This is a genomic window from Aurantimonas endophytica (genome assembly GCF_014196845.1).
GTDB classification, from domain to species: domain Bacteria; phylum Pseudomonadota; class Alphaproteobacteria; order Rhizobiales; family Rhizobiaceae; genus Aurantimonas; species Aurantimonas endophytica.
In genome coordinates, this window is record NZ_JACIEM010000003.1 from 340,133 (window position 1) to 395,330 (window position 55,198).

At 67.8% G+C, this 55,198-nt stretch carries 58 protein-coding genes (2 of these 58 cut by a window edge); 18 read left to right on the plus strand and 40 right to left on the minus strand.

Features of this window, described 5'->3' with window-relative positions; all coding sequences use genetic code 11:
* Together GGR03_RS12685 and GGR03_RS12690 are read left to right on the plus strand one after the other, a co-directional pair.
* Positions 1–126, plus strand: the 3' portion of a protein-coding gene (locus GGR03_RS12685; RefSeq protein ID WP_183208563.1) for an eL24 family ribosomal protein. Its footprint begins 75 nt before the window's first position; only the last 126 of its 201 coding nucleotides appear in the window; its start codon lies off the left edge, out of view; the stop codon is at positions 124–126.
* Positions 119–523: a F0F1 ATP synthase subunit epsilon gene (locus GGR03_RS12690; protein ID WP_183208565.1), complete on the plus strand. Its 405-nt coding sequence runs from the start codon at positions 119–121 to the stop codon at positions 521–523. The genes GGR03_RS12685 and GGR03_RS12690 overlap by 8 nt, the downstream gene beginning before the upstream one ends.
* Before the next feature lie 81 nt (positions 524–604).
* Here the strand turns inward: GGR03_RS12690 and GGR03_RS12695 are convergent, their stop codons facing one another.
* From GGR03_RS12695 to GGR03_RS12760, 14 genes are all read right to left on the minus strand, one after another.
* Positions 605–1,117 (minus strand): RNA pyrophosphohydrolase, encoded by a 513-nt coding sequence (locus GGR03_RS12695; RefSeq protein WP_183208566.1) that lies wholly within the window; start codon positions 1,115–1,117, stop codon positions 605–607.
* A gap of 139 nt (positions 1,118–1,256) precedes the next feature.
* Positions 1,257–2,387 carry a divergent polysaccharide deacetylase family protein gene (locus tag GGR03_RS12700; protein WP_183208568.1) on the minus strand — a complete coding sequence of 377 codons (1,131 nt, stop codon included), beginning with the start codon at positions 2,385–2,387 and terminating at the stop codon, positions 1,257–1,259.
* 154 nt (positions 2,388–2,541) lie between these two features.
* Positions 2,542–3,882, minus strand: a complete 1,341-nt coding sequence (locus tag GGR03_RS12705) for a S41 family peptidase (RefSeq protein ID WP_183208570.1) — start codon at positions 3,880–3,882, stop codon at positions 2,542–2,544.
* Entirely contained in the window at positions 3,872–5,653 is a 1,782-nt protein-coding gene (locus tag GGR03_RS12710; RefSeq protein ID WP_183208572.1) for a murein hydrolase activator EnvC family protein, read from the minus strand. The genes GGR03_RS12705 and GGR03_RS12710 overlap by 11 nt, the downstream gene beginning before the upstream one ends.
* Positions 5,654–5,797: 144 nt before the next feature.
* On the minus strand, positions 5,798–6,280 hold the full coding sequence (rlmH, locus tag GGR03_RS12715; protein ID WP_183208574.1) for a 23S rRNA (pseudouridine(1915)-N(3))-methyltransferase RlmH: 483 nt from the start codon (positions 6,278–6,280) through the stop codon (positions 5,798–5,800).
* Between the two features lie 49 nt (positions 6,281–6,329).
* Positions 6,330–6,764 (minus strand): ribosome silencing factor, encoded by a 435-nt coding sequence (gene rsfS, locus GGR03_RS12720; RefSeq protein ID WP_183208576.1) that lies wholly within the window; start codon positions 6,762–6,764, stop codon positions 6,330–6,332.
* A 63-nt stretch (positions 6,765–6,827) separates the two neighbouring features.
* Positions 6,828–7,451 carry a nicotinate-nucleotide adenylyltransferase gene (locus tag GGR03_RS12725; protein WP_343058752.1) on the minus strand — a complete coding sequence of 208 codons (624 nt, stop codon included), beginning with the start codon at positions 7,449–7,451 and terminating at the stop codon, positions 6,828–6,830.
* Between the two features lie 23 nt (positions 7,452–7,474).
* Entirely contained in the window at positions 7,475–8,755 is a 1,281-nt protein-coding gene (locus tag GGR03_RS12730) for a glutamate-5-semialdehyde dehydrogenase (RefSeq protein ID WP_183209231.1), read from the minus strand.
* Between the two features lie 26 nt (positions 8,756–8,781).
* On the minus strand, positions 8,782–9,930 hold the full coding sequence (proB, locus tag GGR03_RS12735) for a glutamate 5-kinase (RefSeq protein WP_183208578.1): 1,149 nt from the start codon (positions 9,928–9,930) through the stop codon (positions 8,782–8,784).
* The gene (gene obgE, locus GGR03_RS12740; protein ID WP_183208579.1) at positions 9,927–10,982 is read right to left on the minus strand and encodes a GTPase ObgE; all 1,056 of its coding nucleotides are present in this window, start codon (positions 10,980–10,982) and stop codon (positions 9,927–9,929) included. Before obgE ends, proB begins: the two co-directional genes overlap by 4 nt.
* 83 nt (positions 10,983–11,065) lie before the next feature.
* The gene (locus GGR03_RS12745) at positions 11,066–11,653 is read right to left on the minus strand and encodes a DUF3833 family protein (RefSeq protein WP_183208581.1); all 588 of its coding nucleotides are present in this window, start codon (positions 11,651–11,653) and stop codon (positions 11,066–11,068) included.
* Positions 11,650–12,225, minus strand: coding sequence for a GNAT family N-acetyltransferase (locus GGR03_RS12750; RefSeq protein ID WP_183208583.1), 576 nt, complete (start codon positions 12,223–12,225; stop codon positions 11,650–11,652). The genes GGR03_RS12745 and GGR03_RS12750 overlap by 4 nt, the downstream gene beginning before the upstream one ends.
* A 129-nt stretch (positions 12,226–12,354) precedes the next feature.
* Positions 12,355–12,624 carry a 50S ribosomal protein L27 gene (gene rpmA / locus GGR03_RS12755; protein ID WP_183208585.1) on the minus strand — a complete coding sequence of 90 codons (270 nt, stop codon included), beginning with the start codon at positions 12,622–12,624 and terminating at the stop codon, positions 12,355–12,357.
* 48 nt (positions 12,625–12,672) lie between these two features.
* Entirely contained in the window at positions 12,673–13,332 is a 660-nt protein-coding gene (locus GGR03_RS12760) for a 50S ribosomal protein L21 (RefSeq protein ID WP_183208587.1), read from the minus strand.
* Between the two features lie 388 nt (positions 13,333–13,720).
* Here GGR03_RS12760 and GGR03_RS12765 point away from each other — a divergent pair, with 388 nt between their 5' ends.
* The 3 genes from GGR03_RS12765 to GGR03_RS24905 all read left to right on the plus strand — a co-directional run bounded on the left by GGR03_RS12765 (position 13,721) and on the right by GGR03_RS24905 (position 15,384).
* The gene (locus GGR03_RS12765) at positions 13,721–14,050 is read left to right on the plus strand and encodes a hypothetical protein (RefSeq protein WP_183208589.1); all 330 of its coding nucleotides are present in this window, start codon (positions 13,721–13,723) and stop codon (positions 14,048–14,050) included.
* A gap of 3 nt (positions 14,051–14,053) precedes the next feature.
* Entirely contained in the window at positions 14,054–14,575 is a 522-nt protein-coding gene (locus GGR03_RS12770; protein ID WP_183208591.1) for a YetF domain-containing protein, read from the plus strand.
* Positions 14,576–14,727: 152 nt separating this feature from the next.
* Positions 14,728–15,384 (plus strand): cell wall hydrolase, encoded by a 657-nt coding sequence (locus GGR03_RS24905; protein ID WP_246367933.1) that lies wholly within the window; start codon positions 14,728–14,730, stop codon positions 15,382–15,384.
* Positions 15,385–15,475: 91 nt separating this feature from the next.
* Here the strand turns inward: GGR03_RS24905 and GGR03_RS12780 are convergent, their stop codons facing one another.
* From GGR03_RS12780 to GGR03_RS12810, 7 genes are all read right to left on the minus strand, one after another.
* Positions 15,476–16,120, minus strand: coding sequence for a 2-dehydro-3-deoxy-6-phosphogalactonate aldolase (locus GGR03_RS12780; RefSeq protein WP_183208593.1), 645 nt, complete (start codon positions 16,118–16,120; stop codon positions 15,476–15,478).
* On the minus strand, positions 16,117–17,016 hold the full coding sequence (locus GGR03_RS12785) for a 2-dehydro-3-deoxygalactonokinase (protein ID WP_183208595.1): 900 nt from the start codon (positions 17,014–17,016) through the stop codon (positions 16,117–16,119). Before GGR03_RS12785 ends, GGR03_RS12780 begins: the two co-directional genes overlap by 4 nt.
* On the minus strand, positions 17,013–17,960 hold the full coding sequence (locus tag GGR03_RS12790) for a Gfo/Idh/MocA family protein (protein ID WP_183208597.1): 948 nt from the start codon (positions 17,958–17,960) through the stop codon (positions 17,013–17,015). The genes GGR03_RS12785 and GGR03_RS12790 overlap by 4 nt, the downstream gene beginning before the upstream one ends.
* Before the next feature lie 35 nt (positions 17,961–17,995).
* The gene (mmsB, locus tag GGR03_RS12795) at positions 17,996–19,210 is read right to left on the minus strand and encodes a multiple monosaccharide ABC transporter permease (RefSeq protein ID WP_183208599.1); all 1,215 of its coding nucleotides are present in this window, start codon (positions 19,208–19,210) and stop codon (positions 17,996–17,998) included.
* Between the two features lie 9 nt (positions 19,211–19,219).
* Positions 19,220–20,752: a multiple monosaccharide ABC transporter ATP-binding protein gene (gene mmsA / locus GGR03_RS12800; RefSeq protein ID WP_183208601.1), complete on the minus strand. Its 1,533-nt coding sequence runs from the start codon at positions 20,750–20,752 to the stop codon at positions 19,220–19,222.
* Positions 20,753–20,848: 96 nt separating this feature from the next.
* The gene (gene chvE / locus GGR03_RS12805; protein WP_183208603.1) at positions 20,849–21,919 is read right to left on the minus strand and encodes a multiple monosaccharide ABC transporter substrate-binding protein; all 1,071 of its coding nucleotides are present in this window, start codon (positions 21,917–21,919) and stop codon (positions 20,849–20,851) included.
* A gap of 56 nt (positions 21,920–21,975) precedes the next feature.
* Positions 21,976–22,770, minus strand: coding sequence for a FadR/GntR family transcriptional regulator (locus GGR03_RS12810; RefSeq protein WP_183208606.1), 795 nt, complete (start codon positions 22,768–22,770; stop codon positions 21,976–21,978).
* A gap of 236 nt (positions 22,771–23,006) precedes the next feature.
* On the opposite strand from GGR03_RS12810, the gene GGR03_RS12815 reads away from it, so the two are divergent.
* The 7 genes from GGR03_RS12815 (at position 23,007) to GGR03_RS12845 (ending at position 30,147) form a co-directional block, all read left to right on the plus strand.
* Positions 23,007–24,824, plus strand: a complete 1,818-nt coding sequence (locus GGR03_RS12815) for an IlvD/Edd family dehydratase (RefSeq protein ID WP_183208608.1) — start codon at positions 23,007–23,009, stop codon at positions 24,822–24,824.
* 32 nt (positions 24,825–24,856) lie between these two features.
* The gene (locus tag GGR03_RS12820; RefSeq protein ID WP_183208610.1) at positions 24,857–25,609 is read left to right on the plus strand and encodes an SDR family oxidoreductase; all 753 of its coding nucleotides are present in this window, start codon (positions 24,857–24,859) and stop codon (positions 25,607–25,609) included.
* 28 nt (positions 25,610–25,637) lie between these two features.
* Positions 25,638–26,615, plus strand: coding sequence for a D-erythronate dehydrogenase (denD, locus tag GGR03_RS12825; protein ID WP_183208611.1), 978 nt, complete (start codon positions 25,638–25,640; stop codon positions 26,613–26,615).
* A 44-nt stretch (positions 26,616–26,659) separates the two neighbouring features.
* Positions 26,660–27,565, plus strand: coding sequence for an NAD(P)-dependent oxidoreductase (locus GGR03_RS12830; protein ID WP_183208613.1), 906 nt, complete (start codon positions 26,660–26,662; stop codon positions 27,563–27,565).
* Positions 27,566–27,693: 128 nt separating this feature from the next.
* Entirely contained in the window at positions 27,694–28,365 is a 672-nt protein-coding gene (locus tag GGR03_RS12835) for a GntR family transcriptional regulator (protein ID WP_246367935.1), read from the plus strand.
* Positions 28,366–28,453: 88 nt separating this feature from the next.
* A complete protein-coding gene (locus GGR03_RS12840; RefSeq protein WP_183208615.1) occupies positions 28,454–29,188 on the plus strand; it encodes an SDR family NAD(P)-dependent oxidoreductase in 735 nt (244 codons plus the stop codon).
* 35 nt (positions 29,189–29,223) lie between these two features.
* Positions 29,224–30,147 carry an NAD(P)-dependent oxidoreductase gene (locus GGR03_RS12845; RefSeq protein WP_183208617.1) on the plus strand — a complete coding sequence of 308 codons (924 nt, stop codon included), beginning with the start codon at positions 29,224–29,226 and terminating at the stop codon, positions 30,145–30,147.
* A 23-nt stretch (positions 30,148–30,170) separates the two neighbouring features.
* Here GGR03_RS12845 and ltnD read toward each other — a convergent pair whose 3' ends face one another.
* From ltnD to GGR03_RS12915, 14 genes are all read right to left on the minus strand, one after another.
* Positions 30,171–31,079: an L-threonate dehydrogenase gene (gene ltnD / locus GGR03_RS12850; protein ID WP_183208619.1), complete on the minus strand. Its 909-nt coding sequence runs from the start codon at positions 31,077–31,079 to the stop codon at positions 30,171–30,173.
* Between the two features lie 5 nt (positions 31,080–31,084).
* On the minus strand, positions 31,085–31,987 hold the full coding sequence (locus GGR03_RS12855; RefSeq protein WP_183208621.1) for a carbohydrate ABC transporter permease: 903 nt from the start codon (positions 31,985–31,987) through the stop codon (positions 31,085–31,087).
* 12 nt (positions 31,988–31,999) lie between these two features.
* The gene (locus GGR03_RS12860) at positions 32,000–32,932 is read right to left on the minus strand and encodes a carbohydrate ABC transporter permease (protein ID WP_183208623.1); all 933 of its coding nucleotides are present in this window, start codon (positions 32,930–32,932) and stop codon (positions 32,000–32,002) included.
* A 92-nt stretch (positions 32,933–33,024) separates the two neighbouring features.
* A complete protein-coding gene (locus GGR03_RS12865; protein ID WP_183208625.1) occupies positions 33,025–34,344 on the minus strand; it encodes an ABC transporter substrate-binding protein in 1,320 nt (439 codons plus the stop codon).
* Between the two features lie 130 nt (positions 34,345–34,474).
* On the minus strand, positions 34,475–35,539 hold the full coding sequence (locus GGR03_RS12870) for an ABC transporter ATP-binding protein (protein ID WP_183208627.1): 1,065 nt from the start codon (positions 35,537–35,539) through the stop codon (positions 34,475–34,477).
* Positions 35,540–35,665: 126 nt separating this feature from the next.
* Positions 35,666–37,297 (minus strand): BCCT family transporter, encoded by a 1,632-nt coding sequence (locus tag GGR03_RS12875; RefSeq protein ID WP_183208630.1) that lies wholly within the window; start codon positions 37,295–37,297, stop codon positions 35,666–35,668.
* A gap of 114 nt (positions 37,298–37,411) precedes the next feature.
* Positions 37,412–39,412: an acetyl-CoA carboxylase biotin carboxylase subunit gene (locus GGR03_RS12880; RefSeq protein WP_183208632.1), complete on the minus strand. Its 2,001-nt coding sequence runs from the start codon at positions 39,410–39,412 to the stop codon at positions 37,412–37,414.
* Positions 39,409–39,837: a type II toxin-antitoxin system VapC family toxin gene (locus tag GGR03_RS12885; RefSeq protein WP_183208633.1), complete on the minus strand. Its 429-nt coding sequence runs from the start codon at positions 39,835–39,837 to the stop codon at positions 39,409–39,411. Before GGR03_RS12885 ends, GGR03_RS12880 begins: the two co-directional genes overlap by 4 nt.
* Entirely contained in the window at positions 39,838–40,080 is a 243-nt protein-coding gene (locus tag GGR03_RS12890) for a FitA-like ribbon-helix-helix domain-containing protein (protein WP_183208635.1), read from the minus strand.
* A 42-nt stretch (positions 40,081–40,122) separates the two neighbouring features.
* Positions 40,123–41,730 (minus strand): carboxyl transferase domain-containing protein, encoded by a 1,608-nt coding sequence (locus tag GGR03_RS12895; protein WP_183208637.1) that lies wholly within the window; start codon positions 41,728–41,730, stop codon positions 40,123–40,125.
* Positions 41,731–41,740: 10 nt separating this feature from the next.
* The gene (locus GGR03_RS12900) at positions 41,741–42,121 is read right to left on the minus strand and encodes a type II toxin-antitoxin system VapC family toxin (protein ID WP_183208639.1); all 381 of its coding nucleotides are present in this window, start codon (positions 42,119–42,121) and stop codon (positions 41,741–41,743) included.
* Positions 42,118–42,633 (minus strand): AbrB/MazE/SpoVT family DNA-binding domain-containing protein, encoded by a 516-nt coding sequence (locus GGR03_RS12905; protein ID WP_183208641.1) that lies wholly within the window; start codon positions 42,631–42,633, stop codon positions 42,118–42,120. The genes GGR03_RS12900 and GGR03_RS12905 overlap by 4 nt, the downstream gene beginning before the upstream one ends.
* A gap of 39 nt (positions 42,634–42,672) precedes the next feature.
* The gene (locus GGR03_RS12910) at positions 42,673–43,836 is read right to left on the minus strand and encodes an isovaleryl-CoA dehydrogenase (protein WP_183208643.1); all 1,164 of its coding nucleotides are present in this window, start codon (positions 43,834–43,836) and stop codon (positions 42,673–42,675) included.
* Between the two features lie 181 nt (positions 43,837–44,017).
* Entirely contained in the window at positions 44,018–44,725 is a 708-nt protein-coding gene (locus tag GGR03_RS12915) for a GntR family transcriptional regulator (protein ID WP_183208645.1), read from the minus strand.
* A gap of 188 nt (positions 44,726–44,913) precedes the next feature.
* Here GGR03_RS12915 and GGR03_RS12920 point away from each other — a divergent pair, with 188 nt between their 5' ends.
* The 5 genes from GGR03_RS12920 to GGR03_RS12940 all read left to right on the plus strand — a co-directional run bounded on the left by GGR03_RS12920 (position 44,914) and on the right by GGR03_RS12940 (position 50,538).
* Complete coding sequence (locus tag GGR03_RS12920) at positions 44,914–45,870, plus strand: Bug family tripartite tricarboxylate transporter substrate binding protein (RefSeq protein ID WP_183208647.1); 957 nt, start codon at positions 44,914–44,916, stop codon at positions 45,868–45,870.
* 75 nt (positions 45,871–45,945) lie between these two features.
* Entirely contained in the window at positions 45,946–47,487 is a 1,542-nt protein-coding gene (locus GGR03_RS12925) for a tripartite tricarboxylate transporter permease (protein WP_183208649.1), read from the plus strand.
* On the plus strand, positions 47,474–47,965 hold the full coding sequence (locus tag GGR03_RS12930) for a tripartite tricarboxylate transporter TctB family protein (RefSeq protein WP_183208651.1): 492 nt from the start codon (positions 47,474–47,476) through the stop codon (positions 47,963–47,965). The genes GGR03_RS12925 and GGR03_RS12930 overlap by 14 nt, the downstream gene beginning before the upstream one ends.
* A gap of 56 nt (positions 47,966–48,021) precedes the next feature.
* On the plus strand, positions 48,022–49,098 hold the full coding sequence (locus GGR03_RS12935) for a tartrate dehydrogenase (RefSeq protein WP_183208653.1): 1,077 nt from the start codon (positions 48,022–48,024) through the stop codon (positions 49,096–49,098).
* Positions 49,099–49,368: 270 nt separating this feature from the next.
* Entirely contained in the window at positions 49,369–50,538 is a 1,170-nt protein-coding gene (locus tag GGR03_RS12940; RefSeq protein ID WP_183208655.1) for a mandelate racemase/muconate lactonizing enzyme family protein, read from the plus strand.
* Positions 50,539–50,550: 12 nt separating this feature from the next.
* On the opposite strand, the gene GGR03_RS12945 is transcribed toward GGR03_RS12940, so the two are convergent.
* From GGR03_RS12945 to GGR03_RS12965, 5 genes are all read right to left on the minus strand, one after another.
* The gene (locus GGR03_RS12945; protein WP_183208657.1) at positions 50,551–51,033 is read right to left on the minus strand and encodes a cupin domain-containing protein; all 483 of its coding nucleotides are present in this window, start codon (positions 51,031–51,033) and stop codon (positions 50,551–50,553) included.
* 50 nt (positions 51,034–51,083) lie between these two features.
* Complete coding sequence (locus GGR03_RS12950) at positions 51,084–52,079, minus strand: Ldh family oxidoreductase (RefSeq protein WP_183208659.1); 996 nt, start codon at positions 52,077–52,079, stop codon at positions 51,084–51,086.
* Positions 52,076–53,008, minus strand: a complete 933-nt coding sequence (locus GGR03_RS12955; RefSeq protein ID WP_183208661.1) for a hydroxyacid dehydrogenase — start codon at positions 53,006–53,008, stop codon at positions 52,076–52,078. Before GGR03_RS12955 ends, GGR03_RS12950 begins: the two co-directional genes overlap by 4 nt.
* 319 nt (positions 53,009–53,327) lie before the next feature.
* Positions 53,328–54,506 (minus strand): UxaA family hydrolase, encoded by a 1,179-nt coding sequence (locus GGR03_RS12960; protein ID WP_183208663.1) that lies wholly within the window; start codon positions 54,504–54,506, stop codon positions 53,328–53,330.
* Between the two features lie 75 nt (positions 54,507–54,581).
* Positions 54,582–54,869, minus strand: a complete 288-nt coding sequence (locus GGR03_RS12965) for a UxaA family hydrolase (RefSeq protein ID WP_183208665.1) — start codon at positions 54,867–54,869, stop codon at positions 54,582–54,584.
* Between the two features lie 153 nt (positions 54,870–55,022).
* Between GGR03_RS12965 and GGR03_RS12970 the strand changes: the two genes are divergently transcribed.
* A protein-coding gene (locus GGR03_RS12970; RefSeq protein ID WP_183208667.1) for a GntR family transcriptional regulator crosses the window boundary here: on the plus strand, positions 55,023–55,198 show its 5' portion. The gene runs 550 nt beyond the window's last position; only the first 176 of its 726 coding nucleotides appear in the window; the start codon lies at positions 55,023–55,025; the stop codon falls past the right edge of the window.

A 55,198-nucleotide genomic window follows, 5' to 3' on the forward strand; every position in this document is an offset into this window, starting at 1 on the left:
GACGGATCCCTGACCCTCTACAAGGGCGCGGTGGTGGGGTTCTGCAATCCCGGCTGCCGCGACCAGTTCGAAAAGGCGATCCTCGACTTCGAGGCCGCCCTCAACAGGCAAGCGACCGATGGCTGACAGCTTCCAGTTCGACCTCGTCTCCCCCGAGCGCCTGCTGCTTTCCGAAGCGGTCACGGCGGTCAACGTGCCGGGTACCGAAGGCTATTTCACGGTCATGGCGAACCACGCGCCGTTCATGACGACGCTGAAGCCGGGCGTCGTCGTGGCGACGACGGATGCGGGAACCGAGACGAAGATCTTCGTCGTCGGCGGCTTTGCCGATGTCAGCCAGGGCGGCTTCACGCTGCTCGCCGAACGCGCGACGCTGGTGGAGGATCTCGATCCGGCCGCGCTCGACCAGCAGATCAAGGATGCCGAGGAAGACGTCGCCGATGCTTCGGACGACGTCGCCCGCTCGAAGGCGCAGCTGGCGCTCGCCCAGCTTCGCGAAGCGCGCGCCGCCGTCGGCGTCTGACCGGCGCTGTCATCGACTGACGAACGAGCCGGCCTTGCGCCGGCTTTTTCGTGTCGTGGAGCGGTTGCGCCGGCCCCGGCCCTACGCTGCCAGATGCCGGAACGTGGCGACCACCCGTTCATAGACCTGGCGCTTGAACGGCACGATCAGGTCGACCAGCTCGTCCATCGGCTTCCAGGCCCAGTCGTCGAATTCCGCGGCGTGGCCGTCCGGCGGCGGGGCGATGGCGATCTCGCTCTCGTCGCCCTCGAAGCGGAAGGCGAACCAGCGCTGCGTCTGGCCGCAATAGCGGCCCTTCAGCGCGATCCCGACCAGTTCCGGCGGCAGGTCGTAGTCGATCCAGTCCGGCGCCTCCTGGAGCAGGCTGACGGAGCGGATGCCGGTCTCCTCGTAGAGCTCCCGGCGGGCCGCCGCCAGCGGGTCCTCGTCCGCGTCGATCCCGCCCTGCGGCATCTGCCAGAGCTGCACCGCACCAGTCATCTCGCCCTGGTCCTCGATGGTGCGGCGGCCAACCCAGACCTCGCCCTGCCGGTTCAGCACCATGATGCCGACACAGCGGCGATAGGGCAGGTTCTCGTACTCGATCGGTTTCATGCTGGACCGTCCCGTTCGCCGCCTGGCGGCGGCGGCCTTGCAACAAGTATGGGTCCGCTCGTCTGGCAGGCGCCCTCGCCTGTTATCGGGCGGCGGCAAGCCGCGGCAAGGGCCATCCGGCAGAGCACACGATGGCGGGCTACCGACCCTCGGGGTCGTTGGCGAGGGCCGACACCGGCACGATCTCGATGCCGCGCGACTGCACTTCGCCGATCCATCCGGCAATCGTGTTGATCGAGACGTCGAAGGCCGAGGCGACGCCGACGGCGGAGCCTTGTGCGCGAGCGATCTGTTCCAGCGTGTCGAGCTGGCGGCGGATATCGGCGGCGTCCTGGGTCCGGTCGATGGTCAGGTCGGCAGCGGCGAACGGCACGCCCTGCAGCGCGGCCGTATCCTTTGCCAGCGAGCGCATCGACGAGGCGTCGTCGAGGAACATCAGACCGCGCCGTCCGAGTTCGGCGACCAGAGGTTCGATCGCCGTCGCGTCGCCGGTGAAGCGGCCGCCCATGTAGCTCATTACCCCGACATAGTTGGTCAGGGTCGCCAGCACCGCATGGAGCGCGCCGAAATCGTTCGCGGCCGCGTCGGCGACGGTCAGCGTGTTCGGACCGGGGTCGATTTCCGGATAGCCCACCGGCTCGAGCGGCACCTGCAGCACCAGCTCGTGGCCCGCCCGGCGGGACTCCTGCATCCAGCGGTCGAGGCTGTTGCCGGCAGGGGAGAAACCGAAGGTGACGGCGGCGGGCAAGGCGCGGATGGCGCTCATCGTGCCGGTCTGGCTGATGCCGAGGCCGCCGACGACGATGGCGATCCGCGTGCCGGGCACGCCGCGCGAGGCGCCGGCATAGACGTCGAAGGGGCGACGCCCGTCAGGGCCGCGTGTCGGCAGAGGGCCGAAATCGCTGTCTTCGACCAGCGCGGCATCGGGCAGATGCGCCGTCCCGGGCGGTTGCCGCAGGGCCACCGGTTCCTCGACGCGGAAGCCGACGCCCCCCACCGCAGGCTCGGCGGGAGGCCGGATGATCGTCGGTAGCTTCTGGGCCGTCACCGGCTGGGGCGCCGCGACGACGGCGACCGCCTGGGAAGCCGGTGGCTCGGCCAGCATGTCCACGACGCTCCGCTCCGGCTGGCCGAGAAATGCCGAGGCGAGCGAGCCGCCGATCAGCACGATTGCGACGGCGAGCCCCGCGAAAGCAGCAGCAGGCGGAGACCGCCGCCGCTTTTCCTTGCCGATGTCGAGGCCGAGCGGCCGGTGGAGTTCGCCACGCATGCCCCCGTCTAGCGTTTCAAGCTGGACCGGGGCTCGCGGGTATCAACGGGATGCGGAAGCTAGCCAACGCGCCGAGAGGCGGTCCGAACGCGAGAAGGCCCGGGCATCCTGCAATGCCCGGGCCTTCTGTTCATCGCGATAGTCGCCTTCGCCGTCAGTTGGCGGCGTTGGCTTCCTGCTTCGGCGGGAACATGGCGTTGGTCTTCACGCCGCGCAGCAGGTCGAGAGCGTACTGCAGCTGCAGATCGTCGGCAGTCTCCGGCGGCACGTAGTCGAGCGAGCCGGAGCCTTCCTCGGTCTCCAGATTGCCGGTGATGTGACCGCGCAGGGAAGACTCGCCGCGCGACAGCTCGTCCTCGGCTTCGAGGCCCATCTGCTCGCGGATCTCCTGCGGCAGCGGCTGGTCGACCGTGATGTCCGGATCGATGCCGCGGCCCTGGATGGAGCGGCCCGACGGCGTGTAGTAGAGCGCCGTGGTCAGGCGCAGCGCACCATTGGCGCCGAGCGGGATGATCGTCTGCACCGATCCCTTGCCGAAGGAGCGCGAGCCGACGACGGTCGCCCGGCGCTGGTCCTGCAGCGCGCCGGCGACGATCTCCGAGGCCGAGGCCGAACCGCCATTGACCAGGACGACGAGCGGCTTGCCGTTGATCTCGTCGCCGGAGCGCGCGTTGTAGCGCCGCGTCTCGTCCGAGTTGCGGCCGCGGGTCGAGACGATCTCGCCATTGTCGAGAAAGGCGTCAGAGACCGACACGGCCTCGTCGAGCAGGCCGCCCGGGTTGCGGCGCAGGTCGAGCACATAGCCCTTCAGCTTGTCCTCGCCGACCTGTTCCTCGATGTCGGCGATCGCCTCCTCGAGCCCGATCGTGGTCTGCTCGTTGAACTTCAGCAGCTTGATGTAGCCGACGTCGTTCTCGACCGTATGGCGGACCGACGGCACCTTGATCTCGTCGCGCGTCACCGTCAGCCGGACCGGCTTGGTGGCGCCTTCGCGGATGATCGTCAGCGACACGCTGGTGCCGATGTCGCCCTTCATCTTCTCGACCGCCTCGCCGAGCGTCAGGCCGCGCACCTGCTCGCCGTCGATCTCGGCGATCAGGTCGCCGGCGAGGACGCCGGCCTTGTCGGCCGGGGTGCCCTCGAAGGGCGAGACGACCTTGACCAGTTCCTCTTCCATCGTGACCTCGATGCCGAGGCCGCCGAACTGGCCCCGCGTCTCGGTACGCATGTCCGCCGCTTCCTTGGCGTTCATGTAGCTCGAATGCGGGTCGAGCGAGGTGAGCATGCCGTTGATGGCGGTCTCGACCAGCTTCTGGTCGTCCGGCTCCTCGACATACTGGGCGCGAACGCGCTCGAAGACGTCGCCGAAGATCGCAAGCTGGCGGTAGGTGTCAGACCCCGCGGCATTGGCCACGCCAGCGTTCTGGCTGACCACGGTCATCGCCGTCGCCCCCATCAACGCGCCGGCGAAGAGTATCGAAAGCTTACGAATCATTCTTCGTCCTTCCAGAGGGTTCGTCCATCCACCATGGCGACGGATCGACCGGTTTCCCGTCTTTGCGAAACTCGACATAGAGTGCGGGCTCGCTTGCACCGAACTCTGCTACCGCCACACTGGCGAGACGCTTGGCACCCATCGAAGCGACCGGCTCTCCCGCCGACACGAACTGACCGCTCTCGACGTCGATGCGCTCCATGCCGGCAAGCACCACATGATAGCCGTCGCCGGCGTCGAGGATCAAGAGTTGTCCATAGGAACGGAAGGGTCCCGAGTAGAGTACGCTCGCATCGGTGGGTGACGTGACCACGTCGCCCGGGCGGGCCCCGAACGAAGCGCCGGTTGTCTCCCGGCCGATATCATCGCGATCACCGAATCCAATCAGCAGCTTGCCTGCCACGGGCAACGACAATCGGCCTTTCATTGTCGAAAATGCGGCGGCGGGTTCAAGCCGTGCAAGGTCACGGCGAAGTGACGCGATGTCGTAGCCCGGCGTGACGCCTGCGGAGGGCGCGCCGCGCGGCTCGAGTGCGGCGACTTCGACCTCTTCGGCGGCCTCGGGCTCGGATGGCTCCGGCGCTTCGGCCATAGCGGCCGGCGCTTCGGCGGGCGGCAGTGCCGGCTCCGGAGCGGCGGTCTCGGCCACCAGCGAGTCGGCAACGATCGTCTCCCCGGCCCCCTCGGCTTCCGCTGCGGCGCGCTGCTGCGCCGCATCCTGCATCGCGGCGAGGCGGGTTGCTTCGGCCTCTGCAGCCCGACGTTCGGCTTCGATCGCCGCAAGGCGCGTCGCTTCCGCCTCGGCGGCGAGGCGCTCGGCTTCGAGGCGCTCGGCTTCCTGCCGGCGCAGTTCGGCCTGTCGCTCGGCCTCGCGGCGTTCGAGCTCGGCCACCCGGGCCGCTTCCTCTGCGGCGCGCACCCGTTCGAGATCGGATTCCAGCGACGAGATCAGGCCCTCGAGGTCGGTGGCCTTGGAGGCGAGTTCGGCGACGCGCGAGGCTTCCGCCGCGCGGCGATCGCGACTCTGCGCTTCCAGCCGCTGCTTTTCCGCCGACAGCTTGGCGAGACGTGTCTCCTCTTCGCGGTAGCGGGTGAGTTCGCCGGCGAAACGCGTCGTCTCCGCCGCGATCGACGTCCGCACCTCGGCGAGGCGGGCGAGATCGGCGAGCAGGATCTCGGTCTCGCTGCGGATGGCGGGGACGACCGCGCCGAGAAGGATGGCGCTGCGCACCGAGCCGAGCGCGTCCTGCGGCTTCACCAGCAGCGCCGGCGGCGGCTTGCGGCCCATGCGCTCCAATGCACCCAGCACCTCGGCGAGGACCCCCCTGCGCTCGCGCAGCGACGCCTTGATCGTCACTTCCTGCACCGCCAGGGCGTCGATCCGGCTTTCGGTCGCGTCGAGCTGCCGGCTTGCCCGTTTCTGGGCTTCCGCCGCCTCGATCATCGCGGTCCGGATCTTTTCGCGATCCTCGGAGAGGGCGGCGATCTCGGAGTCGAGCGAGCGGATGGTCTCTTCCGACAGCGCAATGCGGCGCGATACGGCGGCGAGATCAGCGGCGGTCTTGCGCCGCTCCTGTGCCAGCGTGTCGGAGTGTGAGCGCTCGACGGCGCCGACGCGCATCGGGTCGACGGCTGCCGCCTCGCGGCGCTCATCGATTTCCGGCAGTGCCTGGCCGGGCAGCGGCGCCAGCAGCGCACCCGCAAGCGTGAGAGCAGCGAGGCTGTGGCGCCTCCACCCCTTCCGCCTGCCTGCCGCAAACTGCCGTACCATCAAGGCCAATCCAATTCCCAAGCGCATCGGACGCGAACGGCGACCATAGAATCAGGCCGTTAACATCCGATCAACCAACTCACACCCGAATTGCGGGGGTACGCCGGTCGCGAGCCTGCATGAGACGCCGTGGATCGGGCGCTATCAAGACCGGTGATAGGGGTGACCGGCGAGAATGGTCACCGCGCGGTATAATTGCTCGGCGAGAAGAATGCGGGCGATCTGATGCGGAAATGTCATGCGCCCGAGCGACAGGACCAGAGAAGCGCTGCCTCGCAGCGATTCGTCGTGTCCGTCAGGGCCCCCGATCAGAAGCCCAAGGTCACGCTGGCCGCCGTCCCGAAAGCCGGCGATGGCATCGGCAAAATCCTGCGAGCTCATCAGCCGGCCGGTTTCGTCGAGAACGATCCGTGCGGCGCCTTCCGGCAGGGAGGCGGCGAGGCGCTGGGCCTCGTCACGCTTGCGCTCGGGCGTGGTGGCGAGCCGCGACTCGGGATGTTCGAAAAGGCCCTGATAGTCGAGACCGAGCGGCGGCCCCGCCTTCTTCAGCCGGTCGAAATACCGGTCCGCAAGCTCACGCTCCGGGCCGGCCTTCATCCGGCCGACGGCGGCAATCGTCAACCGCATCGGCCGCACCTTTCCGGCCGAAGCCCTGACACAGGCAATGAGGCGACGGTCAGTGGACCGTCGCGTCTCCGCTGTCGCCGACGGACCACATCTTCTCGATATTGTAGAAGCTGCGGACTTCGGGGCGGAAGACATGGACGATGATGTCGCCCGTATCGATCAGCACCCAGTCACCGTTCGCAAGGCCTTCCACCTTCGCCATCCCGAAGCCGTGTTCCTTCAGGTCGCGCAGAAGATGATCGGCCACGGCGGTCACATGGCGGTGCGATCGTCCGGAGACGATGACCATGTGGTCGGCAAGGGCCGATTTGCCCCGCATGTCGATGGAGACGATTTGCTCGCCTTTCGAGTCTTCAAGGCTCGTCATGACGAGGTCGAGAGCGTTCCGACCGACCGAGATGTCGGTGGCGGGCGCATCGGAAGGAGTGGTCGTGAAGACGTCCTTCGCTTCAGCCGCAGGTCGCAGTGTCGTTGTCCCTTTCATCGGACGGGTGGTACGGCAGGGGCCGTACAACAACCTCAATGTAGGCAGTGTTCCGTGTCTGTTTCAAGACGCGTTGCCGTAAGCCTTGCGGATCAGTGTCGAGGAGACCGGCGAACGGGGGCCGTGCAGGAACACCCAGGCCGGCGGATCGCGGAACGGCAGCGCCGCGGCGTCGCGCTCGGCCAGGCGGCAGCCTTCCAGGTAGCGGGCCATCGGCGCCGACAGGGTCGCAAGGCTCGCCCCCGGCCGGTCGACGACGGCGATCGGCAGCATCGCGGCGATCCGCCGCCACGCCTGCCAGCGATGAAACGAGGCGAGACTGTCGGCCCCCATGATCCAGACGAAACGGATGCCGGGCCGCCGCAGCCGCAGCAGGGCCACCGTGTCGGCGCTGTAGCGGATGCGGTGCGCCGCCTCGAAGGCGGTCACCGCCGCGTGCGGGCCGTCGGCGAGACGGCGCACCGCCGCCAGCCGCTCGCCCAGCGGGCGCAGCTGGCCATGGTCCTTCAGCGGGTTGCCGGGCGTGACGATCCACCAGACGCGGTCGAGGCCGAGCCGGCGGCGGGCGGTCTCCGCCACCAGGACGTGGCCGGCATGCGGCGGATTGAACGAGCCGCCGAACAGGCCGATGCGCATGCCCTTCTCGGCATGCGGGATGGCCAGCGCGGCGGGGTCGACGGCGTGCACCCGTGCATCCGCCAAGCGATGCTTCACGGCCGGGTCTGGCCGGATCCGCGGACGCGGTAGTTGAAGCTGGTCAGCTGCTCGACGCCCACCGGGCCGCGCGCATGCATCTTGCCGGTGGCGATGCCGATCTCGGCGCCCATGCCGAATTCGCCGCCGTCGGCGAACTGGGTCGAGGCGTTGTGCAGCAGGATGGCCGAATCGATGCCGACGAAGAACGCGTCGGCGGCCCGGATGTCGTCGGTGACGATCGCCTCGGTATGATGCGAGGAATGCGCCTCGACATGGGCGATGGCGCCCTCCACCCCGTCGACCAGCGCCACCGAGATGATCGCGTCGAGATACTCGGTGTCGAAATCGGCGTCGCTGGCGGGCTCGGCGGTGGGATAGCGCTCGCGCACCTCCTCGGTGGCGCGGATCTCGCAGCCCGCGACCCGCAGCGCCTCGAGGATCGGCAGGAGATGCGTGTTCGCCGCCCGGCGGTCGACCAGCAGCGTTTCGGCCGCCCCGCAGATGCCGGTCCGGCGCATCTTCGAGTTGACGACGATGTCGACCGCCATGCCGAGATCAGCGGCGCGGTCGACATAGACGTGGCAGAGGCCTTCCAGATGCGCGAAGACCGGCACCCGCGCCTCGTCCTGGACGCGCGCCACCAGCGAGCGCCCGCCGCGCGGCACGATGACGTCGAGATTGCCGCCAAGGCCCTTCAGCATCTCGCCGACCGCCGCCCGGTCCGTCGAGGGCACGATCTGGATCGCATGCTCGGGCAGGCCCGCCGCGGCGAGCCCCGCCACGAGGGCCGCATGGATCGCCGCCGAGGAGCGCGCCGAGTCCGAACCGCCGCGCAGGATCACCGCGTTGCCGGATTTCAGGCACAGCGCCCCGGCGTCGGCGGTGACGTTGGGCCGGCTCTCGTAGATGACACCGACGACGCCGAGCGGCGTGCGGACGCGCTCGATCTCGATGCCGTTCGGCCGCGTCCAGGCGTCGATGCGGGCGCCGACCGGATCGGGCAGCGACGCGACGACGCGCAGCCCCTCGGCCATCGCCGCGATGCGCCCGGCATCGAGGGTCAGCCGGTCGATCAGGGCGGGGGCCATGCCGGCGGCGTTCGCCCTGTCGAGATCGGCGGCGTTGGCCGCCAGGATCGCCGGCTGTGCGTCGAGGATGGCGGCGGCCATCGCCGCGAGCGCGCCATCCTTGGCGCCGGTCGGCGCCAACGCCAGCTGCCGCGCGGCGGCCCGCGCCCGCACGCCGATGTCCCGCATCAGCGCGGCGACGTCCGTGGTTTCGCCCTGGTCGAGCATGGTCATCTCTCCTGCCTGCTGCGCGCTCATGGCGTGGTAAGCACCGCCGGCTGTTCGGCCGACGGCTCCATCACCAGATCGTCGCGATGGATCATCGCGCTGCGGCCCTCATAGCCAAGGACCGTGGCGACCTCGGCCGAACGAAGCCCGGCGATCCGCCTTGCGTCCTCGGCGTCGTATGCGACCAGCCCGCGGGCCACCTCGTGGCCACCGACATCGAAGACGGTGATCGTGTCGCCGCGCCGGAACGCGCCCTCGACCGCCGTGACGCCGGCGGGCAGCAGGCTCTTGCCGGACCGCAGCGCGCGGACGGCACCTTCGTCCACGACGAGACGTCCGGTTGCGTTCAGGTGCCCGGCGATCCAGCGCTTGCGCGCGGTGACGGGGTTGATCAGCGGCCGGAACAGCGTCGCCCGTTCGCCGCGTTCGATGGCGCCCAGCGGATAGAGCCGGTTGCCCGCGGTGATGATCATCGCCGCGCCGGCGCCGGTGGCGATGCGCGCCGCGTCGATCTTGGTCTTCATCCCGCCGCGCGACAGTTCCGAGCCGGCGGAGCCGGCCATCGCCTCGATCTCCGGCGTGATCGCCTCGACCAGCGGGATGTGCACCGCGTCCGGGTTCTGCAGAGGCGGCGCGGTATAGAGCCCGTCGACATCCGACAGGAGCACCAGCAGGTCGGCGTCGATCATCGCCGCGACGCGCGCCGCCAGCCGGTCGTTGTCGCCGTAGCGGATCTCGGAGGTGGCGACGGTGTCGTTCTCGTTGATCACCGGCACGGCGCCGAAGCCGACCAGCGTGTTGATCGTCTCGCGGGCGTTGAGATAGCGGCGGCGCTGCTCGGTGTCGCCGAGCGTCAGCAGGATCTGGCCGGTCTCGATGCCGTGCCGTCCGAGGATCTCCGAATAGGTGCGCGACAGCGCGATCTGGCCGACCGCCGCCGCGGCCTGGCTCTCCTCGAGCTTCAGCGGCCCCCGCGGCATCGCCAGGATCTGGCGCCCGAGCGCGATGGCGCCGGAGGAGACTACGAGGATCTGCCGCCCGTCCGCGGCGAGGCGCGCGATGTCCTCACCCAGCGATTCCAGCCAGGTGCGCTTCAGGCCCCGGACCGGATCGACGAGCAGCGAGGAGCCGATCTTGACGACGACCCGGCGATACCCGGCGAGCAGATCGCTCATTCCTCCGCGCTCCCCTCGTGGCCGACGGCGAAACGGTCGGGCTCGGGCAGCGAGCCGTCCGAGGTAAGGCCGGAAATCTCGCGGCGCAGCGACCGGAGCGCCTCGGTCATGCCCTCGCGGGTCACCGCCGAGAGCGCCAGCACCGGCCCCTCGGCGACCGCCTGCAGCGCCGCCATCTTCTCCTCGCGTTCCTCGTCGGTCAGCGTGTCGACCTTCGACAAAGCGACGATCTCCGGCTTCTCGGCGAGGCCGTGATCGTAGGCCGCGAGTTCCCGCCGTACCGTGACGTAGGACCCGGCGACGTCCTCTTCCGTCGCCGAGACGAGGTGCAGCAGCACGCTGGTGCGCTCGACATGGCCGAGGAACCGGTCGCCGATCCCGACGCCCTCATGCGCACCCTCGATCAGGCCGGGAATGTCGGCGATGACGAACTCGGTGTCGTCGATCTTGGCGACGCCGAGGCCGGGATGCAGGGTGGTGAACGGATAGTCGGCGATCTTCGGCCGGGCCCGCGTGACGGTGGCGAGGAAGGTCGACTTGCCGGCATTCGGCAGGCCGACGAGGCCGGCATCGGCGATCAACTTCAGTCGCAGCCAGATCGTCAGCTCCTCGCCCTCCAGCCCCGGATTGGCGCGGCGCGGCGCCTGGTTCACCGAGGTCTTGAAGTAGGCGTTGCCGAAGCCGCCATTGCCGCCGGCGGCGAGGCGATGGCGCTCGCCGACCGTCGACAGGTCGCAGATCAGCGTCTCGTTGTCGTCGGCGAAGACCTGGGTGCCGGCCGGCACCTTCAGCGTCACGTCGCTGCCCTTGGCGCCGTGGCGGTTGCGGCCCATGCCGTGGCCGCCGGTCTTGGCCTTGAAATGCTGCTGGTAGCGATAGTCGATCAGGGTGTTCAGCCCGGCGACCGCCTCGATGTAGATGTCGCCGCCGCGCCCGCCGTCGCCGCCGTCCGGGCCGCCGAACTCGATGAACTTCTCGCGCCGGAACGAGACCGAGCCGGCACCGCCGTCGCCGGAGCGGATGTAGACCTTGGCCTGGTCGAGGAACTTCATCGGGTGGCTCTTTCGCTGCGCGGCGGTCGTGAGCGGCGTGCCGCCTTCATAACCGCAAGGGGGTCGATTGAAAACGCCGGAGGTCAGCCCGGCGCGAGGGCTGCCTCGCTCCTGGCGAAGGTCACCTTCGAGGTGGCGATCGAGATCCCGAACTTCGAGATCGTGACGCGGTTGGCGAGTGTGCCGTCGCCGTTGCGGCTCATCACGTGCCGGAAATGCAGCAGCGTGTCCGCGCCGCCGGGGGCATATCCGTCATAGGCGAGAACGGCGCCGTCCACGGTTGCCCAGCCGGCCACCGGGACGGGCGCTGACAGCGTGCCGTCTCCGTCCTCGGTCGCGACCGTGCCGGTATAGACGCCGGCCCGGCTGCGCGACAGGTCCCAGCGCTGCAGCCGCGCGCCGTCCTCGAAGACGAATCGCTCGTCGAGCCGGAGCCGGTCCGCTGCGCGCCGGCCTTCGAAGCTGGCGGTGAACGGCTCATCGAGCAGCAAGGCCGTCCGGACCGTGCCTTCCGAGACTGACCGGCCATCGAAGAAGTCGGCCAGCGAAAACCCGTCGGCGACAGGGGCCGGCGCCTGGCCACAGCCGGCGAGCGGCCATGCCAGCACCAGCGCCGCGGCGAGACGTCCGCGCCGCGGCGACGTGAAGCGACGAGACAGCCGTCCGGTCACTTTCCCCAGGCCTTCAGCGCTGTCCAGGTGCCGCGGTCGAGATGATATTCCTCGACCGAGACGCGGCCCGCCGACACCGTGTCGAGAATGCCGGTCCGGCGCAGCTGGAAGCCGCACTTCTCCAGCACCCGCCTGGAGGCGGCATTGATCACCCGGCAGCTGGCGCAGACGCAGTCGATGTCGGAGGCGACGAAGGCGAAGTCGACCAGCGCCTGGGCGGCTTCGGTGGCGTAGCCCTTGCCCCAGTGCTCGCGGCCGAACCAGTAGCCGAGCACCACCGCCGTCCCGTCGTTGCGCGGCCGGAGGCCGGCGACGCCGACCAGCCGGTCGTCGGCTGCCAGGCCGATCGCCCGGATGAATTCGTCGCCCGGATCGGCGACGAAGGCGCGGGCATCGGCCAGACGATAGGGGTGCGGAATGCGCGCGGTCATCTGCGCGACGCCCGGGTCGTTCGCCTGGCGGGCGATCGGCTCGGCATCGTCCGGGCGCAGCCGGCGCATCGACAGGCGCGTCGTGCGCAACCGCCTGTCATCGTTGACGAAGGCGCTGGGCGCCAATTCTTCGGACGTCATCGCATCGGCCCTCCGGCATGCGAAAAGGGGAGATGGCGATCCATCTCCCCTTTTCCAGCCCTGAGATCCGATCGGTTCGGAGGCTTCAGAGCGCCGGGTCGGTGGAACGCCGGCGCTGGTAAGCTCCGGTCACTCGGCTGCTTCGGCTTTCGGCAGGACGGCCACGAAGGTTCGGCCATTCGCCTTGTGCTGGAACGCGACGTTACCCTCGGCCTTGGCGAAGAGGGTGTGATCGCGGCCAATGCCGACATTGGCGCCCGGGTGCCAGCGCGTGCCGCGCTGACGAATCAGGATGTTGCCCGGAATCACGGCTTCGCCGCCGAACTTCTTCACGCCGAGGCGCTTCGACTCAGAATCGCGACCGTTGCGCGACGAGCCGCCTGCTTTCTTATGTGCCATCGTTGTTCTCCTTGCCTGTCACGGCTCGCGGGGGAATGGGCCCCGGGCTTAGTTCTTCGCCAGTTCCTGGGCCTGGCCGCGCCAGTCTTCGATCTGCGCAGTGCTGAACGGCATGTTCGCGTCGATGCGGGCGACGTCTTCGTCGGTCAGCGCCGCGATCTGGGCATAGGTGGTGATGCCCTGCTCGTTGAGCTGCTTCTCGGCCACCGGGCCGATGCCCTTGATCTTCGTCAGCTTGTCGTTGTCGCCGCCGGGTGCGGTGAACAGCGGGGCAGCCGAGGCCGTCGCGTCGGCGGCGGGCGCCTTGGCCTTCGCAGCCGGCTTGGCGGACGTCTCGTCGGCGGCAGCAGCAGCCGGCTTGGCAGCGCGGGTCGGCCGGTCGGCCTTGGTCTTGGTCGGCGCCGCGCCGTCGGTCAGGATCTCGGCGACGCGGATCATCGTCAGGTCCTGGCGATGGCCGCGGGTACGCTTGGAGTTCTGGCGACGACGCTTCTTGAAGGAGATGACCTTCTTGCCGCGGGTCTGCTCGACGATCTCGGCGGTCACGGAAGCGCCTTCGATGAAGGGCGCGCCGATGGTCGAGCCGACCATCAGGACTTCCTTGAACGTCACGAGGTCACCGGCCTCGCCGGGCAGGCGCTCGATGGTGAACTGGTCGTTGGCAGCAACGCGATATTGCTTGCCGCCGGTTTTGATGACTGCGAACATTTTATCTCCGTTCGTTAGATCGGCTCTCGGACGCTTGTCCGGACCGTCTTCTTGTCAGTCGTTGCGGATAGGGCGAACACAAACGGGCGCAGTCGAACCACGCCCAATCTTCGCGCGTCTATAGCGACGGGGCTCGCCAAGGTCAAGTTTGGAAGGGTGTCCCGATGCCACCGCCAGTCCGCCGGAGCGGCGGCCGACGGGCGCCTCGGCGACAGAGCGCGGCTCCGGGCTCAACAGCAATCAGCGGCAATAGGCGAACAGGACGGCGCCGAGGGAACTTCGCCCTCCGCAGGCGGTTGGCTCCGAGACCGTTCCTAGCGCATCCGCGAGGCCTTTGCAGCCGGATCGTGACGGAACATCCGAAACAACGACATTTCCGGAGACTCTTATGGTTCGCTTCGCCGCCCTCGCCCTTGCTTCCGCCTCGCTAGCAGCAGCCGCCTCGGCGCCCGCCATGGCCCAGGATGCGCCGGCCCGCCAGAGCTTCGCGGCCTGCACGACCCAGCAGGATCTCGAGCAGATCCTTAACAGCGACGGCCAGCTGATGCCGGACGGCTGCCGCAGCCTGTCGATCACGCCGGTGCGCAGCGAGAACGGCACGCTGTGCGTCATCGACTTCTCCGGCGAGAGCCAGGGCGTATTGCAGAACCTGCGCGATGCGGCGTCGCCGGACCAGTGGTGGGTCCAGTGCGACAGCCTCACCGAAAACGCCGGCTGACCCGTGTTCTTCGACAGCTGGTATGACCTCTGGCGGATCATCGTCGTCGGCATCCTGGCCTATGCGGGCCTCGTCTTCCTGCTGCGGGTGACGGGAAAGCGCACGCTGTCGAAGATGAATGCCTTCGACCTGGTGGTGACGGTGGCGCTCGGCTCGACGCTGGCGACGGTGCTGCTCAGCAGCGACGTCTCGCTGGCCGAGGGTCTCCTCGCCTTCGTGCTGCTCTGCGGCCTGCAATATGCGGTGGCGACCGCCTCGGTTCGGTCGGAGCGCTTCCAGTCGATCATCAAGGCGCAGCCGTCGCTGCTCTTCCACAACGGCCGCTTCATCGCACCGATGCTGCGGGAAGAACGGGTCACCGAGGAGGAGATCCTCGCCGCCGTGCGCAGCCAGGGCCACGTCGAGCTCGACAAGGTTCTGGCCGTGGTGCTGGAGACCGACGGATCGTTCAGCGTGCTGACCGGCTCCGGCACATCCGCCCGTAGTGCGCTGCGGACCGTCAAAGGCGAAGACGCAGTCAGCTGATATTGGCGCGAATGGGCGGCATTTTCGTCAAGTCTTAACCATCCTAGGCGATTGCCCCGGGGCTGCGGCCCCGGAGCACCACACGTTAAGCTTTGCTGCCCAAGCTCGGCGGCTCTGACGTCCCCGGACGTTTCGATGCCCGAGACTTCGCGATGGCTCTGCCGACACCGATGGTTCTTCGCCGCAACGCGCTGCTGATGCTCGTCCTGATGGGATTGGGTGCCTGTGCCTCCGGACCACGCCTGCGCCCGATGACCGCGCATGAATGCATGACGCGGGTGATGTATTTCGAATCCAATCGATCGAGCCCGGACGGCATGCTGGCGGTCGGTACAGTGGTAATGAACCGGATGGAGAGCGGCCTCTACCCGAAGACCGTCTGCGGCGTCGTCGGCCAGAAGAAGCAGTTCGCGCCCGGCGTTCTCTCCAAGCCCATGGCGAAGGGCAAGGATCTCGCCTCGAAGATGGCGACCCGCGTGCTGCGCGGCGAGCGCCATCCGGGGGTGCGCAAGGCGATGTTCTTCCACACCGCCGGCATGACGTTTCCCTATACCAACATGCACTACCACATCGTCGCCGGCGGCAATGCATTCTACGAGAAGCGCAAGAATGCCCGGCGCCTGTCGGATCCGCCATTCCGCAATCAGGAGGAGCGGACCGCCGCCCGGGAAGCCCCGCGCACCGTCAGCTATAGCGAGACGCGGGCTCCGGCGCCGCGCACCGTCGCGGTGCAGCAGGCGGTCGCCCCGGCGCCGGCGCAGCTCGAGCCGATGTCGATCGAAGAGCTGATCGCCCTCGAAGGCGGCTGACCCGCTGGACGCGGGGCTCCCGTCAGGCGTCAGGCGCTCAGGCGTCCGGTCATGCCACGATGGTCCGGATGCGTGCGACCGTCGGGGACGGTCAGCTCGACCGGCCGCCATGCACCGCGTCATAGGCGGCGATCGCGCGGTCGGCCCGCTGGCGGACCGTGCGCGCATCATCGCCCGGCCGATAGAGCGAGGAGCCGAGGCCGAAATGCCGGACCCCGATCCGCGCATAGGCGGCGAAGTCGGCCTCCGACACGCCGCCGACGGCGCCGACGGGGAGGCCTGCGGGGAGCACCGCGCGGATCGCCGCGATGCCGGCGGGACCGAGCACGCTCGCCGGAAAGAATTTCAGCGCCGAAGCACCCGCAGCGGCCGCCGCCAACGCCTCGGTCGGCGTGAACACGCCGGGCATCGTCACCATGCCGTGGTGGGCCGCGCGAGCAAGCACCGCCCTGTCGACGTTGGGGCTGACCAGTAGCTGGCCGCCGGCTTCCGCCAGCCTGTCCACGGCGTCGACGTCGAGCACGGTGCCGGCGCCGATCAGGAGGCCCGGCGGCGCGATCCGCGCGGCGGCCGCGATGGAGCGGAACGGGTCCGGCGAGTTCAAGGGAATCTCGATCGCCTCAAAGCCCGCCTCGATTAGCATCGCGACGATGCTCTCGCAGTCGTCCGGCGGCAGGCCGCGCAGGATCGCCACGAGATCGCGACGCAGCGCCGGCCAGGCAACGGGTCCGGTCAAGACAGGATCTCCCGGGCGCAGGCGAGGAGCCCCGCCCTCACCGCATCTTCCGCATCCGCGGGCACGACCGCGATCCCGGCCGCCTCGGCGGCCATGCGGTAGATTTCGAGGAGGGGTCCGCTTGCTACCAGGGTCATGCTTTCGATCCGGCCGAGCCGGCTTCTGGCACCGGCAAATTCGAGACCCACCAATAGACCCGACACCGCCGAGCCGCCATCGCCGTTTTCCCCGAGGCCGAGCAGCCCGCCGGCCCGGATGGCGAAGAGACGGTTGGCAAGTTCCGCCGGCCGCTCCAGCCCGGCGAGAAAGGCTGCGCTGAACCGCTCCGGGTCGAAGGGGGCGGCGGGATCGGCGACCGAGTGGCGCAGGATCGTGTGGCGGCTGGCGGCAGCGAAGAGGTCGCCGGTGATGAAAGTGGCGAAGCGCTCGATGCGACCGTCGCCAAGCGCCACCCATTTCGAGTGCGTTCCCGGCAGGCAGACGATCTGCGTGCCCTTTACCGGGGGAAGGCCGACGAGCTGGGTCTCCTCCCCCCGCATGACGTCCGGTGCTTCCGCTAGCCGCTGTGCGACGCCCGGCAGGAGATACGCCGGCCGCGCGTGATCGACGCGGAGCGCGTTCGCGGCGATCGCGGCCATCGATGCCGGCGTGTCGACATAGGGCGCTTCCGCCCAGCCCTGGCGGGCGCCCACCATGCCGCAGGCGACCACCGGCAGGTCGGAGGGTGCATCGAGCGCTGTGAGATGGGTTTCGAGGATGGTGGCGAAACCGTCCGGACCCGCCGAGAGCATTCCCTCCTCGCTGCGTCGCTCGCAGAGCACGGTGCCCGCGGCGTCCACCAGCCACAGTCGGAAGCTCGACGTGCCCCAGTCGACGAGGGCGCAGAAGGGGCTCAATGCCCGTCCCCGGCATGGTCGTGGAACGGCTCGACGATCTGCCGGCGGCCGAGCATGAAGGCGTCCGCCACGTGCCGGAGCGGCGAGATGTCGACATCCGATTGGCGCTTTGCGATCAGTTCGGCGAAACGGGCGTAGATCCCGTCATACTCGGCCTCGGGCGCTTCGCTCACCACCGCTCCGTCGATGGCGAGAGTTGCGCCGCCGGCCGACAGGACGAGCTTCCCCTCGTCGGTCTCCACCGCGATGTCCCAGGTCTGCGGTCCCGTCTGCCGCCAGTCGAAGATCGCCTCGGCCGTCAGATCCGAGCCCCCCTCAAAGCGCAGCCGCGCCGCGATCGGCGCGGCGCGGTTTTCCGGAAACGACAATTCCGCGCTGGTCAGCCAGACCGGCTCCGGCAGGATGCGCGTCACGATCGACAGGGCGTTGATGCCGGGATCGAACACGCCGAGGCCGCCGGGTTCCCAGATCCAGTCCTGGCCGGGATGCCAGTGGCGCACGTCCTCCATCCAGTCGACGCGCACCGAGCGGATCGACTTGCCGGCCAGCCAGTCGCGCGCCGGCTCGACGCCGGGGGCGAAGCGCGAATGCCAGGTGGCGAAGAGGCTGACGCCGCAGGCCTCGGCGAGGTGCGCGAGATGGTTGATCTCCGACAGCGTCGCGCCCGGCGGCTTTTCCAGCAGCACGTGCTTGCCGCGACCCAGCGCATCGGCGGCGATGGCATGCCGTGCCTGAGGCGGCATGCACAGGGCGACCGCCTCGATCCCGGGCATCGCCTCGAACATCTCGGCCGCCGTCGTGAAGTTCTCGACCCCGTCGAGACGTGCGTTGCGGCTGGCTGCCGCGACCAGATCGAAGGCCGGGTTGCGGGCGATCGACGGCAGATGCTGGTCGCGCGCGATCTTGCCGACGCCGACGATGGCGAGCGCTGTCGGAGCCGTCATTCCGTGTCTTCCCCTGCAGGTTCCGCCACTCGGCGTCAGGCCCGGTTCTTGTTGTAGACGTCGAAGATGACGGCGAGCAGCAGGACGAGACCCTTGATCACCTGCTGGTAGTCGATGCCGATGCCGAGGATCGACATGCCGTTGTTCATCACGCCCATGATGAAGGCGCCGATCACCGCGCCGACGATGGTGCCGACGCCGCCCGACATCGAGGCACCGCCGATGAACACGGCGGCGATGACGTCGAGCTCGAAGCCGAGCCCGGCCTTGGGCGTCGCCGTGTTGAGCCGGGCGGCGAAGACGAGGCCCGCCAGCGCCGCGAGCATGCCCATGTTGGCGAAGGTCAGGAAGGTCAGCCGCTCGGTGTTGATGCCGGAGAGCCGCGCCGCCTTCTCGTTGCCGCCGAGCGCATAGATGCGCCGGCCGATCGTCGTCCGCGTGGTGACGAAGGAATAGACGCTGATCAGCAGCGCCATGACGATGAGGACGTTGGGAAAGCCGCGGAAGGTGGCGAGCAGCCAGCAGAGATAGAGGATCGCGCCGGCGAGGATGATGTTCTTGGCGAGGAAGAAGCCCAGCGGCTCGTCGTCGTGGTCGCCGGAGCGGTTGCGCAGGCGCGAGCGCAGCGCCAGCGTCAGCATGGTGCCGGCGACGAGAATGCCGAGAAACAGCGACAGGAGGTTGATGTCCTCGCCGCCGAAGAGGTCCGGCAGGAAGCCTGACGAGATAAGCTGGAAGCCGCCCGGGAAAGGCCCGACCGACTGGCCGGCCAGCAGCCAGAGCGTGAGCCCCTTGAAGACCAGCATGCCGGCCAGCGTGACGATGAAGGACGGGATGCGCCAATAGGCGATCCAGTAGCCCTGCATCGCGCCGATCGCCGCGCCGACGGCGAGGCAGATGAGGCCGGCGAGGAAATAGTTCATGTCCCACTGGACGATCATCACGGCGGCGAGCGCCCCGACGAAGCCCATGACCGATCCGACCGACAAATCGATATGGCCGGCGACGATGACCAGCAGCATGCCCAGGGCCATGATGATGATGTAGCTGTTCTGGAGCACCAGGTTGGTAAGGTTGACCGGCTTCAAGAGGATGCCGTCGGTCATCACCTGGAAGAAGGCCATGATGACGATCAGCGCGATCAGGATGCCGTATTCGCGCATGTGCCGGCGGATGAAGCCCGCCGAGACGGCGGCGCGGCGCTCCGGTTTGTCGAGCGGCACGGGGCTGTGGGTCGCCTCCTGGGACATCGCTTTTCCTCAGTTCCTGTGGCCGGAGCGGATGATCGTCGCCATGATCTTCTCCTGCGAGGCCTCGACCGTCGCCATCTCGCCGGCGAAGCGGCCCTCGTTCATGACGTAGAGCCGGTCGGTGATGCCGAGCAGCTCGGGCATCTCGGAGGAGATCACGACGATCGCCTTGCCGCTCGCGGCAAGCTCCGCGATGATCGCATAGATTTCGTATTTTGCCCCGACGTCGATGCCGCGCGTCGGCTCGTCGAGGATCAGCACTTCAGGACCGGCGAACAGCCATTTGGCCAGGACGACCTTCTGCTGGTTGCCGCCGGAGAGATTGACCACTTCCTGGCCGACGCTCGAGCTCTTGATGCGGATCCGGTCGCGATAGTCGCGCGCCACGGCGAGTTCCCGCCCCTCGTCGACGACGATGCCGTCGGCGATACCGGAGAGATGGGCGAGCGGGATGTTGCGCCGTATCGTCTCGTCGAGCACGAGCCCGTAGGTCTTGCGGTCCTCGGTGGCGTAGCAGAGGCCGGCGGCGATCGCGCGCGACACGGTCGAGAGGTCCGCCTTTCTGCCGTGGATCCGCGCTTCGCCGGAAATGCCGACCCCGTAGGAGCGGCCGAACAGGCTCATCGCCAGCTCGGTGCGCCCGGCCCCCATCAAGCCGGCGATGCCGACCACCTCGCCCCGCCGGACGTGGAAGCTGACGTCGTCGACGACCTTGCGCTCGCTGTGCAGCGGGTGATGGACGGTCCAGTTCGACACCTCGAACACCGTCTCGCCGATCACCGGCTCGCGCGGCGGATAGCGGTCGGTGAGGCTGCGGCCGACCATGTCGCGGATGATCGCCGCCTCGCTGACGGCCGGACTGCGACCGTCGAGGGTCGAGACCGCGGCGCCGTCGCGCAGCACGGTGATCGTGTCGGCGACCTTGGCGATCTCGTTCAGCTTGTGGGAGATCAGGATCGAGGCGATGCCGCGTGCCTTGAACTCGAGGAGGAGTTTCAGCAGCGCCTCGGAATCGGTCTCGTTGAGGCTGGAGGTCGGCTCGTCGAGGATCAGGAGCTTGACCTCCTTGGACAGCGCCTTGGCGATCTCGACGAGCTGCTGCTTGCCGAGGCCGAGGTCGGTCACCCGCGTCTGCGGCGACTCCTTGAGTCCGACGCGCTGCAGCAGCTCCCGGGTGCGCGCGAAGGTCGCCGACCAGTCGATGACGCCGCGGCTTGCCTGCTCGTTGCCGAGGAAGATGTTCTCGGCGATCGACAGCAGCGGCACCAGCGCCAGCTCCTGGTGGATGATGATGATGCCGAGCCGCTCGGAGTCGGCGATGCCGGAGAACCGGCATTCCTCGCCTTGGAAGCTGATCGAGCCCTCGTAGGAACCGTGCGGATAGACGCCGGACAGCACCTTCATCAGCGTCGACTTGCCCGCGCCGTTCTCGCCGACCAGCGCATGGATCTCGCCTTCCGCGACCTTCAGGCTGACGTCGTCGAGCGCGACGACGCCGGGGAAGGTCTTGGTGATGCCGTGCATCTCGAGGATGGTGGTCATGATCGGCTTGTCCGGGAAGGGAAGATGCGGTCGCGCGGTGCCGCGGCCGGAGCCACGGCACCGCGACGGGCAGCGCCTTGCGGCGCTGCCGGCGCGTCACTTGATCTGGTCGGCGGTGTAGTAGCCGCTGTCGACCAGCGTCTCGTCGATATTGTCCTTGGTCACCAGCACCGGCTTCAGGAGGTAGGACGGGACGACCTTGACGCCGTTGTCGTAGGTCTCGGTGTCGTTGACCTCGGGCTCCCTGTCGCTGAGCAGCGCGTCGACCATCGCGACCGTGACCTTCGCGAGTTCGCGCGTGTCCTTGAAGATCGTCGAGGACTGCTCGTCGGCGAGGATCGACTTCACCGAGGGGATTTCTGCGTCCTGGCCGCTGACCACCGGCATCTTGAGGTCGCCGGAGCCGTAGCCGACGCCCTTCAGCGACGACAGGATGCCGATCGACAGGCCGTCATAGGGCGACAGCACCGCATCGACCTGGTCGTCGGTGTAGTGGGCGGACAGGAGGTTATCCATGCGGGCCTGGGCGACCGAGCCGTCCCAGCGCAGCGTGCCGACCTTGTCCATGCCGGTCTGGCCGCTCTTGACCACCAGCTTGCCGGAATCGATGTGCGGCTGCAGCACGCTCATCGCGCCATCGTAGAAGAAGTAGGCGTTGTTGTCGTCGGGCGAGCCGCCGAACAATTCGATGTTGAACGGACCTTCCTGGTTTTCCACGTCGAGCGCGTCGACGATCGACTGGGCCTGCAGCACGCCCACCTGGAAATTGTCGAAGGTCGCGTAATAGTCGACATTCTCGGAGTCGCGGATCAACCGGTCATAGGCGATCACCGGGATGTCGGATGCCGCCGCATTGGCGAGCACGTTGGAAAGGGTGGTGCCGTCGATCGAGGCGATGACCAGCGCGGAGACGCCCTTGGTCACCATGTTCTCGATCTGCGACAGCTGGTTCGGGATGTCGTCCTCGGCATATTGCAGGTCGGTCGCGTAGCCGGCCGCCTCGAACTGCTCGACCATCGAATTGCCGTCGGCGATCCAGCGGGCCGAGGACTTGGTCGGCATGGCGATGCCGATCGTGCCCTTGTCCTGGGCGAAGGCGCCGGTCGGCAGCGCGAACGCCATCGCGGCCGCGGCCAGTCCTGCCATCAAGGTCTGCGTCATTCTCATGGTCTGTTCCTCCCTGAACGTTTGCCGGCGCTGGGGCGCACCGGCCTCGATATGGTTCATCCCGCGACGGCCGCGCCGCGCTCCCCGTCCGGATTTCGTGTCGCGCTGGCGGCCTTGCCGCCGGCCTCCTCGCCGGGCGCGTAGAGCGCCAGCACGACGTCTTCGAAGGCGCTCTCGATCAGCCGCCGCATGAACAGTTCCGCCGCCTCGCCGTCACCGGCGACGATCGCGTCCCGCACCCGTCCATGCTGGCGCACCGTTTCGTCCTGCGGGTTCTGCCGCCAGGACAGCGAGAAGGAGATCGACAGGCTGCGCTCGATCATCGCGCCGAGCGAGACCAGCATCGGGTTGCCGGTGGCCTCGAGGATCATACGGTGAAAGGCGAGATCGGCGGCGATCAGCGCCGGCGAGCCACGTGGATTGTCGCGCATGCCGTCCAGCGCCTCGCCCAGCCGCCGCGCCTGGTCGGGCGTGATGCGTTCCGCGGCGAGGCGCGCGGCGGCTGGCTCGTTGATCAGCCGCATCTCGTAGAGCGCGTCGATGAAGGGTCGCCCGAAAGCCGTGGTGACGTGCCAGCCCATCACGTCGGGGTCGAGCATGTTCCACTCGATCCGCTCGCGCACCCTGGTGCCGACCTTGGGGCCGACGCTGATCAGGCCCTTGGCGACGAGATGGCGGATCGCCTCTCGAACGACGGTGCGCGACACGCCGTATTGGGTCTGGAGTTCCTTTTCGGTGGGCAGGACCTCGCCGCAGGCGAGCACGCCGGAGGTGATCTTGCGGCCGAATTCCGCCGCCAGCGCCACCGTCCGGTTCGACCGTTTCGGGCCGATCGCCGCTTCCACCTGCATCCTTAAAGAGGCCTCCCGCCCTCGCAATGATCGTATCAATGCGGCAAGATCGGACGGCTGGCAAGGGGGTGTTGCGGCATCTGGCCGCCGAAGATCATACCAACGAGCGAAAGTGAGCGAGTACTGGCCGCGAGCTCCGGTCCGGGCGTTGAACGGTCCCGCAATTAATGTATACGTCATTCGACCGCAGGCCCGCTCGGCGGCGCGACGCGGCGAGACGACGATCCGGAGATCCGATGACCCAAGACAAGACGGCGAACCGCCTGAGATCCCGCGCCTGGTTCGACAATCCGTCCAATCCGGACATGACCGCGCTCTATCTGGAGCGCTACCTGAATTTCGGCCTCAGCCTGGAAGAGCTGCAGTCGGGCCGGCCGATCATCGGCATCGCCCAGACCGGCTCCGACCTCTCGCCCTGCAACCGGCACCATCTCGAGCTCGCCAAGCGGGTCCGCGAGGGCATCCGCGAGGCAGGCGGCATCGCCATCGAGTTCCCGGTCCATCCGATCCAGGAGACCGGCAAGCGCCCGACCGCCGGGCTCGACCGCAACCTCGCCTATCTCGGCCTGGTGGAGATCCTCTACGGCTACCCGCTCGACGGCGTGGTGCTGACCATCGGCTGCGACAAGACCACGCCTGCCTGCCTGATGGCGGCGGCGACCGTCAACATACCGGCGATCGCGCTGTCGGTCGGGCCGATGCTGAACGGCTGGTTCCGCGGCGAGCGCACCGGTTCGGGGACAATCGTCTGGAAGGCCCGCGAGCTGATGGCGACCGGCGAGATCGACTACCAGGGCTTCATCAAGCTCGTCGCCTCCTCGGCCCCTTCGACCGGCTACTGCAACACGATGGGCACGGCGACGACGATGAACTCGCTGGCCGAGGCGCTCGGCATGCAGCTGCCGGGTTCCGCGGCGATCCCCGCGCCCTACCGCGACCGCCAGGAGATCAGCTACCTCACCGGCAAGCGCATCGTCGACATGGTGCACGAGGACCTGAAGCCCTCGGACATCCTGACCCGCGAGAACTTCATCAACGCCATCCGCGTCAATTCGGCGATCGGCGGTTCGACCAACGCGCCGATCCACCTCAACGCGCTGGCCCGCCATGTCGGCGTCGAGCTCTCGCTCGACGACTGGCAGAAATACGGCGAGGAGATCCCGCTGCTGGTCAATTTGCAGCCGGCCGGCGAGTATCTCGGCGAGGACTACTACCATGCCGGCGGCGTGCCGGCGGTGGTCAACCAGCTGATGACGCAGGGGCTGGTCCACGAGGACGCGCCAACCGTCAACGGCCACTCTATCGGCGACAATTGCCGCGGCGCGCGGATCGAGGACGAGAAGGTCATCCGGCCGTTCGACCAGCCGATCATGACGCATGCCGGCTTCCGCGTGCTGCGCGGCAATCTGTTCGACTCCGCCATCATGAAGCTGTCGGTGATCTCGCCGGAGTTCCGCGAGCGCTATCTGTGCAATCCGGGCGACCCGATGGCGATCGAGGGCGTTGCCGTGGTGTTCGACGGGCCGGAAGACTACCACGCTAGGATCGACGACCCGGCGCTGGCGATCGACGAGCATTCGGTGCTGTTCATGCGCGGCGCCGGCCCGATCGGCTATCCGGGCGGCGCCGAGGTGGTCAACATGCGCGCCCCCGATTACCTCCTGAAGCGCGGCATCCACTCACTGCCCTGCGTCGGCGACGGCCGCCAGTCCGGCACGTCCGGCTCGCCGTCGATCCTCAACGCCTCGCCCGAGGCAGCCGCCGGCGGCGGCCTTGCCATCCTGCGGACCGGCGACCGGGTGCGGCTCGACCTCGAGCGCGGCACCGCCGACATGCTGGTACCGGAAGAAGAGATCGCGCGGCGGCGCAGCGAACTGGAGGCCGCCGGCGGCTACCAGCATCCGCCCCACCAGACGCCGTGGCAGGAGATCCAGCGCAGCTTCGTCTCGCAGTTCGAGACCGGCGCGGTGCTGGAGAACGCCGTCGCCTACCGGCAGATCGCCCAGGGCGGCGTCGACGGCAAGAACCCCCGGGTTCCGCGCGACAATCACTGACCCATGACGCCAGGACGAACAGGAAGCATGACATGAGCAAGCGCCTCGAGGGCAAGATCGCCGTCTGCACCGCCGCCGGCCAGGGCATTGGCCGCGAAGTGGCGGAGGCCTTCCTGCGCGAGGGCGCGACGGTCTTCGCCTCCGATCTCGACGAGACCAAGCTCGAGGGCCTCGACGCCTTCGGCGACGTGCGCACCATGGCGCTGGACGTCACCAACAGCGAGGCCGTCGCCGCCTATCTCGCCGGGGTGGAGACGCCGGACATCCTGTTCAACTGCGCCGGCTTCGTCCACCACGGCACGGTACTCGACTGCGACGAAAAGGCCTGGGACTTCTCCTTCGACCTGAACCTCAAGTCGATGCACCGGACGATCTCGGCGCTGCTGCCGCGCATGGTCGAGAAGGGCGCCGGCTCGATCATCAACATGTCCTCGGCGGCGTCCTCCATCAAGGCGGCGCCGAACCGCTACGTCTACATGGCGACCAAGGCCGCGGTGATCGGCCTGACCCGCTCGGTCGCGATCGACTTCATCCGCAGCGGCATCCGCTGCAACGCCATCTGCCCCGGCACGATCGAGTCGCCGTCGCTGGAGGGGCGCATCGAGGAACTCGGCCGCACGGTCGGCGGCACCGACAAGGCCCGCACGATGTTCATCGAGCGCCAGCCGATGGGCCGCCTCGGCACGCCCGAGGAGATCGCCTATCTCGCCGTCTATCTCGCCTCCGACGAAAGCCGCTTCACCACCGGCACGACGCAGCTGATCGACGGCGGCTGGTCGCTCTAGGGCACAGCGGCATAGAGGGAGGAACACGATGCGCATTCTGATACTGGGCGCCGCCGGGATGATGGGGCGCCGGCTCATTGCGGCGCTCTGCGCCGAGGGCCGCATGGAAGGCCAGGCGATCACGGCGATCGACGCCTTCGACGTGGTCGCCGCCGACCTGCCGCCCTGCGACGGCGTGACCATCAATGCGAGCGCCGGCGACATTGCCGACCGCGCCACCGTCGAGGCGCTCGTCGCCGAACGGCCGGAGGTGATCTTCCACCTCGCCGCCATCGTCTCCGGCGAGGCCGAGGCGGATTTCGAGAAGGGCTACCGGATCAATCTCGACGGCATGCATCACCTGCTCGAGGCGATCCGCAAGACCGGCGGCGCCTACCGGCCGCGGCTGGTGTTCACCTCGTCGATCGCCGTGTTCGGTACGCCGTTCGACGAGAAGATCACGGACACGTTTCTCTGCGCCCCGCTGACCAGCTACGGCACCCAGAAGGCGGTCTCGGAACTCTTGCTGTCGGACTACACCCGCAAGGGCTTCGTCGACGGCGTGGCGATCCGGCTGCCGACCATCGTCGTGCGGCCCGGCAAGCCCAACAAGGCCGCGTCGAGCTTCTTCTCGGGCATCATCCGCGAGCCGCTGGCCGGCCAGGAGGCGATCCTGCCGGTCGACGACGAGGTGCGCCACTGGGTGGCGAGCCCCGCCGCGGCCGTCGGATTCCTGCTGCATGCCGCCACCATGGACACCGACATGCTGGGGCATCGCCGGGCGCTCAGCATGCCGGGGCTGTCGGTGACCATCGCCGAGATGATCGAGGCGCTGCGCGAGGTGGCCGGCGAGGAGGTCGCCGCCCGGATCCGCCGCGAGCCGGACGCGACGATCGAGAAGATCGTCGCCGGCTGGCCGCGCGACTTCGATGCCCGGCGCGCCGCCGAGGCGGGCTTCACCGCCGATACCGACTTCGCCAGCATCATTCGGGCTCATATCGCCGACGAAGCAGCCAGGAGCGCGTGAGCGATGCCCACCCGCAACAAGCATCCGCAAGAGAGGCAGAACTGATGGCAGATCGACCCCGCATCGGCTTCGTGGGCGTCGGCCTGATGGGCCACGGCATGGCCAAGAACATCGTCGAGGCCGGCTATCCGCTGACGGTGCTCGCGCACAGGAACCGCGAGCCGGTCGAGGACCTCAAGACGCGTGGTGCCAAGGAAGCGGCCAGCGTCGCCGAGCTCGCCGCGGCGTCGGACGTGATCTTCCTCTGCCTGCCCGGCAGCCCGCAGGTGGAAGCGACGGTTGCGGCGATCCTGGCAGGGGAGCTGCAGGGGAAGACCATCATCGACACCTCGACCAGCAATCCGGTCTCGACCCGCGCGCTGGCCGAGCGCTGCGGCGAGGCGGGCGCGACCTTCATCGACGCGCCGCTGTCGCGCACCCCGAAAGAGGCCTGGGAAGGCACGCTCGACACGATGGTCGGCGCCAGCGAGGCCGAATTCGAGCGGGTTCGCCCGCTGCTCGAGACCTGGGCGGGCAAGGTGGTGCGGGTCGGCGAGACCGGCGCCGGGCACACGATGAAGCTGCTCAACAACTTCGTCTCGCTCGGCTACGCTTCGATCTATTCGGAAGCCCTGGCGATCGGCGCCAAGAACGGCATCGATGCGGCGACCTTTCACGGCGTCATCGGCGGCGGAAGGATGGATTGCGGCTTCTACCAGACCTTCATGCAATACGTCGTCGGACGCGACCGCGACGCGCACAAATTCACGCTGCGCAACGCCCACAAGGACATGCGCTACGTGGTCTCGCTGGCGAACGAGAGCGGCATCGCCTCGCATGTATCCTCGACCGTCAAGAACGGGCTGGCGACGGCTGAATCGCTCGGCCGCGGCGACGACTTCCTGCCGATGCTGTCGGACGTGGTCGCGGAACTGAACGGTGTCCGGCGCGACGGCGGCACAGACCATTGAAAGGCTTGCGCAGCGATGGGCAGAGGAGGACGGCGCTGACGAAGCCTGACGCTCCCGGTGACAACGGCCGTGCACGGGTCCCCGCCGGCGGCTCCCGCCCCCGGCCGAGCCTGCAGGGCGTCGCGTCCATGCCGGCGCGCGAGCGGGCCTATCGCGAGCTGAAGTTCCGGATTCTCGAGGGGCGGCTGCCGCCGGGCACGACGTTGCTCGAGACGGAAGTCGCCGCGCTCCTGTCGATGAGCCGCACGCCGATCCGCGAGGCGCTGATCAAGCTCGACGAGGAAGGCCTCGTGCGGGTGCGCCCGCGTCACGGCGTCACCGTCCGGTCGCAGTCGCTCGACGATCTTGCCGAGATATATGAGGTCTTCTCGGCGCTCGAAGTGGTCGCGGCGCGGCTTCTTGCCCGGCGCGGCCTGTCGGAGGCCGAGATCGACCGGCTGCGCGGGCTGATGGCGCAGATGGAACGCGCCACCAAGCGCGACGACATCGCGCAATGGTCGCAGCTCGACGACAATTTCCATTCCGAGATCGTCGCTCTCTGCGGCAACAGCCGGCTGCAGACGACGCTCCGCCAGTACTGGGACCAGCAATATCGCGCCCGCATGGCGATCGTGCCGCTGCGTCCGCGCCCGTCCCAGTCGGACGAGGAGCACCGGGCGATCGTCGCGGCGATCGCCGCGCGCGACAGCGAAGAGGCGGGACGGCTCCACCAGTTGCATCGCGACCGGACCGACCAGCAGGCGCTGGCGCTGCTGCGGTTGCAGGCGGGGCCGGCCGCGCAGGATGTGACGGACGAATAGGCGGGCGCCGGGCAGCCAAAACAACGTATACATTGCACCAGACGGCGCGCTGTGTGATGAGCCAGCTGGACATGAGGGAGGGGAGAAGATGAACAGGATCGATCTCGAAGGACGGACGGCGGTCATCACGGGCGGCGCACGGGGCATCGGCCTGGCGACGGCCGAGCGGGTGATCGCCAGCGGCGGCTCCGTGGTGATCTGGGACGTCGACGGCAACGCGATCGATGCGGCGGTGGCCGAGCTCGGCGACAAGGCCAGCGGCCGGGTGGTCGAGCTCACCGATGCCGCCGCCGTCGATGAAGCGGCCGGCGCGGCCGGGCGCATTGACATCCTGGTCAACAATGCCGGCATCACCGGCGGCAACGGCAAGACGTGGGAGCTGAGCCCCGAGATCTGGCGCAAGACCGTCGAGGTCAATCTCGTCGCGCCGTTCCTGACCAGCCGCGCCGTGGTGCCGCTGATGCTCGCCAACGGCTACGGGCGCATCGTCAACGTCGCCTCGATCGCCGGCAAGGAGGGCAACCCCAACGCCTCGCATTATTCGGCGTCGAAGGCGGGGCTGATCGGCCTCACCAAGTCGCTCGGCAAGGAACTCGCCGGCACCGGCATCCTGGTCAACTGCATCACCCCGGCCGCGGCCCGCACGGCGATCTTCGACCAGATGAGCCAGGAACACATCGACTACATGCTGTCGAAGATCCCCCTCGCCCGCTTCGTCGAGCCGGCCGAGGTCGCGGCGATGATCGTCTGGCTGGCGTCGGAGGATTGTTCCTTCTCGACCGGCGCCGTGTTCGATATTTCCGGCGGCCGCGCCGTCTACTGATCCGGGCGCCAGCCGCCGCCACGAGGAGAACCGCCATGGCCATCGCCCATGTGACGCTGATCGGCACCGGCCTGATGGGCGGGCCGATGGCCCGCAACATCGCCAAGGCCGGCTTTGCCGTCACGGTGTGGAACCGCACGCGCGGCAAGGCCGAGGCGCTGGCCGACGTGGCGACCGTCGCCGCCGATCCCCCCGCGGCGGTCGCGAAGGCCGACGCGGTCATCACCATGGTCGATAATTCGCCGGTGGTGACGGAGATCTATTTCGGCAGCGAGGGCGTGGTGGAGGCCGCGCCCGAGGGCACGCTGTTCATCGACATGTCGTCGATTCAGCCGGCGGTCGCCCGCGACCACGCCGCCGCCATCGAGGCCGCCGGTCGCCGCCATCTCGACGCGCCGGTCTCGGGCGGCGAGAAGGGCGCGATCGAGGCGACGCTGGCGATCATGGCCGGCGGGCGCCAGGACGATTACGACGACGCCGAGAGGCTGCTGGCGGCGATGGGCCGGCCGACGCTCGTCGGCGTGCATGGCGCCGGCCAGGTCGCCAAGCTCGCCAACCAGGTGATCGTCGCGGTGACGATCGGCGCGGTCTCCGAAGCGATGCTGCTGGCGCAGGAAGGCGGCTGCGACCCGGCGGCGCTGCGCACGGCGCTGATGGGCGGCTTTGCCACCTCGCGCATCCTGGATCTCCACGGCGAGCGCATGGCCGAGCGCAACTGGGTGCCGGGCGGGCCGCTGGCGCTGCAGCTGAAGGATATCGAGAACGCGCTGGAAGTCGCCCGCGCTGCCGGCCTCCGGCTGCCGCTGACGGAGGTCGCGCGGGACGCGTTCCACGCCCTCACCCACGAGATGGACATGGGACGCCACGACCACGCCGCCTATCTGCGCTGGCTGGAGGCGATCAATCCCGGCAAAAGGCTGGGCTCCGGCCCGGACCGGGAGCCGGTGATGACCGGCTGACCGGGCCTCGCCGAGCCGAGGCGCTACGCCTTCGGCTCGTCCCCCGGCAGGGTGATGCCCGGGAAAACCTTGATCACCGCACTGTCGTCGAGCTGGCCGTAGCCGGCCTGGCTGGCTGTGGCGAACATCGCGTAGGCCGTCGTCGCCAGCGGCAGCGGGAATTTCATCGACAGGCCCGTCTCGGTGACGAGGCCGAGATCCTTGACGAAGATGTCGACCGCGGAATGCGGCGTGTAGTCGCCGTCGACGACATGGCGCATGCGGTTCTCGAACATCCAGGAATTGCCGGCGGCGTGCGTGACGACGTCGTACATCGTCTCCAGCTTAATGCCCGCCTTTGCGGCGAGCGCCATTGCCTCCGCGCCCGCGGCGATGTGGACGCCGGCGAGCAGCTGGTGGATGATCTTCACCGTCGCGCCGTCGCCGATCGTCTCCGAGATGCGGTAGACCTTGCCGGCGACCGCATCGAGCACCGGCTGCAGCGCGTCGAACACCTGCGCCGGGCCGGCGGCCATCACCGTCATGTCGCCGCAAGCGGCCTTGACCGGGCCGCCCGACACCGGTGCGTCGAGCATGGCGAGCCCTGCCTCGGCGAGATCGGCGGCGATGGCTTTGGCGTCGGCGACGGAGATGGTCGCGGAGACCATCACCGGCGTCCCGGGCTTCAGATGCGCGGCGATCCCCTGCTCGCCGAACAGCGCGTCGCGGCACTGCGCGGCGTTGACGGTGAGGACGACGACCGCGTCGAGATCGCGTGCGAAGGCTCGGCCGCCAGCGCCGGTCGCGACCGCGCCGGCCGCCATCAGCTCGTCGCAGGCGCTGTTGCGGGGATCGATGCCGTATGTGGCGAGCCCGGCTGCGAGGCACGATTTCGCCGCGCCCATGCCCATCGAGCCGAGGCCGATCACCGCGACGCGCATCGCCTCTGCCATGACTGCTATTCCTTCACGGCGCCGGTCATCGACGAGACGTAGTAGTCGACGAAGAACGAATAGAGGATGACCACCGGCAGCGAGCCCAGCAGGGCGCCGGCCATCAGCGCTCCCCATTCGTAGATGTCGCCGCGCACCAGTTCGGTCAGCACGCCGACCGGAACGGTCTTGTTCTCCGAGGAGGAGATGAAGGTCAGGGCGTAGATGAACTCGTTCCAGGACAGGGTGAAGGCGAAGATGCCGGCGGAGATCAAGCCCGGCACGGCGAGCGGCAGGACGACCTTGGTGAGGATCTGCCAGCGTGTCGCTCCGTCCACCAGGGCGCTCTCCTCGAGCTCGAAGGGGATGGTGCGGAAATAGCCCATCAGCAGCCAGGTGCAGAACGGGATCAGGAAGGTCGGGTAGGTCAGGATCAGCGCCAGCCGGGAATCGAAGATGCCGACCTGGAAGACGATGAAGGCGAGCGGGATGAACAGGATCGACGGCGGCACGAGATAGGCGAGGAAGATCAGGAGGCCGGTCACGCGCGCACCGGAGAAGCGGATGCGCTCGATCGCATAGGCCGCGAAGACCGAAGCGGCGAGCGAGATGACCGTCGAGGCGACCGAGACCAGCAACGTGTTCCACAGCCAGCCCGGATAGGAGGTCTCGAACAGGAGGTACTTGATGTGCTCCAGCGTCGGCTGCACCACCCAGAACGGGCTGTACTGCTGGTAGTTGGTGAGCTGGTTGTCCGGCTTCACCGCGGTGATCGCCATCCAGTAGAACGGGAACAGCAGCACGAAGACGAACACCGCCAGCGGCAGATAGACCACGAGGATCCGCCGCGGCAGCGTGTTGAACTGGCGCATGCCCTCCGAATCGTCGCGGATCGGGGCGCGAACGCCGGCGGCGTCTTGCTGGCTCATCGGATCATCTCCTCAGTCTGCCCCGCCCTGCTGCCACTTGCGTCGCTGCAGCCCGAAGAACGAGAACAGGATGGCGGCCAGCAGGAACGGGATCATTGCCACCGCGATCGCGGCGCCCTCGCCGAGCTGGCCGCCGGGGATCGCGCGCTGGAACGACAGCGTCGCCATCAGATGCGTGGCGTTGACCGGCCCGCCTCTTGTCAGCACGTAGATCAGCTGGAAGTCGGTGAAGGTGAACAGCACCGAGAAGGTCATCACCACCGCGATGATCGGGGTCAGCAGCGGCAGGGTGATCTTGCTGAAGCGCTGCCACGAGGTGGCGCCGTCCAGCGCCGCTGCCTCGTTGAGCGACTGCGGGATCGTCTGCAGCCCGGCGAGCAGCGAGATCGCGACGAAGGGAATGCCGCGCCAGACATTGGCGGCGATCACCGATGCACGGGCATTGTTCGGGTCGCCGAGGAAGTTGATCGGCGCATCGATCCAGCCCCACTGCATCAGCACCCAGGAAATGATCGAGAACTGCGAATCGTAGATCCACCAGAAGGCCAGGGCCGACAGCACCGTCGGCACCACCCAGGGAAGAAGTATGATCGCCCGGAAGAACGTCTTGAACGGCAGATGCTCGTTGAGGATCAGCGCCAGCCAGAGTCCCAGCCCGAATTTCAGCACGGACGCCACGGTCGTGTAGAGCACGGTGTTGTAGACGGACAGCCAGAACACCGGGTCGTCGAACAGCCAGGCATAGTTCTCCAGCCCGATGAACACGCCGGTGCGGCCGATCGTCGTGTCGGTGAAGCCGAGCCAGACGCCGAGAAACAGCGGATAGGTCAGGAAGCACAGCAGGAAGGCCGCGGCCGGCACCATGAACAGGATGCCGAGGCCGTTGCGGCTCTGCGACAGCCGGGCAAGGCGAGACTGCCGCGTGGGCGCTGCTGTGCTGGACATGGAACGGGCCTCCCCATCGCTGCTGCATGCTCGTGCCGGTTTTGCCGGCGTGGCGGCGGCGCACGGGGCGCCGCCACCGGATCAACGGAACGTCAGCTTCGGTAGTAGCGCTGCGCCCGCCGCTCGGCGTTGGCCATGGCGTCTTCCGGCGAGCGCTGGCCGGTGACAGCCTCGGCGAACATGTCGACGAGGACGTAGTCGGCCATCGCGCCTGCGGAGGCGGCGCCGAGCGGGCCGGCGTAGCCGTTCGGCCTCAGCGTCTCCGACGCCCGCGCGTATGGCGCGTGGATCGGGTTCGAGGTCCAGACCGGGTTGTCGGCGAAGGCCTTCAGCGGCTGGCAGCAATAGGCGCTGGCACCCTCGATCCAGGCGTTCATCTGGTCGGCCTGGTACATGAAGTCGATATAGGCCTTGGCGGCCTGCGGATACGCCGTATGGCTGAAGATCGACAGGGTCGAGGTCTGGTGCAGTTCCACCGGCTCGCCGAGCGGGCCGACCGGGAAGTTCACCGTGCGGATGTCCTCGGCGATCTCGGCCATGGCCGGATCCTTGGTCGCGGCGTAATAGAGCGAGACGCCGTTGGCCGTCAGCGACACCTGGCCGGCCAGGAAGGCGCGGTTGTTGTTGATGTCGAGCCAGCTCTCGGTGCCCGGGATGAAGGTCGCGTAGAGCTTCTGGGCATATTCGATCGCGGCCTTGGTCTCCGGGCTGTTGATCGTGACGTTGCCCTGTTCGTCGACCATCTTGCCGCCGTGGCTCCACAGCAGCCAATGGGCATAGTTGTTGCCGTCGCCGACGGCCTTGCCGTGCGGGAATCCGGCCGGTGTACCCTTTTCCTTGAGCGCCGTGCAGAGCGCCAGGAACCCGTCGGTGTCGGTCGGGAACTCCTCGAAACCCGCCGCCTTCATGTGGCTGTCGCGGTAGCAGATGGCGTTGCCGATGGCGCAGAGCGGCACGGCGATGAACTTGTCGCCCTGCTTGGCGTAGCCTTCGAGCCCCTCGTACCAGCCGCCATGCTGCTCGCCGAGGGCGGTGGCGAGGTCGGTCACGTCGACCAGCTTGTCGGGATACTGGAACGGGTCGTCGAACCAGCTCATCACCATGTCCGGGCCGGAGCCGACATTGGCCGCGACGGCAGCCTTCGGACGCACGTCCTCCCAGCTTTCCTGGTCGATCTGGACCTGGACACCCGTCGCCTCGGTGAAGGCCTGGGTATTGGCGTTCCAGGCGGCTTCCTCGCCGGCAACGAACGGCACCCAGCGCAGGAGCCGCAGCGTGGCCCCTTCCTCGGGCGTGAAGCGGGCGGCGGCGGCCTGCGCCATCGCCCGGGTGATGCCGAAACGGTCGCCCAGCGCGGCACCGGCGGCGATACCGGCAGTGCCTGCGAGCAGCGTTCTGCGATTGATCGTCATGCTGTTTCCTCCTCTTGCGCGGAAGCGTTCCGGCTTGTGCCGCCGGCGGGCTCCCGCTGCCGCCGCGGCTCGTCACAGACTGCGGTCGCCCTGCCCCCGTCCTCCACGGGCGCCGGGCTGCCGTTGCGGGTCAGTCCGACACACGCGCACCCGTCTGGGCGTCGAACAGATGCACGGCCTCGGGATCGATCGAGACCATCAGCTGGTCGCCCGGGCCTTCGGTGATGCGCTCGCGGAAGACGCAGATCACCTCGGTGGCGCCCAGCCGGGCGACCACATGGGTTTCCGAGCCGGTCGGCTCGACAACCTCGATAAGCAGCTTCACGTCGCCGCCGATGCGGAAGGATTCCGGCCGCACGCCGTAGATCGTCTCGCGGCCGGGCGCCGCCTTGCCCGGACGGGCGATCGGCAGCCTGAACCCGTCGCCGGTGACGAAGCGCGTCCGGTCGTCGGGATCGGCCGCGCCGGTCAGCATGTTCATGGCGGGCGAGCCGATGAAGCCGGCGACGAAGAGATTGTCAGGCCGGTCGTAGAGCTCCAGCGGCGTGCCGACCTGCGCGACGCGGCCGTCATGCATGACGACGATCTTGTCGGCCATGGTCATCGCCTCGATCTGGTCGTGGGTGACGTAGACCGTGGTGGTCTTCAGGCGCTGGTGGAGATTCTTGATCTCGGTGCGCATCGACACGCGCAGCTTGGCGTCGAGATTGGATAGCGGCTCGTCGAACAGGAACACCTGCGGATCGCGCACGATCGCCCGGCCCATGGCGACGCGCTGGCGCTGGCCGCCCGACAGCTGGCGCGGATAGCGATCGAGAAGATGCGTCAGGCCGAGAATCTCGGCGGCCGGCTTCACCCGGTCCTCGATCTCCTGCTTCGACGCACGCTTCAGCATCAGCGAGAACGCCATGTTCTGGGCGACCGTGATGTGCGGATAGAGCGCGTAGTTCTGGAAGACCATCGCGATGTCGCGATCCTTCGGCGGCAGGTCGTTGACCACCCGATCGCCGATCAGGATTTCGCCGGCACTGACATGCTCGAGCCCGGCGAGCATGCGCAGCAGCGTCGACTTCCCGCAGCCCGATGGCCCGACGAGCACGACGAACTGCCCCTCGTCGATATCGATTGATACGCCGTGCAGCACTTCTACCGTGCCGAACGCCTTGCGGACGTCCCGGAACGTCACCGATGCCATGCGCTTCCTCACCCAAGCGGACGTATTCTTGCCGTTGGGCGGCATACTGTCCGCTAAGCTGCGGTCGCGCAACTGCCTCTAAAAAAATAATGTATACGTCGGCTGCAGGCGTGTGGGCGCCGCGCCTCAGCTCTCGACGGCGAGCTTCGGCGGCCCCTTTAAGGCCTCCTCGTCGGCATAGGCATTCGGCAGATTGGCTTCCGCCTCCTGCTCGGTACGGTACCATTGCTTGTACCGGTACATCACCAGCTTGTCCCGGCCGAGCCCGCGCAGGAGGCCGTACATCATCACGATGATGACGAAGGCGAAGGGGAAGCCGGCGACCACGGCTGCCGCCTGCAGAGCGTTCAGCCCGCCCGCCGCCAACAGCACCGCGGCGATGCAGCCCTCGGTGATCGCCCAGAACATCCGCTGGATCTTCGGTGGGTTGGCGTCGCCGCCGGCCGTGAGCATGTCGATGACGAAGCTGCCGCTGTCGGAGGAGGTGACGAACCACATCACGATCATCACCATGATCACGCAGGAGATCAGGCCGGGGAACGGGAAGAACTCCAGGAGCTTGAAGATGGCGTTGCCGTAGCTTTCCTTCGTCGCCTCGATCAGACCCGGGTCACCGGCGAGCTCGAGATTGAGCGCCGTGCCGCCGAAGGCGGTGAACCAGAAGAACAGGATGGCGGTCGGCACCAGCAGCACGCCGAGGATGAACTCGCGCACGGTGCGGCCGCGCGAGATGCGGGCGATGAAGATGCCGACGAAGGGCGACCAGGAAATCCACCAGGCCCAGTAGAAGATCGTCCAGTCGACCTGCCAGTTGGTTCCCGAATAGGCCTCGCTCCAGGTACCGAAGGTGATCAGGCCGGCGACGTAGTTGCCGACATTCTCGACGAAGCTGTCGAAGATGTAGAGGGTCGGCCCGGTGAGCACGATGAAGGCGAGGAGCGCGAAGCTCAGTCCGATGTTGAGGCTCGAGATCCGCTTGATGCCGCCGTCGAGGCCGAGCATCACGGAGATCGTCGCGAGCCCGGTGATGCCGGCGATGAGCGCGATCTGCACGAGCAGGCTGTCCGCGACGCCGAACACGATGCCGAGCCCCGCATTGATCTGCATGACGCCCAGCCCGAGCGAGGTGACGATGCCGAACATCGTGCCGAACACGGCCAGGATGTCGACCGTATGCCCGATCGGTCCGTAGATGCGCTCGCCGATCAGCGGATAGAGCGCCGAGCGGACCGAGAGCGGCAGGCCGTTGCGGTAGTGGAAATAGGCAAGCGACAGGCCGACGATGCCGTAGATCGCCCAGCCGTGCAGGCCCCAGTGCAGGAAGGACAGGACCATCGCCTGCTTGGCGGCCTCGATCGTCTGGGGTTCGCCCATCGGCGGGGCGAAGAAATGGAACAGCGGCTCGGAGACCGCCCAGTAGAGCAGCCCGATGCCGATGCCGGCGCTGAACAGCATCGCGGTCCAGGGCATGAGGCCGTATTCCGGTGATTCCGTCTGCGCCCCGAGGCGGATGTCGCCATAGCGGCTGAATGCCAGATAGACGCAGAGGCCGAGCGCCAGGTTCGTCGTCAGGATCAGGAACCAGCCGAAATAATCGGCGATCCCCGCCTGCGCACCGGTGAAGATCGTCGAGGCAAGTTCGGTGAAGACCGCGCCGAAGAGGATGAAGCCGACGATGAGGAACGCGGAGATGGTGAAGACGGGTCGACTGACGTTCGGAAACGGCCCGAGCCGCCCGGTCTTAACCTCGGTTGCCATGCTTGACGTCCCTGTTTCCCGGGACGAAAGCCCTTCCCCCTGGAAAAACCGCGGTCCCTGCGAGAATGCCAAGACCCATAGCCGGGAAAGGTTCCAAAATTCGGCTATTTTGCGTCAATTTTCGGGCGCGAGCGACAGCAGAAGGGCGCCGTCCTCGACCTGATCACCGATCGCGACGACGACCTCGCCGACGACGCCGTCGCGCGGACTGACCAGCGAATGCTCCATCTTCATCGCCTCGATGACGACCAGCGCCTCGCCCTTCTTCACCGCGTCGCCGGCCTGCACCCTGACCAGCCTGACGAGGCCCGGCATCGGCGCAATGATCCGGTCGCTGCCCTCCTCCTCGGCATGGGCGACGGCGCTGTAGTGGCGGAAGCGGTGCGCCTCGCCTTCCAGGAAGACCGTCTGACCATCGGCATCGCACGCGATCCCGGCATCGAAAACGTGCCCGTCCACCGAGACGCGGGCCCCCTCGGCGTCCGCTCCCATCACGGTAAGGTCGAGCGTCTCCCCTTCGGCTGCGACGGAGAAGCGGCGGTTTCCGCGGTCGCTGACGACGATGTCCCGCCGCGTGCCGTTCTCGTCCTCGAAGCGCGCCGTCTGCCGCGCGACGCCCCAGGCCCGAAAGCCCCGCAGGCTCGACCACGGGTCGGCGGAGGAGTTCGGCGGCGCAAGATGCGCCAGGCTGGCCAGGGCCGCGAGCGCCGCCGCTTCCGCCGAAGCGGGAGGCGACGCCGCCAGCGTCTCCTGATCCCGGCCGATCAGCCCGGTATCGACCGCCCCGGCGACAAATCGCGGGTGGTTCGCCAGGCGCGAGAGGAAGGCGACATTGGTGACCGAGCCGGCGATGCGGGTTTTCCCCAGAGCCTTGCGCAAGAGGCCGATGGCACTCGTCCGGTCCGGCCCGTGGACGATCAGCTTGGCGATCATCGGGTCGTAATGCGGGGTTATCCGGTCGCCCTGCCGCACGCCCGTGTCGATGCGCACACCCGAAAGGCCCTCCGGAAACCGCAGATGAGCCAGCGTTCCGGTCGCCGGCAGAAAGCCTCTCGCCGCATCCTCGGCATAGATCCGCGCCTCGATGGCGTGACCGTCGATGCGGACACCCTCTTGCGTGAGAGGCAGTCGTTCGCCCGCGGCGACGCGCAGTTGCCATTCGACGAGATCGAGCCCGGTGATCGCCTCGGTCACCGGGTGCTCCACCTGCAGGCGGGTGTTCATCTCCATGAACCAGAACCGGTCGGGCCGAAGCCCTTCGGAGGCATCGGCGATGAACTCGACCGTCCCGGCGCCTTCGTAGGCGATGGCTTTCGCCGCCCTGACCGCCGCCGCGCCCATAGCCGCGCGCATCGCGGCAGGCATATCGGGCGCCGGCGCCTCCTCGATCACCTTCTGGTGGCGTCGCTGCAGCGAGCAGTCACGCTCGAAGAGATGGATGACATTGCCATGGCTGTCGCCGAAGACCTGGATTTCGATGTGGCGCGGGGTGTCGACGTATTTCTCGATCAGGCAGTGCGGATCGCCGAACGAGGCCTCGCCTTCCCGCCGGGCGCCCGCCAGCGCGGCAGTAAATTCCGCCGGATCGTCGACCCGGCGCATGCCCTTGCCGCCGCCCCCGGCACGGGCCTTGATCAGCACCGGATAGCCGATCTGCGCCGCTTCCCTGGCGAGGGAGTCCGGATCCTGCTCGTCGCCGTGATAGCCCGGCACGACCGGCACGCCCGCCGCCTGCATCAGCCGCTTGGCTTCGTCCTTGAGGCCCATCGCCCGGATGGCGACGGCCGAGGGGCCGACGAAGATCAGCCCGGCGGCCTCCACCGCATCGACGAACGCCGCATTCTCCGACAGGAAGCCGTAGCCGGGATGGATCGCGTCGGCGCCGGTCCGCAGCGCTGCCGCAATGATGCGCTCACCCCGCAGATAGCTCTCGCCGACCGGCGCCGCTCCGATATGCACCGCCTCGTCGGCCATCGCGACATGCAGCGCGTCCGCGTCGGCATCGGAGAAGACCGCGACGGTGCGGATGCCGAGGCGCTGTGCCGTCCGGATCACCCGGCAGGCGATCTCGCCGCGATTGGCGATGAGGAGGGAGGGGATGGCATTCGCCGTCATCTGATCACCGGCATATCGGACCAGCCCAACTTCTCGACCGCGGGGACCGGAAGGCGGCGATCGTCGGTTACGAAGGCCGAGGCTTCAGCAAGTCTCGCGGACGCCACGTGGATGGCATCGGGGAGCGCCATCCGATGGGCGGCGCGCAGGGCAGCCGCTTCGACGAGCACCGCCCGCGACACCGACATTACCGCGAGCCACGATTGCGAGGCAAAGAGGGCGTAATATGCTCGCACCGTATGCGCGACAGCGTCGGTCAGCGGCTTGACCAGGCATTCGGCCAGCGCGATCTCGCTGGTTACGGCGATCAGCGCACCGGCGTCGATCTGCTCGACGAAAACGCGTTGGTTCGGCGTTAGCGGGGCCACGGGCTCGACCAGCGCGATCAGGACATTTGTGTCGAGATAGATGGTCGGGCCGTCCAACTAGCGCTCGCCCTCTTCGCGCAGCGCGCGAACATGCGCGACGATAGCTTCCGGCGTTTTCAGCGAATGCGGCGATGAACCGGCGCCGACCAACGACATCAGGGAGCGCCGCTCCGGCTGTTCCAGCGCGGCCCCGAGGATCGCCCGGACCTCCGCCTCCGCCGACCGACCATTCTGCTTCGCCCGAGCCTTGAGCCGCTCCAGTATCGCCTCGTCGATCTGACGTACGATCATCTGAGCCATCTGCCCCCTCCGTGATATCGGAATGATATCATACCGGATCCTTCACATCCGGAACAGGCCGAACCGCGTCTCGGGGATCGGCGCGTTCAGCGCCACCGACAGCGACAGGCCGAGAATGGCGCGGGTCCTGGCGGGGTGGACGATGCCGTCATCCCACAGCCGCGCCGAGGCGTAGAGCGGCTGGCTCTGGCGCTCGAACATCTCGATCGTCGGGCGCTTGAATTCGGCCTCCTCGTCGGCGGACCACGCGCCGCCCTTGCGCTCGATCCCGTCGCGGCGGACGGTGGCAAGGACGCCCGCGGCCTGCTCGCCGCCCATGACCGCGATGCGGCTGTTCGGCCAGGTCCAGAGGAAGCGGGGCGAATAGGCGCGGCCCGCCATGCCGTAATTGCCGGCGCCGTAGGAGGCGCCGATCAGCAGCGTGATCTTCGGTACCGAGGTCGTCGCAACGGCGGTGACCAGCTTGGCCCCGTGCCGGGCGATGCCGCCGGCCTCGTAGGCGCGGCCGACCATGAAGCCGGTGATGTTCTGCAGGAAGACCAGCGGGATCTTCCGCTGCGAGCAGAGTTCGACGAAATGCGCGCCTTTCACGGCGCTTTCGGAAAACAGGACGCCGTTGCTGGCGACGATGCCGACCGGCATGCCGTGCACATGGGCGAAGCCGCAGACCAGCGTCGTGCCGTAGCGCGCCTTGAACTCGTCGAAGCGCGAGCCGTCGACCACGCGGGCGATCACCTCGCGCACGTCGTAGGGAGTGCGGGTATCGGCCGGCACGAGGCCGAGCAGATCCTCGGGGTCGTAGGCGGGATCTTCCGGCGCCTGCAGTTGGACCGTTTCGGGCTTTCGCCGGTTGAGGTTGGCGATCGCCCGGCGGGCAAGCTCCAGCGCATGCAGATCGTCATTCGCCAGATGATCGGCCACCCCCGACAGTCGCGTATGGACATCGCCGCCGCCGAGGTCCTCGGCCGAGACGATTTCGCCCGTCGCGGCCTTCACCAGCGGCGGGCCGGCGAGGAAGATCGTGCCCTGGTTCTTGACGATGATCGTCTCGTCGCTCATCGCCGGCACGTATGCCCCGCCCGCCGTGCAGGAGCCCATCACGACGGCGATCTGGGCGATGCCCTTCGCCGACATCTGCGCCTGATTGTAGAAGATCCGGCCGAAATGGTCGCGGTCGGGGAAGACCTCGTCCTGGTTCGGCAGATTGGCCCCGCCGGAATCGACCAGATAGACGCAAGGCAGGTTGTTCGCCTCGGCGATCTCCTGAGCCCGCAGGTGCTTCTTCACCGTCAGCGGAAAATAGGTGCCGCCCTTCACCGTCGCGTCGTTGGCGAGGATCATCACCTCGCGTCCCGCCACCCGGCCGATCCCGGCGATCGCGCCCGCGGCGGGCACCTCGCCGCCATACATGTCGTGCGCCGCGAACAGCCCGATCTCGAGAAAGGGCGAGCCGGGGTCGATCAGACCCTCGACGCGATCGCGCGGCAAAAGCTTGCCGCGGCCCACATGCCGCTCGCGCGCGGCCATGCCGCCGCCGGCCATCGCCGTCTCCGCCGCTGCCTCGACAATCTCGATCTGCTGCAGCATCGCTGCGCGATTGGCCGCGAAGGCTTCGGAGCGGGGGCTGACCGCTGAGGTCAGGCGGGTCATGGAACGTGCCTCACCTGATCAACTCGACGGTGATGCCGAGGTCGACCTGCGACCAGACACGATCAGCGGTCAGGGCCGGGCGGCCTTCGCGCTCGGCGAGCGCCAGGCATGCACGATCGGCGAAGGAGAAACCCAGATGCCTCGTCCTCGGGCGCAATGAGGCGGCCAGCACCGCCAGTTCCTGGTCGAAGGGCACGAACATCAGAGGAAATCTCGTGACGGCACGACGCGCATTCTCCAGATCGAAACCGCGGTCGAGCAATTTGGAGACGGCCTCGGAGACGTTGACCGTAAGCATGAACGCGTCCGAAAGCGAGCGTTCCACGACACTCCCGCCCGGCTCTCCGAAGATGACCGCGAGGAGCGCCGATGCATCGAGAACAACGGTCAAGAAGGGCTCTCGTCCTCGCGCCGCGCCTCTTCTCGTCGCTCGGCGATCAGCTCATCGACAGCGGAACCCTGGCCCCGGTCGAGATCTCGCGCCAGAGCCTGCACGTGGCGCACCACACCTTTTGGCGACAAGATCCGTAATTCACCGTCGATGACCTCGGCGCTGACCACGCCATCTTCGCCGAGAAGCATGGCCGTCCGCATCTCGGAAGGGATGACCACACGCCCGTCCTTGCCAATTGTCAGGCGCGTCGACCGGACCGAGCCCAAATCCTCCGAGCGATCCGCATGTCGTGCGTCGTATTCGTGCTTCCAGTGAAAATACTGGGTCGACGCGGTGTTCGCATTGCCGCCTTCCGCTACGGCAGCGTCAACGACAGCCTTGCGATCGGCACGCCGGCCGAGCCGCTTGCTAAGGGTGTCGGCAATCTCCCAAACGCGTCCCGTTTTCGAGTGCGCCTCGGGAGGATTGCGCGAGGCGGGCTTTCTGATCCGAGACATCCAGCCTCCCAAGATAGAACATGCCATAATCTATACATCTGAGCTTCTCGATCAACCGGTCTCCCGAAACAGCTCCCGCCCGATCAGCATGCGGCGGATCTCGCTGGTGCCGGCGCCGATCTCGTAGAGCTTGGCGTCGCGCAGCAGCCGTCCGGTCGGATAGTCGTTGATGTAGCCGTTGCCGCCGAGTGCCTGGATCGCCTCCAGCGCCATCTGCGTCGCCTTCTCTGCGGCGTACAGGATGCAGCCGGCGGCATCCTTGCGGCTGGTCTCGCCGCGGTCGCAGGCTGCGGCGACCGCGTAGACATATGCCCGGCAGGCATTCATCGTCACATACATGTCGGCCAGCTTCCCCTGCATCAGCTGGAATTCGCCGATCGCCTGCCCGAACTGCTTGCGCTCGTGAACGTAGGGAACGACCACGTCCATGCACGCGGCCATGATGCCGAGCGGGCCGGCCGACAGGACCACCCGCTCGTAGTCGAGACCGCTCATCAGCACCTTGGCGCCGCCGCCCTCCTCGCCGAGAACGTTCTCGAACGGCACCTCGCAATCCTGAAAGACCAGTTCGCAGGTGTTCGAGCCGCGCATGCCGAGCTTGTCGAGCTTCTGGGCGGTCGAAAAGCCGGTCATCGCCTTCTCGACGAGGAAGGCGGTGATGCCGCGCGGCCCGGCGTCCGGGTCCGTCCTGGCGTAGACGATCAGGGTCGAGGCGTCGGGGCCGTTGGTGATCCACATCTTGGTGCCGTTGAGGACGTACCGGTCGTTCCGCTTCTCGGCCCGAAGCTTCATGCCGACGACGTCCGACCCGGCCCCCGATTCCGACATCGCCAGCGCGCCGACATGTTCGCCGGAGACCAGCTTCGGCAGATATCGCCGCTTCTGCTCCGGCGTGCCGTTGCGACGGATCTGGTTGACGCAGAGATTGGAGTGGGCGCCGTAGGACAGCCCGACCGACGCCGAGGCACGGGATATCTCCTCCATGGCGACGCAATGGGCGAGATAACCCATCGCGGCACCACCGTATTCTTCCTCGACGGTGATGCCGAGCAGGCCGAGCGCGCCAAGTTCCGTCCAGAGTTCGTCCGGGAAGGCGTTTTCCGCATCGATGGCGGCAGCGCGCGGCGCGATCGTCTCCTGCGCAAAGCGCCTGACCATGCTGCGCAGTGCCTCGACATCCTCGCCGAGCGCGAAATTCATGCCGGTGTCGAACATGCCCCGCGTCCTCCCTGACGTTCCCGCATGCGGGCGATCTCGTCTGAATAGCATTTCGTCCCGGAGCACCTGCAAGTCCCGGCATGTTCACGGGGTTCGCCACAAGACCTGCACCCCGGATCGTCGCGGCTCACGTCGCCGGCCCCGTGCGTGCGGCAACGCCCAGCGGGCGTCCCTCGCGTCAGAGATGCTTCATGTCGTAGCGCTTCAGCAGCGCGACGATCAGGTCCCGTGCCTTGATCTTGTGGTCCTGCGCCATCTGCCGCGCGCCGGCGGCATCGCCTTCCCGCGCCGCGGCGATGATCAGCCGGTGCTCGCCGATGGAGTGAACCGGTTTCGGCCGGAAGCGCAGGGTGAGCCGCCGGGCCCGGTAGGATTGGTCGATATTGATCCGCGCGATCTTGGCGAGCCGGCTGTTGCCGCTTCCCTCGACGAGCACCGCATGGAAACGCGCATCGACGTCGGCCCAGCGGGCGAGGTCGTCGCGATCAAGGGCCTCGATGAGCTCCTCGTTCATGGCTTCCAGATCGTCGCAGACGGCCTGCCGGGCCGCCGCCGGCTGCTCGGCCAGCAGCAGCGCCGCCATCCCCTCGACGGCGATGATCACGTCGTAGACTTCCCGCATGTCGTCCGGCGAAAGGCTGCGTATGACAACGCCCCGCTTCGGCCGAAGCTCGACCATGCCTTCGCTCTGCAGGCGGATGATCGCCTGGTGCACCGGGGTCCGGCTCATGCCGAGCCGATGCGCCATCTCCAGTTCCGAGCCCTGGAAGCCGGGCGGAAACATGCCGTCGCGGATCGCCTGTTTCAGCGCGTCATAGGCCGCTTCGACCAGAGGCGGCTTGCGCTCGACACTGTCGGTTTCGAAGAGCGCGGCTGCATCGGACATATGGGGCTCCCTGTGCGAAGCCAGTCTAACGCGAGCGGTTCGATGGCGCAAATGATGCATGCCCTGATGCATGCAACAACGAACGCAAGATTGACATTCCGCAGATGATCGTCCCAGATAGCGCTGACGCACCCCCCGAGGCTGGGAGGCCGAGGGTGCCGTTATTGACGATCCAGGGAGGATTACAGATGAAGCTCACGACCATTCTTGCCGGCGCCGCGATGGCGATCGGACTGTCGGCGATGTCCGCTGGTGCGCAGGACTATCCGGCCAAACCGGTCAACTACATCATTCCGTTCAATGCCGGCGGCGAGTCGGATATCGCGGCGCGCATGCAGCAGCCGGTGTTCGAGAAGCAGACCGGCCAGAGCATGGTCGTGCAGTATCTGGAAGGCGCCGGCGGCGCCCAGGCCTGGTCGCAGCTGAACGGCATGGAAGGCGACGGCTACACGATCATGGGCACGAACCTGCCCCACATCATCATGCAGCCGATGGCGCAGGACGTCGGCTACAAGACCGAAGACCTGACCAACGTCTACTTCTTCCACTACACGCCGGACGCGATCATCGTGCCGGCCGACAGCCAGTTCCAGACCCTCGAGGACCTCGTCACCTATGCCAAGGAGAACCCGGGCCTCGTGACCTTCTCCGGCTCCGGGACGAACTCCGCGAACCACGTCGCACAGGCGACGTTCGATCGGCTGGTCGGCGTCACCACCACCTACATCCCCTTCTCCGGCACCAGCCCGGCGACCACCGCCGTGCTCGGCAACCAGGTCATGGCGGGCTTCAGCTACACCACGGCCGCGATCAACCAGGCCGACGCGGTCCGCGTCCTCGCCGTGGCGGCTGACGAGCGTGTCCCGAGCTTCCCGGACGTGCCGACCTTCAAGGAGCTCGGCTACGACATGGCCGGCGGCGCCTATCGCGGCGTTGCCGTGCCGAACTCGGCCTCCGAGGAAGTGCGCCAGCAGGTCTCCGACATGATCGGCGAGATCAACGCCGACCCCGACTTCGTCCAGAAGATGAAGGACGGCGGCTTCGTCGTCATCGACGTGCCCTATGGCGAAATGGAAGCCTTCATGGGCGAGCGGCGCGCCGAATACGAGGAAACCGCCAAGCAGATGGGCATCACCCAGAACTGATCCGGCATCCGGTCCGGGCGGAGGCGCAGCTGACGCTTCCGCCCTTTTTTCCTTGCCCCATCTGAAGCGGACGCCATGGACAAGCTCGTCTACCTCGCCGAGGCCCTGACGCTGACGAACCTCGCACTCGCCCTGGTCGGCGTGGTCGCCGGTATCGTCATCGGCGCCATGCCCGGTCTCTCAGCGACGATGGCCGTCGCGGTGCTCGTGCCCTTCACCTTCACCATGGAGCCCGCCTCCGGCCTGATCGTGCTCGGCGCGATCTACACCGGCGCGATCTATGGCGGCTCCTATTCGGCGATCCTGGTCAACACGCCCGGCACGCCGTCGGCCATCGCCACCACCTTCGACGGCTTCCCGATGGCCAAGCGCGGCGACGGCGCGCTGGCCGTCAGCCTGGCGACTCTCGCCTCGGTTACCGGCGGGCTGGTGGGCGCGCTGCTGCTGATGTTCCTCGCCCCGCCGCTCGCGCAGGTCGCCCTCGCCTTCGGCCCACCCGAATATTTCTGGCTGGCGGTGTTCGGCCTGACGCTGATCTCGGCGCTCTCGGTCGGCAACCTGCTGAAGGGCATGATCGGCGCCTGTCTCGGGCTGCTGTTGTCGATGGTCGGCATCGCGGTGATCGGCGCGGACGTGCGCTTCACCATGGGCAGCCAGGTGCTGCTCGGCGGCATCAACATCGTCGCCGGCCTGATCGGCCTCTATTGCATCCCCGTCCTGATCGACCTCGTCGCCACGCGCGACCCGCATCTTCGGGTCGCCCCCGAAAGCGGCGGCTTCCGCCTCAAGGAGGCCTTCGCGATCACGATGAAGGAGAAGGTCAACCTGATCCGCTCGTCGCTGATCGGCACGATCGTCGGGATCCTGCCGGGCGCCGGGGGCTCGGTGGCGAGCCTTGTCTCCTATTCGGAGGCGCGCCGCTCCTCCAAGCACCCGGAGCGCTACGGCACGGGCGAGCCGGGCGGGATCATCGCCACGGAGTCGGCCAACAACGCCACGGTCGGCGGCGGCTTCATCCCGACCCTCGTCCTCGGCATTCCCGGCACCCCGCCGGACGCGGTCATCCTCGGCGCGCTGCTGGTCCAGGGCATTCGCATCGGACCCACCCTGTTCACCACCCAGGGGTCGATCGTCTACACCTTCATCTTCGGCCTGATCATCGGCACGCTGATCATGCTGCCGGTCGGCCTGCTCATCGGCCGCTACGCCTACAAGAGCATCGTGGCGATTCCGAAATCGGCGCTGGTGCCGACCATCGCCTTCATGACCGTGGTCGGCAGCTTCGCCATCCACAACAACCTCAACGACGTGGCGGTGATGCTCGGCCTCGGCGTCGTCGGCTGGCTGCTCAACCGGACCGGCTATTCGCCCTCGCCGATCGTGCTCGGCCTGGTGCTCGGCCAGATCGCCGAGCAGGGCTTCGTCCAGAGCTACCTGATCGGCAATGCCCAGGGGAACATCCTCGGCATGTTCTTCGGCCGGCCGATCTCGATGGCCATCGTCGCCTTCGCCGCGCTGACCCTGTTCTACCCGCTGATCGCCTCGGCGATCGGCGCCAGGCGGGCCCGCAAGTCCCATACCGACATCACCGTGGAGAGCCGCGATGGCCAGCCTTAGAAAGCCGCACGACGTGCCGGGAACGATCCTGGCCGCCGTGTTCGTCGCGCTCGGCGCCTTCCTGATCCTGCAGACCGACAGCATGTCCCCGATGGGCTCGGTCTTCCCGATCACCGTCTCGGTCGCGATGATCGTCTTCGCGCTGGCGCTCATCCTGCGCAATGTCGTGCTCGGCATGCGCGCTGTTCCGGTGACGGCACCAGCCGAGGCGCAGCCCGAGGCGAGCCACGAGTCGATGCCGCGCCGCCTGCTCTTCCTGCTGGCGATGATCGTCTGGATCGTGCTGATCCCGATCCTCGGCTTCCTCGTGTCGAGCGTGCTGGCCTATTTCGCGATCATGCTCGTGGCGACCCATGACCGCATGTCGCTGCGCGAGGGCGCGACCCTCGTGGTCATCGGCCTTGCCATCCTCACCGTCTTCTACCTGGTGATGGCGAGGGTCCTGCTCATCCCGATGCCGACCGGCCTGTTCCTCTAGACCGGCCGCGCCTGCCCCGCCCTGGCGCGGAACCTGAAAATACGGAGTACCCCCGCATGTCCGCAACCAACCGCCTGAAGATCGCGACCATCCCCGGCGACGGCATCGGCCGCGAGGTCGTGCCCGAGGGCATGCGCGTGCTGGAAGCCGTCGGCCGAAGGTTCGACATCGCCTTCCAGTTCGACGAGGTCGACTGGAGCTGCGACTATTACAAGAAGCATGGGCGGATGATGCCGGAGAACGGCCTCGACCAGTTCCGCCAGCACGACGCGGTCTTCCTCGGCGCGGTCGGCTGGCCAGAGGTGCCCGACCACGTCTCGCTCTGGGGCCTGCTCATCCCGATCCGCCGCGACTTCAACCAGTATGTGAACCTTCGGCCGGTGCGGCTCCTGAAAGGCACCACGAGCCCGCTCGCCAATCGCGGCCCGGAGGACATCGACTTCTACGTCGTCCGCGAGAATGTCGAGGGCGAATATTCCGAGGCCGGCGGCCGGCTCTATCGCGGCACCGAGAACGAGCTTGCCATCCAGGAATCGATCTTCACCCGGCGCGGCGTCGACCGGGTGCTGCGCTATGCCTTCGAGCTCGCCAGGACGCGTCCACGCAAGCAGGTGACCTCCGCCACGAAGTCGAACGGCATCATCCACACCATGCCGTTCTGGGACGAGCGCTTCGCCGCGATGAAGGCGGACTATCCCGACATCGCGACCAGCCAGTACCATATCGACATTCTCTGCGCGCATTTCGTCCAGCATCCGGACTGGTTCGACGTCGTCGTCGGCTCCAACCTCTTCGGCGACATCCTCTCCGATCTCGGCCCGGCGGTGGCCGGCTCGATCGGCATCGCGCCGTCGGCCAACATCAATCCCGAGGGCGACTTCCCGTCGATGTTCGAGCCGGTGCACGGCTCGGCGCCGGACATCGCCGGCAAGGGCATCGCCAATCCGATCGGCCAGATCTGGTCGGCGGCGATGATGCTCGAACATCTCGGCCACAAGGACGCCGCCGACGCGGTGATCGCGGCGATGGAGACGGTGATCGCCGATCCCGCCTCGCGGACCCGCGACATGGGCGGCAAGGCCGGCACCGCCGAATGCGGCGAGGCGATCGCCAGCGTGATTTCGGCGGGGTGATGTTGCCGGCGCGCGGCGGCTGAGGCCGGATAACCTCTACCCGGAGCGGAGGCACATACCCCCCTCTGCCCTGCCGGGCATCTCCCCCACAAGGGGGGAGATCGGAGGCTTCACGGGCCGAGCCAAGCTCGCAGACCGAAGTGCCTCGCATCATGAAAAGACCTGCGGCATCCGAGCGGGATCGATCTCCCCCTTGTGGGGAGATGCCGGCAGGCAGAGGGGGGTGAACGTGCCACCGCCCCAAAAAGACCAGGAACCAGGAACGCCGCCATGCGCATCATCGACATCCGGGAAAAGACGGTCTCGATCGCCAGCCCGATCGCCAATGCCTTCATCGATTTCTCGAAGATGACATGCTCGGTCGTCGCGGTGGTCACCGACCAGATCCGCGATGGCAAGCCGGTCGTCGGCTTCGGCTTCAACTCCAACGGCCGCTACGGCCAGGGCTCGCTGATGCGCGAGCGCTTCATCCCGCGATTGATGGAGGCCGATCCGGCGACGCTGATCGACGAGGGCGAGGACAACCTCGATCCCTTCGCCATCTGGAAGACCATGATGACGAACGAGAAGCCGGGCGGGCACGGCGAGCGCTCGGTGGCCGTGGGCACGATCGACATGGCGGTGTGGGACGCGGTGGCGAAGATCGCCGGCAAACCGCTCTACCGGCTGCTCGCCGATCGCTACAGGGACGGCGTGGCCGATGACGACGTCTGGGTCTATGCCGCCGGCGGCTACTATCACTCGGGCAAGGAGATCGAGGGCCTCAAGGACGAGATGCGGTCCTATGTCGATCGCGGCTACACGGTCTGCAAGATGAAGATCGGCCTCGCTCCGCTCGCTGACGATCTGAAGCGTATCGACGCGGCGATCGAGGTCGTCGGCGATCCGGCCAATCTCTGCGTCGACGCCAATGGCCGTTTCGACCTCAAGACCGCCGTCGCCTATGCGAAAGCGCTCGAGCCCTACGGCCTCTACTGGTACGAGGAGGCCGGCGATCCGCTCGACTACGCGCTGCAGGCCGAGCTGGCGCAGCATTATTCGGGCCGCATGGCGACCGGCGAGAACCTCTTCTCGATGCAGGACGCGCGCAACCTGATCCGCTACGGCGGCATGCGCGCCGACCGCGACATCCTGCAGTTCGACTGTGCGCTGTCCTACGGGCTGGTCGAGTACATGCGCACGCTGGCGATGATGAAGGAGAACGGCTGGTCGAGCCGGCGGGTGGTGCCGCATGGCGGGCACCAGATGTCGCTCAACATCGCCGCCGGCCTGCATCTCGGCGGCAACGAATCCTATCCTGACGTCTTCCAGCCCTTCGGCGGCTTCGCCGACGCGACCGGAGTCAGGAACAGCCGCGTCGGCCTGCCGACCGTGCCGGGCGTCGGATTCGAGGCGAAATCGGCGCTCTACAGCCTGCTGAAGCGGGAGCTGCTCGACTGACGCCGACCGGCGTCAGGTCGGCTCGCGGTCGTAATAATCGACATCCGTCTCGTCGCGGAAGATCTTGTGCATGCCGGCCCCGCCGTGGCGTCCGGTTCCGACGCTGACCTTGCCGGAATCCGGATACTCGCAGACATCGATGTCGGCGCGCGTCGACACCGCGAGATAGCGCATCGTCGTCGTCCCGGTGTTGACGATCTGGTGCGCCACCTCGGCACCGCCGGTCGGACAGGCAATCACGTCGTGCCGGCGGATCGGATAGCGGCGGTCGCCGAAGCGGAGCTCGCCCTCCCCTTCGAGGATCAGGAACATCTCCTCCTCCCCGTGATGCGCATGGAAGGGACACTGCGCCTTGCCGGGCGGGAGAACGGTGAGATTGTAGCCGAGCTGGCGCGCGCCGATCGCGTCGCTGAACAGCGCGCGGCTCGACGTGTAGCGGCCGTTCTCCTCGACATCGTCGAAGCCGACCTCATCGAGATTGGCAATGGGCTTCATCGTCCGGCTCTCCCTCGCCCGGCCGGGTGCGCCCGCTGGCCGCCGGCCCGTCAGATCGCCGATATGGTGCGCATCAGCTCGGCGTCGATCTCGATGCCCTGCTCCAGGGCGCGTTTGCGAAGGTCGCGGCCGCGCCGGCCGGGGATACGGGTGCCGGGCTCGTCGGCGATCGCATCGATCAGAACGCCGAGCCGCGCGACCGCCTGAGGGCCGCCCATGGCGGCGGGATCGAGCACCAGCAGGAACTGGCCCAGCCCCGGCGGCGGCCCCTTGTCGTCGAACAGCGACGTCGCCTCCGATGCATAGTTGGCGCCGGTGAGCCCGGCCGACAGCATCTCCACCACCAGCGCCAGGGCGGCGCCCTTGGCGTCGCCCATCGGCACCATCGTTCCGGCGAGCGCGGCGTCCGTATCGGTCGTCGGACGGCCTTCGGCATCCAGCGCCCAGCCTTCCGGGATCGACGTGCCCTTCTGCTTGGCGGCCATCACCTTGCCGCGCGCGATCTTCGACAGCGACAGGTCGACGACGATCGGCTCGCCTTCCGGCAGCGGCGCGGCGAAGGCGATCGGGTTGGTGCCGAAGAGCGGGCGCGTGCCGCCCCAGGCCGCCATGGCGCCCGGGGAATTGGCCATCATCAGCGCCACGAGACCCGCTTCGGCGAAGCGCTCCACCGTCAGGCCGAGCACGCCGGCATGGTGCGAGCGGCGGATGGCGGCGACCGCGACGCCGGTTTCGGCGACGATGCCCGGCATCTCGGCGACGACGAGGTCGAGCGCCGGGAAGGCGAAGCCGTCGGCGGCGTCGATGCGCAGCAGCGCCGGGCGCACCCGCTCGGCGACCGGCACGGCGTGGCCAGCGACCTTGCCGCTGCGCGCCTGCCCGCAATAGGCGGCGAGCCGGCGCAGGCCGTGGCCGCTCTGGCCTGCCGCTTCCGCAGCGACGAGGCCGCGCGCCACCGACGCCGCCTGCTCGGGCCCGGTGCCGCTGCGCTCCAGCGCGGCGGCGGCCAGCGCCTCGGTTGCCGCGATGGACAGGATCTCGCTCATCGAAGGGTCTCCAGATGCTTCAGCACGTTCTCGGCGGTGACGGCACTCACCCGCACGTTGGATTCCGCCGTCACGCCGGCGATGTGCGGCGTCAGGATCAGGTTGGCGAGTCCTTCAAAGACCATACCGGCCGCCGCGGTGAGGGGTTCGGTCTCGAACACGTCGAGCGCCGCCCCGCCGAGCGTGCCGTCCCGCAGCGCCGCGGCCAAGGCGGTCTCGTCGACGACGCCGCCGCGGGCGGTGTTGACGAGGACGGCGCCGGGCTTCATCCGCGCGATCGCCGCGGCATCGATCATGTGCCGCGTGTCGGCGGTCAGCGGCACGTGCAGGCTGATCACGTCGCAGGAGGCCAGCAGCGCGTCGAGGTCGAGCCGCTCGGCGTCCTGCCAGGCGGGATCCGACTCCGGCAGGAACGGGTCGAAGGCGGCGATGGAGAAGCCGAAGACCCGGGCGCGGGCCGCCGTCTGTCGCGCGATCGAGCCGTAGCCGACGAGGCCGAGGCGCTTGTCCATCGCCTCGCGGCCGATCAGGCGCTGGCGCGGCCAGCGTCCGGCCGCGACGTCGGCCGTCGCCGCATAGGCGCCGCGCAACAGCGTCAGGGCCGTCGTGACGACGTATTCGGCCACCGCCACGTCGTTGGCACCGGTCGCGGGATAGACGGTGACGCCACGCGCCTTGCAGGCGGCGAGGTCGATATTGTCGAGGCCGACGCCGAGGCGGCCGACGCAGGCGAGGTTCGGCGCCTTCCCGATCAGCGCCTCGGTCACCTTCGTACGGTTTCGCACCACGAGCGCCCTGGCGGTGGCGACCGCCGCCGCCAGGTCTTCCGGCCGGTCAACCAGTTCGGGATCGTAAAGCGTGTCGTGACGGGCGCGGAGCATATCGACCGCAGCCTCGTCCATGAATTCGGCAATGACGACGTCAGCCATGCAGCGCTCCTGTCGGGGTTTCGGGTGGCGTGTTCAGGTGTTTGCAGCGGCACATCCCCCTCTGGGTTGCCGCCCCATCTCCCCCACAAGGGGGGAGATCGAACTCGCGCGGACGTTTTGCCGGCTTTGGTCGCAGTGCGGGCAGAAGCGACGGAGAGAAGGCGACTCACCGAAGCTGCCGATCTCCCCCCTTGTGGGGGAGATGCCCGGCAGGGCAGAGGGGGGTACGCCGGACACCAGCCATGCCCGCGACCCGCACGGCCGCAAAACGAAACGGCCACCGCCCACGGATGGGCGATGGCTCGGTACGCCGAGACGATCAGGCGCTGCGGTAGAGCTTCGTCATCACGAACTCGCGGTGGCCGAGCGCCTCCGCGGCGGTGACGCGGCCATTGGCGGTGCGCATGATGTTCTCGATCAGCGCGTCGCCGGCCTGGTCGATGGTCATGTCGCGGCGCAGGATGCCCGAGACGTCGACGTCGACATGTTCCGACATGGTCCGCACGGTGCGCGGGTTGGCGGTGATCTTGATCACCGGGATGATCGGATTGCCGATGACGTTGCCCTGGCCGGTCGGGAAGGTGTGGATGACGTAGCCGGCGGCGGCCATCAGCGTCACGCATTCGGCAGCGGCCGAGGACGTGTCCATGAAGTAGAGGCCGTTGCCCTTCGCCGGTGCCTCGGCCGGCTCGAGAATGTCGATGTAGCGGCACTCGCGGCCGATCTTCTCGAGGTTGCCGAGCGCCTTCTCCTCGATGGTCGAGAGGCCCCCTTCGATATTGCCCTTGGTCGGCTGGCTCTCGGAAAGGTCGTCGGTGGCATGCGCGAAGATCACGTCGTCCTGGTAGGCCTTCCACATCTTGTACCAGCGCTCGCCCGTCTCGGCGTCGGCGGCGCGCTCCTTGCAGATGTGCTCGGCCCCGGTGATCTCCGAGGTCTCGCCGAAGACACCGTAGATGCCTTCCGGGATCAGCTTGTCGTACATGTTGCCGACGGTCGGGCAGGAGCCGAGACCGGTCGTGGTGTCGCTCTCGCCGCATTTGGTCGAGACCCAGAGCTCCGACACGTCGCACTCGACGCGCGGCACCTCGGTCGCCCACTGCACGAATTCCTTCGCCTTGCGCGAGACGTCCATGATGGTCTTCAGGTCGCCGTTCTGCTCGATCGAGAAGGCCGCCACCGGCTTGCCGGTCGCGGCGATGCCGTCGGCGATCTTCTGCGTCCAGCCGGGCTCGATGCCGACGACGATGCAGGCGGCGACGTTCGGGTTCGAGCCGGTGCCGATCATGGTGCGGAAATGCAGGTCGAGATCCGCCCCGAACTGCAGGCGCCCATAGGCATGCGGCAGGGCCAGCGTGCCCTTGATGTTGTTGGCGACGGCCTCGCAGCAGGCGTTGGAGATGTCGTCGACCGGCAGGATGACGACGTGGTTGCGGACGCCCACGCGGCCGTTCTCGCGGCGATAACCCTGGAACTTGCGGTTGGTATTGATCGGCATGGCTTTGGCTTTCTCTTCGAATCGGTCGGACTGGTTCGTCGCGGCGCGACGGCGGCGGGCGCTAGCGCCGCGCTGTCACCAGCGGTTCGTCTTCAGATTGTGGACATGGACGTGGCTGCCCTTCTTCACGTCCGCCTTGAAGCGGCCGATGTCCTCGCCGTACTTCACCGCGACGTCGCCGGCCGATACGTCCTTCAGCGCCACCTTGTGACCGATCGGCACGTCGTCGTTGCAGGTCATGGTGAAGGAGGAATTGTCGTGGGTGACGACACAGAGCATTTCCGTGCCGGCCTTCAGGTTCTCGACGACGACGACGCCAACATTGTCCTTGTGGTCGTGTACCAGCAGTTGCGGGATGCTCATGTTTGGTCCTCCGGGTATGGAATTGCGGTTTTCGCGGCGGATGCGGCCTTGCAGTCGCCGCTCCCCACTCTTGTATAAGACATAAATTATGTTTACATCGACGTGTCAAGCGGGGGCGGCCAGAATTGCCCGGCGCATCCTCAGGAGCCGATCATGAGCGAGGCAGACAGGTCACCCGCCTTCCGGCCGCTTTACCGGCAGGTTCGCGAGGCGCTGATCCAGCGCCTGATCGACGGGGCCTGGACGCCGGGCATGATGCTGCCCAGCGAGTTCCAGATCGCCGCCGAGCTCGGCGTCAGCCAGGGAACCGTGCGCAAGGCGCTCGACGC

Coding starts and splice junctions, on each gene's coding strand:
- GGR03_RS12690 (WP_183208565.1), top strand. CDS start 119: ATGGCTGACAGCTTCCAGTTCGACCTCGTCTCCCCCGAGCGCCTGCTG.
- GGR03_RS12695 (WP_183208566.1), bottom strand. CDS start 1,117: ATGAAACCGATCGAGTACGAGAACCTGCCCTATCGCCGCTGTGTCGGC.
- GGR03_RS12700 (WP_183208568.1), bottom strand. CDS start 2,387: ATGCGTGGCGAACTCCACCGGCCGCTCGGCCTCGACATCGGCAAGGAA.
- GGR03_RS12705 (WP_183208570.1), bottom strand. CDS start 3,882: ATGATTCGTAAGCTTTCGATACTCTTCGCCGGCGCGTTGATGGGGGCG.
- GGR03_RS12710 (WP_183208572.1), bottom strand. CDS start 5,653: ATGGTACGGCAGTTTGCGGCAGGCAGGCGGAAGGGGTGGAGGCGCCAC.
- rlmH (WP_183208574.1), bottom strand. CDS start 6,280: ATGCGGTTGACGATTGCCGCCGTCGGCCGGATGAAGGCCGGCCCGGAG.
- rsfS (WP_183208576.1), bottom strand. CDS start 6,764: ATGAAAGGGACAACGACACTGCGACCTGCGGCTGAAGCGAAGGACGTC.
- GGR03_RS12730 (WP_183209231.1), bottom strand. CDS start 8,755: ATGCTCGACCAGGGCGAAACCACGGACGTCGCCGCGCTGATGCGGGAC.
- proB (WP_183208578.1), bottom strand. CDS start 9,930: ATGAGCGATCTGCTCGCCGGGTATCGCCGGGTCGTCGTCAAGATCGGC.
- obgE (WP_183208579.1), bottom strand. CDS start 10,982: ATGAAGTTCCTCGACCAGGCCAAGGTCTACATCCGCTCCGGCGACGGC.
- GGR03_RS12750 (WP_183208583.1), bottom strand. CDS start 12,225: ATGACGTCCGAAGAATTGGCGCCCAGCGCCTTCGTCAACGATGACAGG.
- rpmA (WP_183208585.1), bottom strand. CDS start 12,624: ATGGCACATAAGAAAGCAGGCGGCTCGTCGCGCAACGGTCGCGATTCT.
- GGR03_RS12760 (WP_183208587.1), bottom strand. CDS start 13,332: ATGTTCGCAGTCATCAAAACCGGCGGCAAGCAATATCGCGTTGCTGCC.
- GGR03_RS12765 (WP_183208589.1), top strand. CDS start 13,721: ATGGTTCGCTTCGCCGCCCTCGCCCTTGCTTCCGCCTCGCTAGCAGCA.
- GGR03_RS24905 (WP_246367933.1), top strand. CDS start 14,728: ATGGCTCTGCCGACACCGATGGTTCTTCGCCGCAACGCGCTGCTGATG.
- GGR03_RS12790 (WP_183208597.1), bottom strand. CDS start 17,960: ATGACGGCTCCGACAGCGCTCGCCATCGTCGGCGTCGGCAAGATCGCG.
- mmsB (WP_183208599.1), bottom strand. CDS start 19,210: ATGTCCCAGGAGGCGACCCACAGCCCCGTGCCGCTCGACAAACCGGAG.
- mmsA (WP_183208601.1), bottom strand. CDS start 20,752: ATGACCACCATCCTCGAGATGCACGGCATCACCAAGACCTTCCCCGGC.
- chvE (WP_183208603.1), bottom strand. CDS start 21,919: ATGAGAATGACGCAGACCTTGATGGCAGGACTGGCCGCGGCCGCGATG.
- GGR03_RS12810 (WP_183208606.1), bottom strand. CDS start 22,770: ATGCAGGTGGAAGCGGCGATCGGCCCGAAACGGTCGAACCGGACGGTG.
- GGR03_RS12815 (WP_183208608.1), top strand. CDS start 23,007: ATGACCCAAGACAAGACGGCGAACCGCCTGAGATCCCGCGCCTGGTTC.
- GGR03_RS12820 (WP_183208610.1), top strand. CDS start 24,857: ATGAGCAAGCGCCTCGAGGGCAAGATCGCCGTCTGCACCGCCGCCGGC.
- denD (WP_183208611.1), top strand. CDS start 25,638: ATGCGCATTCTGATACTGGGCGCCGCCGGGATGATGGGGCGCCGGCTC.
- GGR03_RS12830 (WP_183208613.1), top strand. CDS start 26,660: ATGGCAGATCGACCCCGCATCGGCTTCGTGGGCGTCGGCCTGATGGGC.
- GGR03_RS12835 (WP_246367935.1), top strand. CDS start 27,694: ATGCCGGCGCGCGAGCGGGCCTATCGCGAGCTGAAGTTCCGGATTCTC.
- GGR03_RS12840 (WP_183208615.1), top strand. CDS start 28,454: ATGAACAGGATCGATCTCGAAGGACGGACGGCGGTCATCACGGGCGGC.
- GGR03_RS12845 (WP_183208617.1), top strand. CDS start 29,224: ATGGCCATCGCCCATGTGACGCTGATCGGCACCGGCCTGATGGGCGGG.
- ltnD (WP_183208619.1), bottom strand. CDS start 31,079: ATGGCAGAGGCGATGCGCGTCGCGGTGATCGGCCTCGGCTCGATGGGC.
- GGR03_RS12855 (WP_183208621.1), bottom strand. CDS start 31,987: ATGAGCCAGCAAGACGCCGCCGGCGTTCGCGCCCCGATCCGCGACGAT.
- GGR03_RS12860 (WP_183208623.1), bottom strand. CDS start 32,932: ATGTCCAGCACAGCAGCGCCCACGCGGCAGTCTCGCCTTGCCCGGCTG.
- GGR03_RS12865 (WP_183208625.1), bottom strand. CDS start 34,344: ATGACGATCAATCGCAGAACGCTGCTCGCAGGCACTGCCGGTATCGCC.
- GGR03_RS12870 (WP_183208627.1), bottom strand. CDS start 35,539: ATGGCATCGGTGACGTTCCGGGACGTCCGCAAGGCGTTCGGCACGGTA.
- GGR03_RS12875 (WP_183208630.1), bottom strand. CDS start 37,297: ATGGCAACCGAGGTTAAGACCGGGCGGCTCGGGCCGTTTCCGAACGTC.
- GGR03_RS12880 (WP_183208632.1), bottom strand. CDS start 39,412: ATGACGGCGAATGCCATCCCCTCCCTCCTCATCGCCAATCGCGGCGAG.
- GGR03_RS12890 (WP_183208635.1), bottom strand. CDS start 40,080: ATGGCTCAGATGATCGTACGTCAGATCGACGAGGCGATACTGGAGCGG.
- GGR03_RS12895 (WP_183208637.1), bottom strand. CDS start 41,730: ATGACCCGCCTGACCTCAGCGGTCAGCCCCCGCTCCGAAGCCTTCGCG.
- GGR03_RS12910 (WP_183208643.1), bottom strand. CDS start 43,836: ATGTTCGACACCGGCATGAATTTCGCGCTCGGCGAGGATGTCGAGGCA.
- GGR03_RS12915 (WP_183208645.1), bottom strand. CDS start 44,725: ATGTCCGATGCAGCCGCGCTCTTCGAAACCGACAGTGTCGAGCGCAAG.
- GGR03_RS12920 (WP_183208647.1), top strand. CDS start 44,914: ATGAAGCTCACGACCATTCTTGCCGGCGCCGCGATGGCGATCGGACTG.
- GGR03_RS12925 (WP_183208649.1), top strand. CDS start 45,946: ATGGACAAGCTCGTCTACCTCGCCGAGGCCCTGACGCTGACGAACCTC.
- GGR03_RS12930 (WP_183208651.1), top strand. CDS start 47,474: ATGGCCAGCCTTAGAAAGCCGCACGACGTGCCGGGAACGATCCTGGCC.
- GGR03_RS12935 (WP_183208653.1), top strand. CDS start 48,022: ATGTCCGCAACCAACCGCCTGAAGATCGCGACCATCCCCGGCGACGGC.
- GGR03_RS12940 (WP_183208655.1), top strand. CDS start 49,369: ATGCGCATCATCGACATCCGGGAAAAGACGGTCTCGATCGCCAGCCCG.
- GGR03_RS12945 (WP_183208657.1), bottom strand. CDS start 51,033: ATGAAGCCCATTGCCAATCTCGATGAGGTCGGCTTCGACGATGTCGAG.
- GGR03_RS12950 (WP_183208659.1), bottom strand. CDS start 52,079: ATGAGCGAGATCCTGTCCATCGCGGCAACCGAGGCGCTGGCCGCCGCC.
- GGR03_RS12955 (WP_183208661.1), bottom strand. CDS start 53,008: ATGGCTGACGTCGTCATTGCCGAATTCATGGACGAGGCTGCGGTCGAT.
- GGR03_RS12960 (WP_183208663.1), bottom strand. CDS start 54,506: ATGCCGATCAATACCAACCGCAAGTTCCAGGGTTATCGCCGCGAGAAC.
- GGR03_RS12965 (WP_183208665.1), bottom strand. CDS start 54,869: ATGAGCATCCCGCAACTGCTGGTACACGACCACAAGGACAATGTTGGC.